Origin of the sequence: Methylobacterium sp. Leaf113 (assembly GCF_001423325.1) — a bacterium.
Classification (GTDB): Bacteria; Pseudomonadota; Alphaproteobacteria; order Rhizobiales; family Beijerinckiaceae; genus Methylobacterium.
In genome coordinates this window covers 111,850-169,520 of the sequence record NZ_LMNJ01000005.1, presented here as the reverse complement: position 1 = coordinate 169,520, position 57,671 = coordinate 111,850, and the positions used below count along the sequence as shown (strand labels likewise).

Sequence of the window (57,671 nt, the reverse complement as noted above, 5' to 3'; positions counted from 1 at the left end):
CCGAGCCCTCCGGCGTCAGGATGGTCCAGTTCAGGGAGCGGAAGCGCTCGACGAAGAACGGGGCCGCCGCTTCCAGGATGTGATGGTCGGGCTCGAACCACGCCACGAAGCGCTCCGGACCGTCGCCCTCGACCCGGCGGAAGCGCAGGAAGGCGTGCATCTTGTGCAGGTCGCGGGCGATGGCCTTGCCCATCCGCTCGAGCCGATGGACCAGGGGATCGCTCGACACCTCCAGGAGCCGGCGCTCCCCGTGCAGGATGCGCCAGATCAGCCCGTAGAGCAGGGCATAGCGCTCCGGGTCGCGGTGCGGCACCACCCTGCCGACCATCGCGCCGACCCCGCGCGGCAGGCTCAAGGGGGGCTCGTCGGCCAGGGCCGGACCCTGCGCCCCGAACAGCCCAGGCGTCTCGCCGATGGACCACAGCACCCGCTCCGGCGGAACGCCCCGACCCGCGAGACGGCGGGCTGCGGCGCGGAAGCCGTCGAGATCGGCGCCCGGTCGCAGATCAACGGCGTCGAGGGACGAGGTCCCGAACCCGCCGCCCTCCGCAGGCGAGTCGCCCGGGCCCTCTTCTTTCGGGAGAGGGGCACCGTGCTGCCCGCGTGCTGTCTGGGTATGGCCGTCCTCCACCGTCGGATCGGAGGGCGCTCGCGTCTTCATCCTCAGAACAGGCTCAGCTGCTTCGGAGGGTCGGCCAACCGTGCCCGAAGATCGAGCCGGTCGGTAAGCCCGCCCGCCGGGTGATAGTCGGCGGCGATGAGAAAGGGCCTTGCCCGCTTGAGGGCCGAGGTCAGGCGGGCGACGTCGTCGAGACGCAGGCGCGTATGGCGCCGGGCGCGGATGATCTTGTCGACGGCGCGCGCCCCGAGACCCGGCACCCGCAGCAGCATCTCGCGGTCGGCGGCGTTCACGTCGACGGGAAAGCGCGCCCGGTGCTTCAGAGCCCAGGCCAGCTTCGGGTCGATGTCGAGGGAGAGCATGCCGTTCTCGGTGGCGTCGGCCACGTCGTCGGGCGTGAAGGCGTAGTACCGCAGCAGCCAGTCGCCCTGGTACAGTCGGTGTTCGCGCTGAAGCGGGGGCGCGGCCAGCGGCAGGATGGTGGAGCCGTCGGGAATCGGACTGAAGGCCGAGTAATAGACCCGCTTGAGGTTGTACGAGCCATAGAGCAGCGCACTCTTGCGGATCAGCGCCTCGTCGGTGGTGGCGTCGGCCCCGACGATGACCTGCGTCGATTGTCCGGCCGGCGAGAACCGGCGCTTCTCGGATTTCGCCTCGGCGATGCGCTCGCCGATCTGCGCGATGGCGTTCTGGATGACGGCGCCGTCCTTCTCGGGGGCCAGGCGCTCCAGGCTCGCCTCGGTGGGCAGTTCGACGTTGATCGACAGCCGGTCGGCATAGAGGCCCGCCTCCTCGATCAGCCAGGGGCTCGCCTCCGGGATCGACTTCAGGTGGATGTAGCCGCGAAAACCGTGGTCGCGCCGCAGGGATTTGGCCACCCGCGTCAGCAGTTCCATGGTGTGGTCGGGCGACTTGATGATGCCTGACGAGAGGAACAGGCCCTCGATGTAGTTGCGCTTGTAGAACTCCACCGTGAGGGTCACGACCTCCTCGACGGTGAATTTCGCCCGCTGCACGTTGGAGGAGCGCCGGTTGACGCAGTAGGCGCAGTCGAACAGGCAGTAATTCGTCAGCAGGATCTTCAGAAGCGAGATGCAGCGCCCGTCCGGCGTATAGGCGTGGCAGATACCGGCGCCGGTGGTCGAGCCGAGCTCACCCTTGCCGGCCGTGCGCTTGGGCGCCCCGGACGACGAGCACGAGGCGTCGTACTTGGCGGCATCGGCGAGGATGCGCAGCTTCTTCGCGAGGAGTTCGTCCATCGACACGAAATGCGCCTCGTTCGCCTTTCGTTCAAGTTTTCGCGCGCGAATTCCCGCCTCGTCCGCTGGCGCGATGTCGCAGCCTCAGACGTCCGCCTCGCCGCCATCCTCGGCCTCGATCACCCGCCGTCCCAGGGCGTAGCCGAAGCCGGCCCGCGCCATCGCGGCGAGGTCCCGGTCGCGATGGGCCTCGCGGGTCCCGGGCCGCCGCCAGGGGCCGAGCCGGCGGCGTTTGGCATAGGCCTGCGCGGCCGCCTCCTCGAGGTCGACGCCCTCGTCCGCCGTCTCGCGCTCGTGCTCCATCGCGCTCGCCACCTGCTCGCGCGACACGCCCTTGGCGGCGAGCTTGGCCGACAGGGCGCGGGCGGAGGCGCCGCGCCGGCGCAGGGCCGCGAGGCGGCCGGCAGTGAAGCGGGCATCGTCGACCAGGCCGGCGCTGACGGCGCGGGCGACCGTGGCCTCGATCGCCTCGGCGAAGGCGCCCGCCTCCTCGCCGCGCAGGCGGCAGCGCTTGTCGACGCGCCGCTTCAGGGTCTGCCGCAGCATCGCCACGGAGGCGCTGTAGCGTTCGAGATAATGCAGGGCGGCCCGCTCGAGATAGGCGGGCGTCACGGGGGGCGGCGGCTTCGCCTCGGTCGATCCATCGGGGGCGGACCGGCGGGGCGCAACGTTTCGCGGTGTCATCGGTTCTTCACGATCCGGACGGGTTGCGGAAGTGGGTTCGGCAGATATGGTGATCACGCTGGATAAAGGCTCGATCCTGCCATGCCGGCAATCGTCGTGAGACGCGAGTGGCTCCTCGTTCTCCTGGCCCTGGGCTTCGCCCTGGTGGCGGGCATGCTGGTCTATCTCTCGCGTCCGACCACCCTCACGGTGGCGGTCGGCCCCCGTGACGGCGCCGAGGCGACGCTGCTCCAGACCTACGCCCAGGCGCTGGCCCGCGGCCGCGAGGATGTCCGCCTCAAACTCGATTTCTACGACGACGTCCGCGACAGCGCCGAGGCGCTTCAGCGCAACAAGGCCGATCTCGCCGTGGTGCGTCCGGACGTGCTCCTGCCCGAGAACGGGCTGACCCTGGCGATCCTGCACGACGAGGCCCTGCTGATCGCCGCGCCGGAAGCGGCCGGCCTCGAGAACTTCCCGGATCTCGCGCGCAAGCGCCTCGGCGTGGTCGAGCGCCACGCCGCCGACCTGCCGTTCCTGACCAATCTCCTCGCCTTCTACGATTTCGTCTCTCAGCCGGCGGCCGAGACGGTCCCCGAGGGGAGCGTCGGGCCGGCCCGCGTGGCGCTGGTCCCGCTCACGCCCCAGGAGGTGACGAGCGCCATCGCCGAGGGCCGCGTCGATGCGGTGGCGGTCATCGCCGCCCCGGCCTCGAAGGCGGCGATCACGACGGTGCGGGCGGTGGAGGCGGCCTCGGTCGACAAGAAGATCAACTTCGTCTCGGTCCCCGACGGCGAGGCGATCATCCAGCGGATGCCGGAATTGCAGTCGGTGACGATTCCCGCCGGGACCTTCGGGGGACGCCCCAAGCGCCCCGACGAGGACGTGAAGACCGTGGGCGCCTCCTACCGCCTGATGGCGCGGGGCGGCGTCAGCCGCTTCACCGTGGCGTCGGTGACCCAGCACCTGTTCGAGTGGCGCTCGAAGCTGGCGCCGCGGGCGCCGATCGCCAACCTGATGAAAGCGCCCGATTTCGACTCGACGGTGGCGGCCACCAGCGCCCGCCTGCCGAACCACCCCGGCGCGGTGGATTACTTCGAGCGCGAGCAGCAGACGGTCTTCGAGCGCTACGAGGATTACATCTACCTGCTCGCCTTCTTCGGCGGCACCGTCGGCTCGGGCGTGGCCTGGCTCGCCCAGCGCCTGGCCCGCAAGCGCCGGGAGCGCATCGACGTCGTCCTCGACCGGCTGCTCGACATCCTGCGCGAGGTCCGGGCCTCGACCTGCAAGGCCGATCTCGACGGACTGGTGCGCGAGACCGACGACCTCGTGGCCGACGTCGTACAGCATGCCCGCGAGCGCAACATCGACAACCGCACGGTGAGCGCCCTCATCCTCGCCATCGACGCGGTCCATGCGGCGATCAACGACGAGCGTCGCACCCTCGGGGATGCCGGCCCCGAGACCGGTCGCGCCGTGGACCATGCCCGCACGGCCCGGCTCCTGTCCCTGCACACGCCGGCGGCCGAATAGGCTTCAGTACCGGATCGTCCCCCGCAGCCCGAACACCGCCGCGTTGCGGATGCGGGCGCCGTTGGCGTCGCGCGGGTTCCGGAGGCCGCCGCCGGGGCGGAAGACGTACTGGAAATCCGGCTGCAGGGTGATGCCGGGGCCGAGCACGGCCTGGTAGGTCGCCTCCAGCACCGCCTCGCTGCTTCGGCGCGTCCTGGCGACCCCGGTCGCCAGGACGGTGTCGGTGTCGAGGCCCCGGGCCTGGGGCGAGATCCGCGACAGGCCGAAGGCGAGGCCGACCGTGTCGTCCGAGCGGCCGGGGAGCAGCCCCTTATAGGCGATGCCGATATCGGCGTAGACATCCACGAGGCTGCGATCGGCCTGGGAGCCCGAGACGCGCACGAACACGCTGGCGCCGTCGTTCGGATCGTCGGGCTCGCGATAGACGGTCTGGTCGATCAGGCCGTAGAGGCCGGCCTGGCCCCGGAAGCGCCGGGCGATCCCGGAGCTGGCCGGATCGGCGAGCGACACGCCGTCCCCGTCGAAGCGCAGGTGGTCGAAGCGGCCGAAATGGTACCAGCCGCCCAGCGTCACCGTCCCGGCCTCTCCGGCACTGCCGGGCGCGATGTTGTAGGCGTAGGAGGCCTCCGCGATCACCAGGGCGGGATCGGTGGTGCGGAAGTTGGTGCCGGTGCGGTTGCGCCTTTGCGGGTCGGGATCACGGGTTCCGCGCGCCGGCCCGGCCGGATCGCCGTCGAACACCCCGACCTGGAACGACAGATTGGCATTGGGCACGTATTTGGCCCGCACGCCCGGCACCGCGAGGGGGTAGATCGGCCCGCCGCTCGGGATCACCACCGCCATGTTGTTAGGCCAGCCGAAAGTAGAATTCACGAACACCGTGCCGGTCTGGGTCACGGCGAACTCGGTGTCGGCGGCGATCTGCCCGATCTTCAGGCCGAATTGGTCTCCGAAGACCTTCTGCTCGAACCACAATTCGTAGACCCGCGAGGACGGCAGCGCTTCGATGCCGCTCACCGTGATGAGGTTGCCGATCGCGCTGCGCGAGAGGCCGGCACCGTGGATCTGGAACAGGTTGGTGTGGAGCGCACCCCCCTGCCAGCCGATCAGGGGTCCGAGATCGACGTCGATCTCGAGATCGAGCAGGCCTTCGGTGATGCCGCGCCGGCGCAGGCCGCCCGAGACGTTGCCGAGGCTCTCGGCGATGTAGGTCAGACTGTAGGTGACGCCGCGATCCTTGAGGTAGGCCCGGAATCCGAACGGGTCGGCATAGGGACCGAGCTGGTCGGCGATCGAGGTATCGAGGTTGGCCGAGGGGCGCGACGAGGTGACCGACTGGGCGACCGAAGTCTGCGGATCGCCGCCGGCGCCCCGGGGCGAGCCGATGGCGCGGCCTTCGAGCGCCAGGCGCACGGCCGTCTCGGCCGGCGTCTCGGCCCGCGCGAGCCCCGCCAGGAGGCAGAGCAGGAGAATCCCTCCGGCGAAGGCCGTCATCGGCCGTTGCCGGAGGAAAGGGAGGTGATGGGGGGCCAAGCGTTTCGTGATCCCGGGGCGCTGGGGTGCCGCCGCGATCTGAGCCTATTCGTTTCAAATGACGGACTGGCAACCGTCTGGCGGCCGGATCAGCCCGCGTCGTCGAGTTCCGGCCCGCGTGTGACATCGAGACCGCCCGACGCGCCGGCCGGCGGGCCGACGGTGACCGGCCGTCCCGTGCGCGCCGCCTCGTAGATCGCCTCCATCAGAACATGGTCCTGAAGGCCCTCCTCACCGGGGGTCCGGGGGCGCCGGTCCTCCTGGATGCAGCGGGCCATGTGGTCGATTTCGAGGGCGAACTGGTTCTTCTGGGGCAGGATGCGGGTGTCCTGCGATTCCACCGCTCCGTCCGGCCGTGCCACCACGAGGCGCTGGCCCCGATACGCGAAGGCGTTCTGGAGATCGATGTCGGCCCGTTCGGTGTGGAGCTGGAGCCGACGCGACTCGTGCACGCCGTAGCTCGTCATGCACTGGGCGATGAGGCCGGACGGGAAGCGCAGGGTGAAGGTGACGGATTCCTCGACTTCGGCGAATTTCGCGTCGCCCGGAGGCGAGTGGATCTGCGCGTCGATCGAGACCGGCTCCTCGCCGGTCAGCGCCCGCACGCCGTTGAGGCAGTACAGCCCGATATCCGGCAGGGCGCCCCCGCCCGCCAGCGCCTTCTTGAGGCGCCATTGCTGCGGCAGACCGGTGGTCTGGCCGTTGAAGGCCTGGATCAGGCGCGGCTTGCCGAATTCGCCCGAGCGGGCGAGCCGCACCACCTCGCGGTTATAGGGCTCGTACTGGCAGCGATAGGCGATCATCAGCTTGACCTTGGCCGCCGCGCAGGCCGCGATCATGTCGCGCGCCTCGGCCGAGGAATTCGCCATCGGCTTCTCGCACAGCACGTGCTTGCCGGCCTTGGCGGCGGCCAGCACATCGCCCCGATGGATGGCGTTCGGCGTCACCACGTAGACGGCCTGGATCGCCGGATCCTTCGCCAGCCGGTCCCACTCGTCGTAGCCGTAGACCGCCTCCGGCGCGATCCCGTATTGCTCGGCGACGAGCTTGGCCTTGGCCGGCGTGCCCGACATCAGCGCCACCACGCGTGCGCGCTTGGTCTCGCCGAAGGCCGGCAGGATCTCCTCCAGGCTGAGCCGCCCGAGGCCCACGATGGCGAAGCCCACCCGCTTGCCCGGTGGCATCGGAGCCGGCGGCGGCGGAGGCGCCCGGTCTCCCGGGCCGCGCCAGTTCGGGAACAGCACCTTGCCGCCCTGAACCGCGCCGGTATCGGCCGGAACCGAGGGACCGGGCGGTCCGGATTGCGCGGCCGCGCTCGTCGCTCCGAGGGCGAGGCCGGTCAGCGTGGCGCTGCCGGCCCGAAGGACGTTGCGGCGGGAGAGCGGGAGGTCATCCGTCATGAAACTCGCTGCGGGTTCCGGGGAGGGAGCGGCGTCCGGGAGCCCCGAAGCGCGGGGGCCGCAGGTCGCCTGCCCCCCGGGAACGTCAGCCCGGCGGGGCGAGTTCCGACCCCTTGCCGACCTCCTTGCCGGGTGCCCCGCCCGGCCGGGCGGGCGTTCAAGCGTCCCGGGACGGGTCGCCGGAGCCGGTCGGAGCCTCCACCTCGCCGCGCTCCTGCAGGACCAGGGCGACGAACCAGCACAGGGCGGCCCAGGCGGCGCCGACGCACCAGCCCGCCACCACGTCGCTCGGCCAATGCACCCCGAGATAGATCCGGCTGATGCCGACCAGCAGGGTGGTGGAGACGCCGATGATCAGCACCAGCAGCTTGACGGCGCGCTGGCGGTCGACGCGGGCGATCAGGCTGGCCAGGGTCAGGTAGGCGATGGCCGACATCATGGCGTGCCCGCTCGGGAAGCTCGCGGTGAACACCTCCATGCCGTGGGGCACGAGGTCCGGCCGCGGCCGGTGGTAGAACAGCTTCAGCACCGTCGAGGCGAGTTCGCCCCCACCGATCGCCGCGACCACGAAGACGGCGATGCGCCGGCGCCCCGTCATCGCCAGGTAGGCGCAGGCCGCCGCCGTCACGAACACGATGGTGAAGACGCTGCCGAGCCCGGTGATGTCGCGCATGGTCTCTTCCAGCCAGCGCGGTCCGATCGGGTCCGAGAGATCGGCCGGGTTGCGCAGGGCCAGCAGGACCTTGCGGTCGAGGGCGGCGGTGGAGCCCTCGCCCACCTCGTTGGCCAGGGCGAAGAAGCCGTAGCCGAGCAGGCTGACCGCCAGCAGCGCGATGACGGGGCCGACCTCGTTGAGGCGAAGGGCCAACCGCAGGGCGTTCACCCGCGTGACGAGCGGGTTGTTCCGGTAGCCGGAGGGCAGGACGTTCATGCGGGCGACTTCTATGGATCGTGCGTCGGTCGGGACCGGGAGCGTGCCGGCGCGGGGGGCCTCCGATGGCGCGAAAGCTCCCCGAGACACCAACGCCCCGCTCACGGAGCCGTTCGGCATAGACGAACGGCGGACAAGGCTCCATCCCGACACGGTTTCTGAGCGCGCGACGTCTCTCATCGGTCGCTCGCCCCTCGAAGCCTGATGGGCCTACCCGAACGAAACGCTGGCCCGGCGCTCCCAGGGGCCGCCGAGATAACGCCACAGCAGCAGGCCGGGCGCCGTGAATCGGAACGGCGTGAATTCCGCCTCGAGTTCGGCGTGCAGGGCCCGCGCGGTGGCCGGGTCGACCTTGTTCTGCACCGTGACGTGCGGGCGCCAGCCCTGCCGGTCCTGCGCGGTCAAGCCGTCTTCCAGGGACTCGAACTGCTCGGCGAGGCGAGCCCGGAAGGCCGAGAGGGCGTCCGAGGCCAGCACGTAGGCCACCCCTCGCCCGGTGAAGCGCAGGCCGGTCACCGCCACCTCCGGCGGCGCCTGGCTGCGCATGAGTGCCGCCAGGGTCTCGACGATGCCCGGCTCGCTCAGGCCCGGCAGGTGATGGAACAGGGTCGCGTGGGCGGGGATGTGGTTCAGCGCCTTGGGGAAGTGCCGGCGCCGCAGGCCGTCGAAGCGCGCGAAGGCGTCGGGCTCCATTGCCAGGGTGAGGATCAGCGGGTCGGGCGTCGGGCTGCGGTCTGTCATGATCCGTTCGAGATGGCGCGGGCGCGGCCGCATTCCAGGGTTTGGACGGGCCAAGGCTCGGCCGGGTCAGGTTTCGCGTGGGGCGCCATCGTCCCGGCCCGAGCGCCCGACCTGTTCAGAGGCGCCCGGGCCGGGTAGACAGCCCCCATGCGGCGCAGACACCGGGAGATCGTACATGTGGGGCGGGATGGCTGGCTCTTCCTGATCGGAGGCACCAACGGGGTCCTCGAGCAGTATCGCGCCACCCTGTCCCGCTGGTGGCGCCTGCGCGGCTGGGTCAAGCTCATCGAGACGCGGGCCGCCCGCGCCCAGGCGCTCGGCATCCGCTACCTGCACGTGGTCGTGCCGGAGAAGCTGTCGGTCTACGACGACCGCACCGTGGATCTGCGCTACGATCCGCGCCAATCCCCCGCCCGGGTGCTGGGGCGGCGTCTCATCAACAACCCCGCCTATGTCGACCTGCTGTCGCCGATGCGGGCGGCCCGCGACGGGCCGGTGCCGCTGTACTACCGCACCGACACGCACTGGAACTACGAGGGCTGCCGCTTCGCCTACCGCGAATTGATGCGGGCCTGCGGGGCCGTGCCCCCGGCCGATCTCGACGCGCGCCAGCGCTACGAGACCACGCGGGTGCGCGACCTCGGCGAGAAGCTGCCGGACAAGCCGGTCGAGACCGCGAGCCACGCCGTCCTCGACCGCGACGCGCAGCGCGTCTACGCCAGCCCCCTGGTCGCCGCCTACGAGGCTGCCGGCCGCGCGCCCGACCTGCATGTCGGCGCCCATGTGTGCTTCCGCAACGACCGTCCCGACATCGATCCCCGCACCCTCGTGCTGTTCGGCGATTCCTACGCGCATTTCGCGCCGATCATGCTGACCGGCATCCTCGCCGAGAGTTTTCGCGAGGTTCACTTCGTGTGGTCGTCGAGCATCGACTGGGCCTATGTCGAGCGGGTGAAGCCCGATCTGCTGCTGTTCGAGATGGCGGAGCGCTTCGTCACCCGGCTGCCGGACGACACTTTCGACATCGCCACCTATCAGACGGGCGAGCACCTGGCCGCCGCCGATCCGGTGGCGCCGCCGGTCCAGGCACCAGAGGGCGAGACGCCTGAGGGACTTCCCGTCCAGGCCTGAACGCCCATGTTGGGCCTCAGGCGTGACGAAGGGACAGGATCATGGGGCTGCTCGTCGACGGGGTCTGGCAGGACACCTGGTATGACACCAAGGGTACCGGGGGGCGCTTCAAGCGCACCGACGCCAAGTTCCGCAACTGGGTGACGGCGGACGGCGCCCCCGGACCGACCGGGGCGGGCGGCTTTCCGGCCGAGGCCGGGCGCTACCATCTCTACGTCTCCCTCGCCTGCCCCTGGGCCCACCGCACCCTGATCGTGCGCGCCCTCAAGGGCCTGGAGGACGCGATCTCGGTCTCGGTGGTCGACCCGCATATGGGGGCGGAGGGCTGGGTCTTCGGCGACTCGCCCGGCGCCACCCCCGACACCGTCAACGGTGCGGCCCGTCTCTACGAGGTCTACCTCCGGAACGATCCCGGCTTCACCGGCCGCGTCACCGTGCCGGTGCTGTGGGACAAGCGGCGCGCCACCATCGTGTCGAACGAATCGGCCGAGATCATCCGCATGCTGAACGGTGCCTTCGGGGGCGCGGGACCGGACCTCTACCCGGCCGACCTCGCCGAGGCGATCGATGCCGTCAACGCCCGCGTCTACGATGCCGTCAACAACGGGGTCTACAAGGCGGGCTTCGCCACCGAGCCGGATGCCTATGCCGAGGCCTTCACCGCCCTGTTCGCCGAACTCGACGCCCTGGAGGCAAGGCTCGACGGCGCCCGCTACCTCTGCGGCAGTCGGCTGACGGAGGCCGACATCCGCCTCTTTACCACCCTGGTGCGGTTCGATGCGGTCTATGTCGGGCACTTCAAGTGCAACCGGCAGCGCATCGCCGACTATCCCAACCTGTCGAACTATCTGCGCGATCTCTACGCGCTGCCGGGCGTCGCCGGCACGGTGAACCTCACCCACATCAAGCGCCATTATTACGAGAGCCACCCGACCATCAACCCGACCGGCATCGTGCCCCTCGGGCCGGCCCTCGACTTCGACGCGCCGAACGACCGCGCCCGGCGCTTCCCGGCCTGAGCGCACCTGGCGCGCCGCCGCAGACCCTCGACGAATCGCAACCCAGCCTTACATCGGAGTCATGATGCTGCTCTCGACTGCCCGCCTCGTCCTCGCCGCCCTGCCGCTGATCGCGGCCGCGCCCGCCTTCGCCCAGACGGCCGTCAAGCTCGAGGGCCGCTGCGAGAAGCTCGTGATCGCCGGCAAGGACGTGTCGGCGACCTGCAAGAACACCCTGATGAACACGGTCTCGCGCAACCGCACGAGCTTCGACTTCGCGGCCGAGGGCCGGTCCCTCAGCTTCAGCGGCAACGGCGCCCAGCAGGAGCGCACCGAGGAGACCGATCCGCTTCAGCCGATCAACCTCGTGATCCCGAGCGAGACCACGAAGGACGGCGTGGTCCAGGGCCCCCTGGTGGCGGTCGGCTCCTGCGCCTTCAGCACGCCACAGCCGGGCAAGACCGCGATCACCTGCGAGGCGAACGCCGCCAAGGGCACCTACCAGGGCGTCTTCGTGACGGATACCAAGGCGCCGGACGAGACGGCGGGCGGAAGCGCGCCGGCGCGTTAAGGGCCCGGCCTCCGGGCGCGTCGTCGGGGCGGGGGCAGGGCCTGCAGGCTGCCGCTCTGGTCCAGACGCGCGGAGTTCCCATCTCTTGCTCTTGACGCGGGAGGCGATGGGTGGACAGACCCGGCCCGCCATCGATCCAAACCAAGGCCTCGAGGACGTGATGCTGAACGATGCGCCGATGCCGGGCGAACCCACCAAGGATGTGACCACGGCGAGCTTTCGCCAGGACGTCATCGCGGAATCGATGCACCAGCCGGTGCTGGTCGATTTCTGGGCCCCGTGGTGCGGCCCGTGCAAGCAGCTCGCGCCCGTGCTGGAGAAGGTGGTGGCGGCCTCCGCAGGCCAGGTGAAGCTCGTCAAGATGAACATCGACGAGCATCCCTCGATCGCGGGCCAGCTCGGCATCCAGTCGATCCCGGCCGTGATCGCCTTCGACAAGGGCCAGCCGGTCGACGGCTTCATGGGCGCCGTGCCGGAAGCCCAGATCAAGGAGTTCATCACGCGCCTCGCCGGCCCGGCCGGTCCGAGCCCGATCGAGCAGGCCATGTCCGAGGCCGAGGCGCTTCTCGGCACCGGCGACGTGGCCCAGGCCGCGCAGCTCTACGCCGCCGTTCTGTCCGAGGAGCCCGAGAACGTCGACGCGATCGCGGCGCTCGCCAAGATCCAGCTCGACGCCGGCGATATCGAGAACGCCAAGCAACTGGTCGAGATGGCGCCGGCCGACAAGGCCTCCCATGCGGGGCTCGCCAGCGTGCGCGCTGCGATCGAACTGGCCGAGCAGGCCGCCGCGCTCGGCGACCTCGGCAGCTTCCAGACCCGGATCGAGGCCGATCCGAACGATTTCCAGGCCCGCTTCGACCTCGCGCTCGGCCTCAACGGCCGCAACATGCGCGACGAGGCGGTGGACCAGCTGATCGAGATCGAGCGGCGGGACCGGACATGGAACGAGGGCGCGGCGCGCAAGCAGCTGCTCACGTTCTTCGAGGCCTGGGGCCTCATGGACAAGGCCTCGATTCGCGGGCGGCGGCGCTTGTCGACGCTGGTCTTCGCGTGAGGCAGCCAAGCAACGGCGGGGGGACGCGATGAGCACGCATGCGGGCTACAAGGGACCGGCCGACTGCCCCGGAGTGATCCCGGTCTTTCCCCTGCCCGGTGCGCTGCTGCTGCCGCGCGGACAGATGCCGCTCAATATCTTCGAGCCGCGCTACCTCGCGATGATCGACGATGCCCTGCGCACCGACCGGATCATCGGCATGATCCAGCCGGACGTGGAGGCCGGCGCGTCGCCCATGACCCCGAAGCTGTTCCGCGTCGGCTGTGCCGGGCGGATCACCCAATTCGCCGAGACCGGTGACGGGCGCTATCTCATCTCGCTCACGGGCATCGCCCGGTTCCGGATGGAGAGTGAGCTGGCCACCACCACGCGCTACCGCCGCTGCCAGGTCTCGTACGACGACTTCGCCTCCGATTTCGAGCCGCGCGCCGGCGAGGAGGCGGTGGACCGCGAGGGCGTGCTGAAGGCCCTGCGCGATTTCGTCGAGGTCAACGACCTCAAGGTCGACTGGGCCGGCATCGAGGAGGCGCCCAACGAGGCGCTGGTCAACGCGCTCTGCATGATGAGCCCGTTCGGCGCCCGTGAGAAGCAGGCCATGCTGGAGGCCGCCGACCTCAAGACCCGGGCCGAGGTCTTGATCGCGGTGACCGAAATGGAGTTGGTGCGCGGGTCGGGCTCCGAGCCCACGCTCCAGTAGTTTTCTCGCGCGAAGGATACGTCCCAGATGGCCGATGACACCCCGAGCCCCGTCGAGGCCACACGCGTCGACCCCAAGCTCCTCGAGCTTCTCGTCTGCCCGCTGACCAAGACCACCCTGGAATACGATGCCGCCCGGCAGGAGCTGGTCAGCCGCTCCGCCCGCCTCGCCTACCCGATCCGCGACGGCATCCCGATCATGCTGCCGGAAGAGGCGCGCGCGCTCACCGACTGACCGGCGCCGTATCGTGGCCGAGCACTCCGTCAGGGCAGGGCGACCCACCATCGCCATCGTCGCCACCGGCGGCACCATCGCGATGCGGAACGATCCCGTCACGGGGGCGCCGGTCCCGGCCCTGACCGGGGCCGATCTCGCCGCCGCGGTGCCGGGCCTCGCCGATTGGGCCGCGATCGAGGTGGTGGAGTTCGCCAACGTGCCGAGCGCCTATATGGGCCCGGCCCTGTGGCCGGACCTCAGCCGCGCGGTGGCGGGGCTGCTCGACCGGCCGGAGATCGCCGGCGCCATCGTCCTGCACGGCACCGACACCCTCGACCAGACCGCGTACTTCCTCGACCTGACGCTCAAGAGCGACAAGCCGGTGGTGATGGTCGGCGCCCAGCGCAACGCGTCGGATGCCGATGCCGACGGCGCGCGCAACCTCCTCAGCGCCGTGCGCCAGATCCTGGCCCCGGGCGCAGGTCGCATGGGCGTCACGGTCACGCTGAACCACAACATCAACGCCGCCCGCGACGTGCGGAAGACCCACACCCACAACGTCGAGACCTTCAACTCCGGCGAGGCCGGCTTCCTCGGCCATGTCGATCCGGACCGGGTGGTGTTCACCCGGCAGTCCCTGCGCCGCCAGACCCTGCCGCTGCCGGACCGGCTCGCGCGGGTCGAGCTGGTGGCCATGGCGGCGGGCAGCGACGGGCGCCAGCTCCGCCACGCGGTGGCGGATGGCGCCGAGGGCGTGGTGATCGCCGCCTACGGCTTCGGCAACGTCAACGAGGCCCTCCACGACGCGGTGGTGGAGGCGATCGCCGCCGGGGTCACGATCGTGGTGGCGAGCCAGGTGCCTCATGGCCGGGCGCTCCCGGTCTATGGCTTCAAGGGCGGCGGCAGCACGCTTCGGGCGGCCGGCGCCGTCTTCGCCGACGACCTCTCGCCGGACAAGGCCCGCGTGTTGGCGCTGCTCGCCCTCCCGATCACCCGCGATCGCGAAGCTTTGCAGCTGTATTACGATCGATAAAGGCTAGGCTTTCGGCCTGTTGTGCCCTGTTCAGGCAGTTTGAGACATACGTCTCGTCATGGGATTGCGGCGTCTGTCACAATCTTGCCGCTTCGGCGGGTATGCTCGACGCACTCTCAATCGATCGTCTGCTTGGAACGTCGGCGTGCCGCCTTGCGGCCGCGCCACGCACGGGCGCTGTTTGCCGAAGGATGATGCATGACCAAATTCGTGGTGGTTCTGGCGCTCGGAGCCGGCCTGTCCTCGCCCGCGATGATCCCGGCCGCCGCGCGTGACGGCGGAAACTTCAACGGGGCGTGGTCGGTCGAACTCGTGACCGAGACCGGCATGGTCTGCGACAGCCGCTATACCTACGCGGTGTCGGTGCAGGAGGGGGCCGTGCGCCTCGCGTCGGCCTCCGGTTCGGCCAGCGTGAGCGGCCGCGTCGGCCCCGACGGCACGGTCGGTCTCAACGTCTCCAACGGCACCGCCTCGGGCGCCATCTCGGGCCGCCTCCAGTCGCAGAGCGGCGGTGGCACCTGGAAGGTCTCCTCGCTCTGCTCGGGCCGCTGGACCGCCCGCCGTCAGACGACGCGGACCGCGCAGGCGGACTGAGCGCGGGCGATCCGCCGCGCCGCGCCCGTGACAGCAGATTCGCGCATCTCGAAACGCGACGTGGGCCTCTTCCCCAGTGACTCTCGGGTCTGCCCGAGCTCCGTCGGACGTGTGAGGAAGCGTTGGAGGTTGGAGGTGGCTCTGCCAGCCTCCGCCGGCTGAGGGTCACTCAACCACCACCATCCCGAGCCTCTCCCCACAAAGGGGGAGAGGGACGGGCGCTCTGGATTTGGTCTCAGAAATCGATTCAGCCCCTCAGGCGGCGGCGAGCCACTGGCGCGCTTCTTCGATATGCGCGCGGTCGAAGGTCTTGATCTGGGCCGGCGAAACCTTGCCGAAGGTGTCGGCGATCATTCGCAGCCAGGAGGCGTCGGTCACCAGGGCGACGTGGCTGACGCCCTTCATCATGGCGAGGCCGAAGCGCGGGTCCTTGAAGAACGCGGCCGGCTCCATGCCCTTGAACTCACGAACGTCTTCCAGGAGCTTGATCTTGCCGCCCTTGTCGAGGTCGGCCTGCATGGCGGTGATGACGGTGTTCATGTCCGCATCGGTGATCTGTCCGTCGACCACGATCTCGGCGACGCTCGAATCCGGCTTCTTGGTGTAGGTCAGCACGTGGGGCACTCCTCAGGGGATCGAACGCTACCCAAGCGAACGTCGCGCCAGCGTTATAGGAAACTCTGCGGGTCCACGTCGATGGCGACCTTCACGTTGCCGCGAATCTTCGGGCCGCGCGCCAGCCATTCGCGCAGGTAGGTCTGCAAATCGACGGCGCGCTCGGTCTTCACCAACAGCCGGAAGCGGTAGCGCCCGCGGATCAGCGCCAGGGGCGCCTCGGCCGGCCCCAGCACCATCACGCCCTCCGGCGGCTCGGCGGCGCGGGCCAGCGCCTGCCCGTGCGCCTCGGCCACGTCGCGCTCGTTGGCCGAGACGATCAGGGCGGCCAGCCGGCCGAAGGGCGGCAGCCCCGCGGCTTCGCGGGCGCCGATCTCCTCCTCGTAGAAGCGCTCCGAATCCCCCGACAGCAGCGCGGCGATCACCGGGTGGTCGGGCTGGTAGGTCTGCAACAGGGCGCGGCCCGGTTTCTCACCGCGCCCGGCCCGGCCGGTGACCTGCTGCAGCAGCTGGAAGGTGCGCTCGGCCGCACGCGGGTCGCCGGAGGTCAGCCCGATATCGGCGTCGAGGACGCCCACCAGGGTCAGGTGCGGGAAGTTGTGGCCCTTGGCCACGAGCTGCGTGCCGATGACGATGTCGCAGCCGCCCTCCGCCACGGTCTGGAGTTCGGCCCGCAGGCGCTCGGCCCCGCCGGGAAAGTCGCTCGACAGCACGATGACGCGCTTGTCGGGAAAGAGCTCGGCGACCTCCTCGGCGATGCGCTCCACGCCGGGGCCGCAGGGGGTGAGATTGTCGAAGGTGCCGCATTCCGAGCAGGAATCCGGGCGCCGCTCGGCATAGCCGCACTGGTGGCAGACCAGGGCCCGGCGGAAGCGGTGCTCCACCAGCCAGGTCGAGCAGTTGCGGCACTGGTAGCGGTGGCCACAGGCCCGGCACAGGGTGAGGGGCGCGTAGCCGCGCCGGTTGAGGAACAGCAGGGCCTGGTCGCCCGAATCCACGGTCTCGCGCACCGCCGCCACCAGGGCCGGGGCGATAAAGCGGCCGCGCTCGGGCTTGTCGGCGCGCATGTCGATGGCGGCGATGTCGGGCAGGCGCCGGCCGCCGAAGCGCTCGGGCAGGGCGACCCGGAGGTAGCGCCCGCGCTCGGCATTGACCCGAGTCTCGATCGACGGGGTGGCGGAGGCCAGCACCACCGGGCAGTTCTCGATGCGCCCGCGCACCACCGCCATGTCGCGGGCGTGGTAATGCACCCCGTCCTCCTGCTTGTAGGCGGCCTCGTGCTCCTCATCGACCACGATCAGGCCGAGATCGGCGAAGGGCAGGAACAAGGCCGAGCGGGCGCCCACCACCACGGCGATCTCGCCCGCCGTGACCCCGGCGCGGATGCGCTCGCGGCGCTTGCCCCCGACGCCCGAATGCCAGGTCGCCGGGCGTACGCCGAAGCGCTCGGCGAAACGGTCGAGGAACTGCGCCGTCAGGGCGATCTCGGGCATCAGGATCAGCGCCTGATGGCCGCGCCGGACGCAATCGGCCACCGCCTCGAAATACACCTCGGTCTTGCCCGAGCCGGTGACGCCCTCCAGCAGCACGGTCGGCGCCTTGTGCTCCACGCCGGGGGGCGCGACCTTGCCGTCCGCCGGCAGGGGATCGCCGATCGCGTCCATCGCCGCCGGCTCGGCCGGAGCGGGGTTCATCAGCGCCACGAGGTGGCGCACCGCCGCCTCCTGCGCCTCGGAGAGCGGCACCCGGGCATGGTCCGGGTCCGGCGGCAGGGCGACCGGCTCGGGGGCCAGGGCGAGCGCCTCCAGGGCGCCGTCATCGATCAGGCCGTCGACCACGCTCAAGGAGACGCCCGCCTCCTTGGCGAGCGCGCTCTTGCCGCGCAGCGTCCCGTCCGCCGCCACGGCGAGCACCTTGGTGCGGGCGGCGGTCGGCCGCGCCGGGGCCTTGCCGGAGGCCCGCACGCCGACCCGCACGGTCTCGGTGAGGGCCGATTCGTCGGGCAGGCGCAGGGCCATGGCCAGGGCGGAGCCCTTCGGCGCCAGGGTGTAGCGGGCGAGCCAGTCGACCAGTTCCCGCAGGGCGTCCGGCAAGGCCGGCACGTCGACCCGGCCGGTCACCGGGCGCAGGTTCGAGCCGCCGGGGCTCTGGCGCACGCCCCAGACGACGCCCACGGTCTCGCGGGGGCCGAGGGGAATCTGCACGACCTCGCCGACCGCCAGATCGAGCCCGGCCGGAACGGCGTAGCTGTAGGCGCTGTCGAGCGCCAGCGGGATCAGGATCTCGGCGATGCAAGGCATCGGGCGGGGCTTTGATGGAACATAACCGGAATATAGGCATCCTGGTGGTAATGCGCGACCGCTGCGCAGCCGATCGTCGCGAGGAGGTGCACTAGGATGGACGAATCCGGACGATCCGCGCCCGGCGATGCGGACCTCGAGGGGGTGCTGCTTCTACACGGCCTCGCCCGGCGGGCCGCCTCCATGACCCGGCTGGAGGGTACGTTTCGCGCGGCCGGGTTCGCGACGCTGAACCTCGACTACCCCTCCCGCAAAGCCGGTCTCGGCGATCTCGTGACGGTCATCGGACCACCCGCAGCCGCCTTCGCCGCCCGGGTGCGGACCCTGCACGTGGTCACCCACTCGATGGGTGGCCTCCTCGCCCGGGCGTGGCTCCACACGCAGCGGCCGGCCAATCTCGGACGAGTGGTGATGCTGGGGCCGCCGAACGGCGGGAGCGAGGTCGCCGACCGGCTCCACGGCTTTCGCGCCTACCGGCGCTTCTTCGGTCCGGCCGGAGCCCAGTTGACGACCCGGCCGGACGATCGCCTCCGCGACCTCCTCGGCGCCATCGACTATCCATTGGGAGTCATCGCGGGCGACCGCACGCTCTATCCCGTGGAATCGTGGCTGATGCTGCGGGCTGCCAATGACGGCCGGGTCACCGTCCAGCGCACGCGGGTCGCGGGCATGGCCGACCACATCACGTTGCATGCCAGCCACGGCCTGATGATGCGCAACCCCGCGGTCATCGCCGAGACCCTCCGCTTCCTGCGGACCGGAGGGTTTTCGCCGTCGGCCCGCGGTGACACAAGGCTCGCATGAGCTTCGATGCGCCCCAGCCCGCCCCCACGCCGCCGCGCCTCGATCTGCACGGCATCGGCCTGCGCTTCGGCGCGGTGCGGGCGCTCGCCGACGTCTCGCTCCAGGTGCAGCCCGGCGAGATCCTGGCGCTGCTGGGCGATTCCGGCTGCGGCAAGAGCACGCTCCTGCGGGCCATCGCGGGGCTGGAGCAGCCGGACACCGGCACCATCCGCCTCGACGGCACGGTGGTCAGCGAGGGCGGCCGCGGCGTTCCGCCGGAGGCGCGCGGCGTCGGGCTGATGTTCCAGGACTATGCGCTGTTCCCCCACCTGACGGTGGCCGAGAACGTCCGCTTCGGCCTGCATGCCCGGTCCGCCGCCGAGGCCCGCGTCTTCGCGGCGGCGCGCCTGGAGCAGGTCGGCCTCGCCGACCGGTCCAACAGCTATCCGGGCACCCTGTCGGGGGGCGAGAGCCAGCGCGTCGCGCTCGCCCGCGCGCTGGCGCCGGGACCGCGCATCCTCCTCCTCGACGAGCCGTTCTCGAATCTCGACCGGCGCACCCGCGACCGGGTCCGCGACGACACCCTCGCGGTGCTGCGCGCCAGCGGCACCACCACGCTCCTGGTCACCCACGATCCCGAGGAGGCCCTGGGATTTTCCGACCGCATCGCCCTGATGCGCCGGGGCCGCATCGTGCAGGTCGGCACCGGGCGCGACCTCTACGAGCGCCCCGGGAGCCACTTCGCCGCGCGCTTCTTCGGCGACCTGATCGCCTGGGCGGGCCCCTGCCGCGCGGGCGCCCTGGCGACGCCGTTCGGGCCGGTGCCGGCGCCGGGACGGGCCGAGGGGACGGCCCTGCGCTACTGCCTGCGCCCGGAAGCCCTGCGCCTCGGCGCAGCGGGGGCGGGCCTCGACGCGGTGGTGACCGGGCGCCGCTTCCTCGGAGCGCATGCGCTCCTGACTCTGGCTGTCGAGGGCTTCGCCGAGCCCCTGCGGCTGCCCGTGCCCGACGCGGATTCCCGGCAGCCCGGCGACCGGGTCGGCCTCACCGTCGCGCCGGAGAGCGGTTTTATTTTTGGCGACGAACGGGATTAAAAGACGATCCGCGCCTGCCCCGGCGCCTAGTCTGCACCTGTTGTTTGGAATTGGTTTAAGTCTAAGACATCATCCTTGCTTTTTTCGCCGTGATGCTTCTGAACACCCGTCGGGTTCAGCGGAGAGGGTATCGGCGATGGCGGGCGGGATGCGGGTGATCGGGTTCGCGGGGCTGATGCTGGCGACCGTGATGGGCACGGCCTCGGCCGCGGAGGTGAACCTCTACACCACCCGCGAGCCCGGCCTGATCCGGCCTCTGCTCGACGCCTTCACGGCCAAGAGCGGCATCACCGTCAACACCGTCTTCGTCGAGAAGGGCCTCGCCGAGCGCGTGGCCGCCGAGGGCGCCCGCGCCAAGGCCGACGTGCTGATGACCGTCGATGTCGGCAACCTCATCGACCTCGTCGACCGCGACCTCGCCCAGCCGGTGCGCTCCGGCGTGCTGGAGGCGGCGGTGCCCGCCACCCTGCGCGACGCCGAGGGGCGCTGGTTCGCCCTGTCGATGCGCGCCCGCGTGCTCTACGCCGACAAGGACCTCTCCGATCTCACGGCCATGACCTACGAGGGACTGGCCGATCCGAACTGGAAGGGCGGCCTGTGCCTGCGCTCGGGCCAGCACCCCTACAACACGGCGCTGATCGCCCATTACCTCGTCAAGCATGGGCCCGAGAAGACCGAGGCGTGGCTGCGCGCCCTCAAGGCCAACCTCGCCCGCAAGCCGGCCGGCGGCGACCGCGACGTCGCCCGCGACATCCTCGCCGACACCTGCCAGATCGGCCTCGGCAATTCCTACTATGTCGGCCTGATGCGCTCCGGCCGCGGCGGACCCGAGCAGCAGAAATGGGGCGACGGCATCAAGGTGGTGATGCCCACCTTCGCGGGCGGCGGCACCCATGTGAACATCTCGGGCGCGGTGGTGTCCAAGACCGCGCCCAACCGCGACGAGGCGGTCAAGCTCCTGGAATACCTTGTCTCCGACGAGGCCCAGGGCCTCTACGCCAAGGCCGATTACGAGTACCCGGTGAAGGCCGGCGCCCCGATCGACCCGCTGCTCACGGCGCTCGGCCCGCTGACCATCGATTCCGTGCCCCTGGTGGAGATCGCCCGCAACCGCAAGGCGGCGAGCCTCCTCCTCGACAAGGTCGGCTTCGACAATTGAGGGCGCTCCAACCCTCCCCCTTCCGCGGGGGAGGGGGCCTGCGCAGCAGGCGGGCCGAGACGAAGTCCCGCCAGAGGGGAAGCCCTCTCCGGGCATGTCGCGCCCCTCACCCGACCCGCTGATGCGGGCCACCCTCTCCCGCAGAGGGGAGAGGGACGGGCGCAACGCCTTCACGGCGTGCGAGCGGGCCGGTCCCTGCGGGAGAAGCGCCCACACGTTCGGCCGATCCATCGCAGACGCATTCGAGACCCGCATGACCGGGGCCGCCCCCGCCCTCTCGTTCACCCGCAACGCACGCGGCCTCGCCTGGGGCGCCGCCGGGCTGGCGTTGTGCGTGTTGGTGCTGAGTCCGGTCGTCGCCCTCATGGTGGCGGCCGGAGAGGGCGCCGGTGACGCGGCGGGCGGGGCCCTGTGGCCCCATCTCGTCGCCCACGTGCTGCCGCAGGCGCTGCGCGACACCGCCCTGCTGCTCGCCGGGGTCGGCGTGCTGGTGATCGCCCTCGGGGCCGGATCGGCCTGGCTGGTGGCGGCCTACGACTTCCCCGGGCGGCGCCTGCTCGAGGCCGGATTGCTGCTGCCGATGGCGGTGCCGACCTACATCGTCGCCTTCGCGTATCTCGACCTGCTGCACCCGATCGGACCGGTCCAGACCACCCTGCGCGATCTCCTGGGCTATGCCCGCCCGCGCGACCTCGTGCTGCCGGAGATCCGCTCGCTGCCCGGCTGCATCCTGCTCCTCGGCTTCGTGCTCTACCCCTACGTCTACCTGCCGACCCGGGCGCTGTTCCTGATGCAGGCCGCCAACCTCATCGAGGCGGCGCGGATGCTCGGGCGCTCGCCCTCCGGGACCTTCCTGCGCGTCGCCCTGCCGATGGCGCGCCCGGCCATCGCGCTCGGGGCGAGCCTCGCCCTGATGGAGGCCCTCAACGACATCGGGGCGGCGGAATTCCTCGGCGTCCGCACCCTCACGGTCCAGGTGTATGCCACGTGGGTCAACCGCTCGGATCTCGCCGGCGCGGCCCAGATCGCCCTGGTCATGCTGGTGGCGGTGGTGGCCCTGGTGGCGGTGGAGCGCTGGGCCCGGTCGGGCCGGGGCTTCGCCGGCACCGCTCAGCGCCCGCGCCGGCTCGCCCGGCAGCGGCTGTCGGGGCCACGCGCCTGGGCCGCCCTGGCCCTCGGGCTCGTGCCCGTGGCGATCGGCTTCGCGATTCCCGCGAGCTACCTCGTCCATGCCGCCCTCCGGCGGGTGCTGCGCAGCGGCCTGCCCGAGACGATCCTGCCCGAGATCGGCTACACCCTGCTGTATGCGGGAATCGCCACGCTCCTGGCGGCCGCCCTCGGCTTCGTGGTGGCGGCCGGCCCGCGCCTCGTGGCGCGCCGCTGGGGCGAGGCGCTGATCCGGGTGGCGAGCCTCGGCTATGCCCTGCCGGGCGCGATCCTGGCCATCGGCCTGCTCGGCCCCCTGGCGCTCGCCGACACGGCCCTCTCGGCCGGCACCACGCAGCTCTTCGGCATCGCCCCGGCGCTGATCGGCCTCGGCACCGGCGGCGCCCTGGTCACGGCCTACCTCGTACGCTTCCTCGCGGTCAGCATCGGAACCTGCGAGGCCGGGCTGGCCCGCGTGCCCCGCAGCCTGCCCGATGCCGGGCGGATGCTCGGGCGCGGCCCCGGCGCCACCCTGTGGCGGGTGCAGTTCCCCCTGGCCTGGCCGGCCGTACTCAGCGGGGCCCTCCTGGTCTTCGTCGATTGCGTCAAGGAATTGCCCGCCACCCTGCTGCTGCGCCCCCTCAACGTCGAGACCCTGGCGACCCACCTCTACGGCGAGGCGGCACGCGGCACCTACGAGGACGGCACCGTGGCGGCCCTGCTCATCGTCGCCGTCGGGCTCGTGCCGGTGGTGATCCTTCTCCGGCTCGGGACCCCGCGCCCCGAGGCCGGGCCGGAACGCGCCGGGGCCGGGGTCAAACCCGCCGAGCCCGCGACAGAACCTGCCGATCAGCGCTTGACGCCGCTGCGCCCATAGCCCTAGAAGGCCCTCGGTCCGGGTGCGTAGCTCAGCGGGAGAGCATTCGCTTCACACGCGAAGGGTCACAGGTTCGATCCCTGTCGCGCCCACCATTCCCTCCGAAGCCACCCCGACGCTTCGACGATCCCCTCAGAAGATCGAAACCAGCACCAGGCCGCCGACCATCAGCAGGCAGCCGAGGATGCGCCCCGTCCCCGCCGCGTGCTGGGCGAAGCCGAGCCACCCGTGATGGTCGAGCAAGGTCGACGTCAGGATCGCCGCCGTCACGGTGATGCCGGTGAAGACCGCCGCGCCGAGGCGCTCCGCCAGGAAGATCATCGCCAGCACGTAGACCCCGCCCATGGCGCCGCCGGCCCAGGCCCACCAGGGCACCCCCGCGACCCGTGCGGTGCCGGGCCAGGCGAGGCCGACGAACGGCACGGCCAGCAGATAGACTGCCGCATTGGCCCCCGTCACCACGAAGGCGGCGAGGATCGGCTGGCCGAGTGTCCGCGCCAGGGTGGTGTTCGCCCCCGCCTGGACCGTGTTCAGCACGCCCGCGGCGGCCGCGATGAAGGCGATGAGGAGGGGCATGGCGTGTCCGTCTCGGTCCCGGCATCCGACCGGACGCGGAGGCGTGCCGGTCTGGCGTTGCTGCCACTCGCGACAACCGCTGCGCCGGCCCGAGCTTTCAGACCTGCGACGTTCCTGCGCAGTCGGGAAGACGGTGTCCGGAACAGTGTTGCCGAGGCGGGGGCTCTTCTCGCCCCCTCGGCGGGCTGGTGTGGGGAGTGTCCGGAGCGGTCACACACCTCACCCCAGGCCTCTCCTTCCGGGAGAGGGAGCCTTGTGGGGCTTGAAGCCCATCCGCAGATGACCTCCAGCACACTCCTCTCCCGCCTGCTTACCCAGCAGGGTGACGTGCAGCACGCGGACGGCACCAGGATGGGCGCGCCCGAGAGCGCGCAGGCAGGCGGGCGCCCCCGCTCGTCCCGGCCAGCCCCCTCAGTGGCCGCGTTCGGGCGCCCCCACCTCGCGGCGGGGTGCGACCAGCAGCACCAGCGCGCCGGCCAGCATGCAGACGATCGATCCGGCCAGGACGCCGACCTTGGTCTCGGATTCGAGCTCCGGCGCGCCGGCGAAGGCCAGGAGTCCGATGAACAGGCTCATGGTGAAGCCGATGCCGCACAGGAGCGAGACCCCGTAGATCTGCAGCCACCCGGCCCCCGCCGGCCGCTGGGCGAGGCCGAGTTTCACCGCCAGGACGACGAGACCGAACACCCCGGCCTGCTTGCCGACGACGAGGCCGAGGGCCACGCCCAGGGTCACCGGATCGAGCAGCATCCCGGGCGTGAAGCCCGCGAGGGACACGCCCGCATTGGCGAAGCCGAAGATCGGCAGGATCAGGTAGGCCGACCAGGGCTGGATCGCGTGTTCGAGTCGGTGCAGCGGCGAGGTCGGGTCGTCCGGCCGGCCGGTGCTGAGGCGCAGCGGGATCGTCAGCGCCAGGAGCACGCCCGCGACCGTGGCGTGAATGCCGGATTTGAGAACGAAGACCCAGAGCACCAGCCCGAGCAGCAGGTAGGGCGACAGGCGGCTGATCCCGGCCCGGTTCAGGCCGTAGAGCAGGGCCAGCGTCACGGCCGCTCCGCCGAGCATCGGCACCGACAGGTCGGCGGTGTAGAACAGCGCGATGATGATGACGGCGCCGAGGTCGTCGATGATCGCCAGGGCGGTCAGGAAGATCTTGAGCGAGACCGGCACCCGGGACCCCAGCAGCGCCAGCACCCCGAGGGCGAAGGCGATGTCGGTGGCGGCCGGGATCGCCCAGCCTCGCATCGTCTCGGGCGAGTGCCGGTTCACCGCCAGGTAGACCAGGGCCGGCGCAGCCATGCCGCCGAGGGCGGCAAGCCCCGGCAGGATGCGGTCCGGCCAGGTCCGCAGCCGCCCGTCCAGCATCTCGCGCTTGATCTCGAGGCCGACCAGCAGGAAGAACAGCGCCATCAGGGCGTCGTTGACCCAATGCAGCACAGTCAGGCCGCCGAGCTTCGCCTGGAGCGCCGAGACGTAGGCCCCGGCCAGGGCGGAATTGGCCACCCCGAGGGCGAGGGCGGCGCTCGCCATCAGGACGAGGCCGCCACCGGCCTCGCTGGTGAGCGTCGAACGGAGGGCCGAGAACGGCCGCCGGAGCGGGGACGGGGCGTGCATGCCCTCCGGCTTACAGGGATCGGGCGGGGGTTCAACCGTCCCACCGGCAAAACCCCGTCAGCGCAGGTTGGCCGAGCGCGTCCCCGCCCGGTCGCGGGAACCCGCATCGAACACCGTGCGGCAGCCGGGGCTGAGGCTCGCCCGGTTCACACGCATGCAGGAGACGATCTGGTCGCGGTTCGGCACGGCGCTCAGGCACAGGCGCATGACGTCGCCGCGGCACAGGGCGGCCTGCTCCTCCTCGCCCGCGAAGGCGGCGCCCGAAGTCAGGGCCGGAAGCGCGAGCAGGGTCGCGAAAGCGAGTCGGCCGAACATCTGCGTTTCCCCCGGCAATCCACGATCCCGGCTTGCCTCCGGGATCGGCGCGGGCATGGCGCCCGGCCGCGGTGGGAATGCAAAGGGGCTGGGGAAGTTCCTCATCCCTCAGCAGCGGAATCCGGCGACCGACCCGGCGTCACACATCGGCGGAGGGGCCGTTACGCGTGCCGGCGAACCGCCTCGCGGACCCGCAGCGTTTCCCTCTCGCCGAGGGCCGACGCGCTTGCCCAGCCCGTGCGCTCCTGGCAATGGACCGGGGGGCCTCGCCCCGCACGCCTTGATCCCCGGGCCAAAGGATTCGACCTATGCCGCACGTGACCGTGAAGCTCTACCCCGGCAAGACGGACGAGCAGAAGACGCAGATCGCCGACGCGATCGTGGCCGCCGTAATGGCGAGCGCCGGGGTGCCCGAGGCGGCGCTCTCGGTGGCGATCGTCGACGTGCCCGAGGCGGATTGGGCGGCGACGGTCTATCACCCCGAGATCGTCGGCCAGCCGGACGTTCTGGTCCGGAAGCCGGGCTACACTCTGCCCTGAGCCCCGCTCAGCGCTTCGCGCCCTGGAAGGGGCGCAGGAGCCAGGCCAGCCGGCCGGCATCGTCGTCCTGGACCTCGGCCGGTGCGGCATCCGCCGGCCCCGCGTTTCCGGACTCCGCATCCTCCGGCTGCGCCTCGGGGGCCTTCGGCGTACTGGCATCCTGCATGATCTGGTCGAGGGGCGACGGCAGTTCCGCGCCGTACTCGTTCAGCAGAAGGGCCGCGTCGAGCAGGTAGCGGATCTGGTCGTCCGGGACCGGGCGGCCCGCGATCTGGGCGTCCAGCACCGTCGCGGCGAAGCGGGCTGCGAGCCGCGACAGCTCGGGCAGGCGGTCGGCCGGCGTCGTGGCCCCGATCGATATTGCTGGAGCGGCACTCACCCGCACTCTCCCTCGGTTTGGTTCAAAACTGGCGCGACCGCGACGAACGCTCGCGTGTATTCCACGAACTCTATCGCACGTTCCTCACCACTTCGTTGAACCGCGCCGACCTCTTCGCCGCAGTGTAAGGCCCGGCGCTCAGCGGGCCGGCGGCGCGGTGATCAGGCGCGCCCCCCGGCGATAGGTCAGGTAGCGCCACAGCCATTGCAGCGACACCCGGGTCCGCTGGGCGAAATCCACCAGCAGCACCACGTGCACGGCCGCCCAGAGCAGCCAGGCCGGGAAACCCTTGAGCCGGCGTCCGCGCCCGAAATCGAAGATGGCCGCATGCCGCCCCACGATGGCGGCGTTGCCGCGATTCCGAAAGGTGAACGGCGGCAATGGCTTACCCTGGGTCAAGGCCTCGCGCAGGGCGCGACCGAGATGGCTTCCCTGCTGCTGGGCGACCTGGGCCAGACCCGGCAGGGGCTCTCCCGCCGCATCGCGGATCAACGCCGTATCGCCCAGGGCGAACACGTCCGGACACCCGGTCACCGAAAGGTCGGGCTCGACGGGGATGCGCCCGTTCCGGTCCGGCGTCACCCCGAGCCACCCGGCCGCCGGCGAGGCGCGCACCCCGGCCCCCCAGATCACGGTGGCGGCCGGGACGACCCGCCCGGCGAGCGTCACGCCCTCCGCATCGATGTCCTGCACCGCCTGGCCCGTCATCACGCTCACCCCGAGGCGCTCCAGGGAGCCGAGCGCATAGGCCGCCAGCGCCTCCGGGAAGGCCGTCAGCAGGCGCGGGCCGGCTTCGACCAGGATCACCCGCGCGGTGGTCGGATCGATGTGGCGGAAATCGCGGGCGAGGGCGTGGTGGGCGAGTTCGGCGATGGAGCCGGCCATCTCGACGCCGGTCGGACCGCCGCCGACGACGACGATCGTCATCAGGCGCGCGCGCTCGGCCGGGTCCTGGGTTCGCTCCGCCCGTTCGAAGGCCTGCAGCACCCGCGTGCGGATGGTCCGCGCCTCCTCAAGGCTCTTCAGCGACGGGGCGTACGGCGCCCAGGCGTCATGTCCGAAATAGGTGCTCGTCGAGCCCGTGGCGATGACGAGGCGATCGTAGGCGATTCCGCTCCCATCCGCGAGCAGCAGCTGCCGGGCTCCCTGGTCGATGCCCGTGACCCGCCCCATCACCACGTTGACGTTAGCGGCTCCCGACAGGATGTGCCGGATCGGCTCGGCGATGTCGGCGGGGGAGAGCGCTGCCGTCGCCACCTGGTACAGCAACGGTACGAACAGGTGGTAGTTGTGCTGGTCGATCAGCGTGACCGCGACTTCCGACCCCGCAAGGGCCTTGGCGGTCGCGAGGCCGCCGAAGCCGGCGCCTACGATGACGACGCGAGCGGTGACTGCTCCGGATGACGATTGTTCCTGACTCATGCTGGCAGAACCGGAGCCGGGCCGGAATGTATCCCCAAGGATCGCTCAGGCTTGCGCGAGCATCGCTTCCAGCGTCGTGGCGAGGTTCGCTGGAACGTTCGGTTTCAGCAGGAAGGCCGCTCCCTCCGGCAAGAATCCGGAGGTGGGATCGGAATGGCCCGACATCAGAACCACCGCGAGATCCGGCCTCAGCGCGCGGGCACGCTGCGCCAACTCCCAGCCATCGATCGCGCCCGGCACATGCGCGTCGGTCACCAGCCCTCGGGCGTCCGGTGTCGCGTCCAGCAGGCGCAGGCCCTGGTCCGTCGTCTCCGCCCCCAGGACCGCAAGGCCCGCCCGATCGAGCATGTCGGCGATGGCCCGGCGCTGGTCAGGCTCCTCCTCGACCAGGATGACGAGGGCGCGGTGTTCATCGGGGTTCATGGCGGGTGCTCAAGGGAGGAGGTCTGGTGCGGTGACCAACCTCGTCGTGCGCGGGCTGGTTCAGCTGCACCACGACCGACCCGCGGGCCTTCAGCGGAATGAGGTTTCGCCGTCCGGGCTTTCGGGATCGGCGGGTGGATCGAACGCGCCGCCTGCCGCCGTCAACTGCAGGCGCGACTCGGCCAGACGTGATCGCAGCGCGGTGTCGAGGCGGTCGAGGGCACCCGCCCGGTCGACCCACCAATCCGTCGACCAGACGCGGACCAGCGACCAGCCGAGGCCTTCCAGGATCGTCGCCCTGACCCTATCGCGATCGCGCGCCGTGGCAGCAGCGTGGTAGGTTGCCCCGTCGCACTCGACACCCGCGAGATAGTCGCCCGGCCTGTCGGGATGCACCACGCCGAGGTCGATGCGGAAGCGCGATACCCCGATCTGCGGAACCACGACCCACCCCCGACCCGACAAGGCCGCAGCGACCGCCTCTTCGAAAGGAGATTCAGCGCCGCCGAGCGAGCCCTGGACGGCCTCGGCCAGGGCGCGAGGTCCGCGCTCGGCGAATTCGAGGAAGTGCTTCAGGTCCCTGACCGCCGGTGCGCTGGTCCGATTGAGGTCGATCATTCCTGGTTCGAAGGAGGTGAACACCACCATTTCGCGACGGGCGCGTGTGAGGGCGACGTTCAGGCGTCGCCATCCGCCATCCCGGTTGAGCGGACCGAAGTTCATGGACATCGTGCCGGCCTCGGCCTCTGTCGGCCCGTAGCCGATGCCGAGCAGGATCACGTCCCGTTCGTCGCCCTGCACGGTCTCCAAGTTCTTGACCACCACGGGTTCCGGAACGTCCTCGCCGAAGGCGTACTCGATCTCGGGACGCCGTTTCCGCTCGAGGTCGAGAAGGTTCTCGATCAGCGCCTGCTGCTCGGTGTTCAGCGTGATGACGGCCAGGGTATGGGCGTGATCCACACAATCGGGGTCGGTCAGGCGCCGGACGATCTCGGCAACGATCGCCTGGGCCTCGATCTGATTCGTCCGGCCCTTCCCCTTTGCGTAGACGCCCGAAACGCGCCGCCATTCGACCGCGCTGGCCCGGGTCTCCGCAGCCGGAAAGGTGATGAGGGCGCCGTCGTAGTAGCGGTGGTTGGAGAAGGCGATCAGGCTTTCGTGCCGGCTGCGATAGTGCCAGCTCAGCCCATGGCTCGGGACGCCGGCCGCGAGGCATTCGTCGAGAATGCTGGCCATGTCGGCCTCGACCTCGTCTGCCTCGCCGGCATTCGCGGATCGCGTGAAGAAGCTGGTCGGCGGCATCTGTCGCGGATCGCCGGCGACGACGACCTGCCGTCCGCGGGCGATCGAGCCGATCGCGTCCCAGGGGGCGATCTGCGATGCTTCATCGAAGATGACGAGGTCGAAAAGGGCCTGATCCGGCGGTAGGTACTGCGCGATCGACAAGGGACTCATGAGCATGCACGGCGCGAGGCGGGTAAAGGCCTCGCCCATTTCGGCGGCGAGTTGGCGGATGGGTTTGTGCGCGCGCTGCTTGCGCAGTTCATGCTTCAGGACGCCGTATCCACCCTTGCGCCCGACCGTGTCCTTGTCGGGGATCAACCCGCAGATGCGTGCCCGGATCATGCGGATCGCGAGCGCGTCGAGGCGTTCGTCCAGGCGGCGAAAGGCGTCGATCGCATCGCCGTGCTCGGCCGTGACCAGATCCCGCAGGTCGGGCTCGGCATCGATGCCGCGCGCCGCGAACCAGCGGGCATGGATCGTCTCGAACAGGGCGAGCGCGCCGCCCTCCGCCACGGTTCCGGCCTCCAGGGCCAGAACGACCGCCCGCAAACCCGCGTCGAGGGCAGTCTGCCGAACCCGCTGCCAGTCGCACCATGGCTTGAGCCCGGCGGGCGCCGTCGCAATGGCGGCCCCCAGGGCCGATATCCCGTCGAGGTCCCGGCTCGCCGAAGGGCCGAGGGCCAGCAGGACCGCGACATGGCCCGCTGTGTCCTCCCACGCAGCGAGGCGAAGTCCGAGGTCGGCGGCCGCCCCGGCGATCCGGCCATCCGGGCTCAGCAGATCGTTGGCTTCGATCACCAGGGTGGCGGTTACCCGCGCAAGCGCAGCGAGCGTGTCGGCATCGGCGGCGGTTGCGGAGAGTGCCGATCGCAGCGCCTCGGCGATCTCGGCCGTGCGCCGCATCGCAACGGTGTCGTGGCCGGCGTCGCACCCGGGCGGACCGGCGAGGTCCGGCGCGGCGGAGGCGACGAAGCTCTGGAAGCCTGCCATCCGGCGCAGCACCGGCAGGTCACGTGCAGGGTCGGGCCGCGCAATCGCGTGGCCTTCCCTCCGAAGTCGCGCGGTGACGCGGCGGCGCGTGAGAACGTTGAAGGGCCAAACGCTCCGCGCTGCTTCGGCCCACGCGGCATCCAGCCGGTCGAGGTCCAGGCGCCGCAGCCCGTCCGCTGAATAGGATGTCGATAGGCTCCTCTCCGCCGCTCGGAATCCGTCGATCGCATCGGCGACGGTTCGGACACGTGCGATGCGGGCGGTGGCGTCGGGCGCGAAGGCAAAGCGCAGATCCTGGCCCGATGCCGCGAGCAGTGCCGTGGCCAGCCGATGGAGCTTGGCGATCGTATCGAGGTCGGTCGCCGGATAGCGCAGGCGCGTGGCGGCCAGGATCCCATCCCGCGCCTCGTCGAGGGCGCTGCGCGCTGGCGCGATCGCCCGTGCGGCGGCCAGGGTCCGCGCCTGCCAGCCATTCGACCACGCCTGGTGCCGAATGGGCGCGAAGGCGTCGGGGATGACAGGAATGGCGCTGTGATGCAGGTCCAGCCGGTGGACGGTCCCCCGCAGGGCATCGAGGGACGCTTTGTCGTGCGCGACGTCTTCGGTCCAGCCGAGGTCCGGCAGGTCGGGCGACCAGTCCCGCACCACGCGCCCGATGGCGCCGTGCAGCGTCAAGCCGTTCCCATGCCTCTCGTGCAGCAGTCGGACAACTGCGTTGAGACGATCCCGCAGCCTTCGGACCTGAGCGGCTTCGCGGGCCCATTCCTCGGGGGACAAGGCATCCCGAGTCTCCCAGACGCGTTCAAGGCTCTTCAGGACCTCGAGCTTCGATGCCCTGTTCGAATGAAGTTCCAGGCAGAACGTGCCGAGACCTTTCTCCGTGAGCCGCCGATGGACCACGTCGAGGGCGGCGCGCTTCTCCGCCACGAACAGAATGCGCCGTCCGAGGGCGAGATTATGCGCGATCATGTTGGCGATGGTCTGTGACTTGCCCGTACCGGGCGGTCCGTCGAGGACGAAGTCGCAGCCCCGCGCGGAGGCGACGACCGCCGCGATCTGCGAGGAATCCGCCGGAAGTGGGACAAAGAGTTCCGACGGGTCGATCGCGTCGTCGAGGTGCTCTGGTCTCGGAAAGGGCGGCCCCTCGGGAAAGCGCTCACGCGCCCGCTCGATCAGATGCCGCACGACAGGGCTCGCAGCCAATTGACCACTTCGGTCCGCCAAGTCCTTCCACATCAGATATTTGGCGAAGGAGAAGGTGCTGATCACCACATCCTCGGTGACCTCGAAGCCCGGCACGTCCCGCACCGCCCGCCGCACGAGGTTCCAGATCCCAGCCACATCGACGCCGCTCGCATCCATCGGCAGGGAGCCGTCCAGTCCCGGGATCGGCAGCGCAAAATCCTGGCGCAGCATTTCCAGAAGCGTGAGATTGAAGCGCGCCTCGTCGTCATGGCGCAGCAGGGCGACTCCGGACAGAGCGCTCATCCGCTCCAGTTTCACCGGCAGGAGGATGAGGGGCGCCCGGTAGACCCGCGTGTCGGCGCCCGAGCGGCGCCACTTCAGGAAGCCGAGAGCGAGGTAGAGCGTGTTGGCTCCGCCTTCCTCCAGATCGGACCTCGCCTTCCGGTAGAGGCCGATCAGCATCGGATCGAGGTGTTTCACATCGCGATGCTTCGCGTCGCCGACGGCGACGACCTGATCGCGTTCGAGGGCGGCGCGGGCATAAGCCGCTCGCTGGTCCTCGCCGTCCGGGAGCGGACCGGAGGTCTTGCCGGGTCCGCCGTTCCCGAAGTCGGGTTCGGCGACGACGCGAATTCGTTTGCCCGCCGACAGGCGGTCCTCCAGCCTCGCCGGTTCCGGGCAGGCGAGCCGGACGGCCTTCGCACCTTCGGGCAGGTTGAGCAGCCGGTTGCGCGTTGTGAGGTCCAGCAGGCGGCGCTGCCAGAGCGCGATCCGGCCGGCCGGCGTGCTCGGCTCCGCCGTCACCTCGACGTCGAAGGCGGGAAGGGGCGGGGCTGCTTCGAAGGACGCGAGCGTTCCGACCCGCACGGCTGAATCGTCCGACGGGTTGTTCGGGGGGCTGTGTCGCGGGGTGTCGAGCGGGTGGATGCGGCGCAGGCGCGCGCGGCGGATGTCCAACGCCATGGTGAAGGTGGAGTCGGCATCCTCCGCGATCCGCCGGCGCGCTCCTGCCAGGGCGCTGCCGAAGCCGGGCGGATGAGCCTGCCCAGTCAGAGCCGTTTCGAGCAACACGAGATCCTGGAGATCGGCCCGCTTCCGAAGGGAGGCCGCCTCGTCCGTAACGAGGGCCGCAAATTCCTGTGGCTGCAGCCAGGCTCCCGCAAGGGCCTGTTCCCCGGTCAGCACCACGAGGGGGTTGAGGCCGGCTTGTTCGACCACGGCGGCGAACAGGAGCGCCAGATCCAGGTCCGTCGCCCTTCCATCCTTCAGGATGTCGGTCGGAGAACGCACTGCCTGACCCTCGGTCGCAAAGCCGGCAGGCGATCGCTCTCCGACGAGGCGCAACCCGCAGATGGCGGACCAGATCGCCGAGGTGACATCCCAGGCGCGGCTCCGCGAGCGGTCCGCATAGCCATCGAAGCCATCCGGTTTACCCGCACGCCGGAGGATTCCCGAGGTTTCCAGCAGAATGCCATCGACCGCCGAATCGGTCGGCCTCACGAAGGCGGCGAGCAACTCGCCCATCGACGCCGCCCCGCCCCATTCGGATGGCTTGAGAAGCGTAACCGGATGCTCGCTGACGGCCAGCGTTCGGTCCGCATGAGACACACGCAGCATGACCGTGCCGGTGACCGTTTCGTTCAGGTCCGCCAGGAAACCTGCGGCGAGCGAAATGTCGCGGTCAGCCAACCGGACGGACCCGCCTGGACGGATGCAATCGATCGCCCAGGAGCGCGGCTTCAGAAAGGACGGGTCGGCCGTCAGCGTCACGACGAGATCCGCGTGGACTTCGTCGTCGCCGACGATCTCCAGTTCGTTGAGAACCGGACGGGCGTTCTGGTGCGAGGCGAGACCAATCCTGCTCGACACATCTGCCCGCACCGCAACCGCCATTGCGCTTCCTCCCGGCAGCCCGAAGATTCCTGCCGATCAGGATTCCCGCAGATCATCCTGTCTGCAGGTCAACGCTCTCGGGCGTGCCATGGCTTGGTTGTACGCGAGGTCGCACGCAAGGAAAAACCACAGGTTGTGAACTGGGGCAGGGGTAAGAGCTTGGAGGCCCGATGCCTAAGCACGATCGAATTCGATCGGTTCGTTGGATGCGTCAGCGGTGGAAAGCCCGGTCGGGAGAAGCAGACCGAGGCGAGTCCGGGCCACCGTTATGCCGGGTCGGGGCGCCGTACTACGTCGCGCCGCTTCGCGGTCTGTGGCTGGGGCATCCCCCGGCCCGGTTCTTTAGCGGCCTTAATGAATTTCCCGAGAGAGATCCCCAGGGGAATCGAGAGCACGAGCCACTTCAAAAGAAACCTGACCATGTCCACTGCCCCTATGCCACATCACCTTACACGATCCGGCAAGGCGCAACGATGAAGCGATGTCACAGCCGATGAGCGGGCCCCGCCGGAGCCCGAGCCAATTGCCTCGTGAACCTTAACGGGGAAGTCCTTTGAGAACGGCGTTGTGTAGGGTCCGAAGCCAATGAAGCGCTTCCTTGGCCTTGGCCTCCGCGATTTCCGCACGCATCTCCGCCTGTACGATGGCGGATCGGCTGGCATTGCTGGCATCGACGATCGCTTCGACGTTGGCCAGTGTTACCGACCAATCAAAGTCATCATCCGCCGGTTTGCCGGTCTCTGCTCTCTGAGCGATGGTCTCGGTAAAATTGCTTGGGAGAAGGCGCTCCAGGCTTCCGTCCGTCTGTTGGAAGGATTCTTTGAAGATCTCCCGAATGCGATCGGCCTCTTCATTGACGGTGGCTTGGCTCGCAAGCTTCCTCTCGGCCTCCATCTCTGAACCTCCTCTCAAAACACAGGTGGGGATCGCGGCAAGAAAGCATCATGCGGTGAATTATTGTTTAACTCGCGCCAGGGTTTCGATCATTCGGCCAAACTCAACCGTCCGACGCATGCAGAACGGCGTCCCGCCCAATGCCGGCCGTGAGCGCCGTCCGGCACGCGCCGGGCATCCACGCCATCATGGCCGGGTGCCGGCCAAAACAGCTTTGACGGCGGGGGCGACCCGCGTGCCGAGCAGCGTGATCGAACGCTGCATTGCGTCGGTCTCCAGCATGGCCGAACTCATCTGGAAGGTGACGCGGGATAGGCCGCCCAAGGCCTCGTTCGCAGCCAGGATCTTGGCGCCGACCGTTTCGGCCGAACCGATCAGGAAGGCACCGTCCGGTCCGCACATCGCGTCGAATTGGACACGGTTGGCTCGGGCCCAGCCGCGCTCGCGCCCGATCTCGGTGAACATGTGTGCCCAACCGGGGAAGAACGCATCGCGCGCGGCCTGATCGGTGTCGCCGACGAAGCCCATGGCGTGGACTCCGACGCGGAGCGTGTCCGGCGCATGTCCAGCCCTGCGGCCCGCCTCCCGGTAGAGATCGACGAGGGGACGGAAGCGCTGGAAGCTGCCGCCGATGATCGCCACCATCAGGGGCAGGCCGAGCGTACCCGCGCGCGCGAAGGATTGCGGGGTACCTCCGACCCCGAGCCAGATCGGAATCTGGGCCTGATGGGGGCGCGGATAGACACCCTGACCGCTGAGCGGGGGACGGAAGCGTCCGCTCCAGGTCACATGGACCTCGTCGCGCAGCGTCAGGAGCAGGTCGAGCTTTTCCGCGAACAGGGCGTCGTAATCCTCCCTGGCGAACCCGAACAACGGATAGGCCTCCCCGAAGGAGCCGCGACCGACGACGATCTCCACGCGGCCTTTGGCGATGAGATCCACGGTTGCGAATTCCTGGAAGACCCGTACCGGATCGGCGGCGCTGAGCACCGTAACGGCGCTGGCGAGCCGGATACGCCGGGTTCGCGCCGCGGCCGCGGCCAGGATGACGGTGGGGGCCGAATCGAGGAACTCCGTGCGATGGTGCTCGCCGATGCCGAAGACGTCGAGGCCCACCCGGTCGGCGGTCTCCACCTCGGCCAGCAGCGCCTCCATCCGGTCCGCCGGCGAGACTGTTCGGCCCGTCTCCGGATCCGGCATGGTAGCGGCGAAGCTGTCGATCCCGATTTCCATCGTCATGCCCTCGTGGTGGTTGTCGGCGTCCTGGCCTGTTTCCCCTTCATGACAGGCGGCCATTTTCAGACCAGCCGGTCTCTTGCGATGCGATCCATCGTCAGCGACGATGGTTGCCACGCCGGTCCGTTGATGGCGACGGACGTCTTCGTCCTGAGATAACCCGTCATGTTCCCAGTGCTAGGCGACGACATCGGGCTTGTTTTGATTTTACCCATCGGGCTGCCCGATGGAGGTGTCTGACCATGCTCGACGGAGTCTCGCTGGACCAATTGCGGATCTTCCAGGCGGCGGCCGATGAGGGCAGCTTCTCCGCGGCAGCCCGTCGTGTCCGGCGGACGCAATCGGCCGTCAGCGAAACAATCGCCAACCTCGAAGCGCAACTCGGCGTCACGCTGTTCGATCGGAGGGGGCGCTATCCCCGCCTGACGACCGAGGGCGTCCTGCTTCTCGCCGATGCCCGCGCGATCGTCGCCGGGGTCGACGGCATGAAGGCGCGGGCCAAGGGGATGGCCGGCGGGCTCGAGGCGGAATTGACCGCCGTGATCGACGTGTTCTTCCCGATTCGGGTCCTGGCCGACACCGCCCGCGAGTTCCGCGTGCAGTTCCCGGCGACGCCGCTGCGTCTCTACGTGGAGGCGCTTGGGGCGGTGGTTCAACCCGTCCTCGATCAGCGGGCGAGCTTCGGCCTGGTGGGCTCGCTTCCGACCTTGCCCGCAGGCTTGACGGTCGAGCGGATCGGGACCGTCGAGTTCGTGATGGTCGCGGCGTCCGATCACCCGCTGGCGGCACATCGCGACATGATTCCCGGAGACGTCCTGGCGCAGCATATCCAACTCGTCCTCACGGATCGCTCCGAGCTCTCGGCCGGACGCGAGTTCGGTGTGATGTCACCGACGACGTGGCGCCTAGCCGATCTGTTCGCCAAGCACGCCTTTCTGGTCAGCGGGCTCGGCTGGGGCGGCATGCCGCTGCATTCGGTCCGCCAGGATATCGCCGAGGGCCGCCTCGTCGAACTGGCGATCGAAGACGTTCCGCCGGGAGGGCTGTCCCTGCCGATCTCGGCGGTTTACCGAACCGCCGCGCCGCCCGGACCGGCTGGGCGCTGGATGATTGAGCGCCTGAAACGGCGCTCGACCGATGGGGAGCCGGACGGGGACCCGTGAAGGCCCACCGGCCGGCAATCAGGCGAAGTGGCTGACCACCAAGGCACCCGCCTGCTTGCCGACTACGCTGCTGTCTTTGAGGGCGAAGCTCCAGTTTACGGCCCCGGAATTGGTATTGCGTGTATCGACCGTCAGAGCGAAGCCATTCCTGATGGTGGCCGATTGTGCTGCATCGAGAGTGTATTCTGCACCCCTCGCGCCCTTGTACACGGTGGTCTGACCCACCACCGTCGCGTCCGGACGATCGGTCAGGTCCGCGTCGCTGAAGGCGATCCGTCCGGAGGTCTGGTCGAGAGCGGCATTGCCGGTCGTGCTTGACCGCTCGCGCACCGTTTCGCTGGCCAGGCTCTGAGCCTGGGCGATCGTCGGCGCATCGTTGGCGCCCGTCACCATGATTTCGACGGCCTGCAGAGACGATGAGCCAAGGCCGCCCGCCACCTGAACGTCGTAGATGACGGTCAAGGTCTCGTCCCAGGCCAGGAAATCGAGGGTCTTGTCGACCGTGCCGTACGCGAACTGAACACGACCCGCGCCGGTGCCGGTGCTGTCGGTCACTTGCAGGCTGAATGTGCTCGCCGCCGTCAGCAACGTGACTTGATCCATGGTGGGTTGGCCGCCGGACCATGAGAAGCACGCGGGGCCGGCCGTGGTGACGTGCGTGTCAGACAGGCCGGCATCGTGGAAGCGCAAGTCGCCGCTGGCGGCCTGCGCCGCGAGACTTCCGGTGACTTTTGCGGTCTCGCTCAGGCGGTGAGGACCCGAGGCATCGGCGTCCAGCACCACCGCATCGTTGGTGCCGACGATGTCCAGGGTGACGGTCGCGGTGCTGACGCCGCCATGCCCGTCGCTGATCGAGTAGGTGAACCGATCCGTGCCGTGCTCGCCTTCGGCAAAGGCAACCTGGTTCGATGCGGCGTAGGACAGAAGATCCCTCGCTGCGTCGAAGGCAACGCTGCCCATGGTGCTCCCGGTCTCGACGCTGGTGATGTGGAGGGTGTCGCACTCGTCGATCGCCGGGTCATTGGCGAGAAGGAGCGTCGACAGCTCCGACGTCACGGCATCGGACGCGACCGAGATCCTGTCGTTGTGGGCACTCGACATGACGCGGATCGACGTTCCGTCGGCGAAGCTCAGCATCTTGATACCGGTAAGCGAACTTGTCTCGCTAAGGCCACTGATCGTGACCCGGCCCTTGCTGACGTCGATGGCGTAGTCTGCAGCCGCCCGCGACGGCGTTCGGCCCGGTGCCACCCCAAATGGCGTCATCGCCGCCGCCCGTGTCGATACGGTCGTCGCCGCCACCGCCGCTGACCATATCGGCGCCCGCGCCACCGAGAACGGCGTCGTCGCCGGCTCCGGCATCGATCCAGGTCTTCGGCAGGCCACCGTCATAGCCGCCGCCGACATCGTTGCGGCTGGAAAGCCTGACGGTGATCGTGTCCTTTCCGTTGGCGGTGACGATCTCAAACCCGATCGTCCAGTCGCGATCGTTGTTTTCGGCGCCGATAAGGACGGTGTTGTTGCCGTTGCCGAGAACCACTTCGCCGCGCTTGGACCCGTCCAGCGTGATGGCATGGTCGAGGTTGTCTGAGAGATGAACCTAGGCGTCGACCCAGTTCTGGAGCACCAGCCTCGTTCCGCTAAGCTCGGCGATCTCGATGCCGCGGCTCGAATTCCAAGCTTGATTGAGCGAGATAACCGCGGTCGCGTCGCCCTGTCAGTCCAGCGACATCATGTTTGCGCCGGATACGGTGCCGCCGGTGGTGCTGTCACTTGTGAAGCTCACATCCCCGAATTCAGAAGAAAGTATGCGGGAGCTCGCGCCCGTATCATGCGAGGCGCTCGCACTGTCCTGCAGGATGCCAGACTTCGGCTCGTAATTATAAGTATATCAGACGTAAATTCCGAGACAGAGAGCGGAATGGGGGATCATTTATAGCAGAACAGATCCAGCCCGGCTCCATGTTGCACGCGCAACCGTCAGCGGAACGACATTTATTCATTAAAACGTTCTGGATGCTGCATTTAATGAATCTTTTATGTGGGGCTTTCGGTGTGATCTATGGGCGAACTACCGATCTGACCGGCGAAATACAATCGTATCAATTGCCAGAGCAAACTCGGTTTAGCCCAGTTCCACACGTCATGGTGCTGTAACGATGTTGATGGAATCGTCGTTTTGTCGGTCGAAATTGGCGGAATGTCGTGCTGTCACTTTATCGATGCAAAACGCGCTGCTTAGATCCGGTGCAGGGACGAGTTTATATCAATGGTGTGATGGCTCGGGGGCGGCGCCTGATTCCTTATCGAGGTCCCGGGAACGCACGCTGGTCCAGGGTTCTGATCCGCTTGGGCCTGCATGGTCCGGCGCGTAGGTGCCTCTCGGTCCAATGCGGAAGTCCGCATCGAAATCGTCAAAGGCCCCCGGTCATCCCGCCCTCAATGACGCGGATCCGAGACCGCAGATGAATCGCCTTGAGGGCGCGCTGGGCGGTCCGGCGCAGGAGCTTCGCGTAGGTCTGCCGCTGGGCCGAGATTTGGCTCGGCGCCGGATCGGCACCCGGAGTCACCACTCGCACCACGTCCAGCAGGACGCGTTCGACCAGGGTCCAGGGCAGGTCTGCGGCTTTCATGATCAGAAGCGCATGATGCCGCGTGGGGCCGGTCCCTGTCACGGATCGCGCGAGGACATCGATCTCGGTCTCCGCGAGGTAGGCAATCACGGCCAGCGCTTCGGCGAGGTTCTCCCGCGTCAGGGCGTCGGCGATGTCGACGGGTGCGAGCGGACGTTGCGCTTCCAGGCTTCGGACGCGCGCTACCGCCGCGCGCAATCGGCGGTCGGAGAGCGCATCGCCCGCCGAGACCTGCGGAGCCAGGATGGCGGGCATGCGGCTGCTTTCGAGGCTGAGGCCGGAATTCTCACCGCAGAAGGGAGGCTGCCGCGTCTCGACCATCTGCCTGAACTGCGTGAGGAGCACCTTCCTGGTTTCCGGTGGGACATCCTGGCGTTTCGTCAGGGCCACGGTGATGTGGCCGTCACCTTGCGAGATCGCGACAAGGCGGAGCAATCCCCCGTGCGACAACCGAGCCGTCCGGTTGGCCGACAGCGTTCGGAGAATCGGCCAGGTTCCGCGCCAGACCACGACATCCGTGACGGGTATGCTGACGTGAGGCCGCTTGGCGATGGCGTCCAGGTGTTCCTGGCTCCGGACATGAGCAATCGCGATCAGATCCTCGTCGAGCGCCAGCACCGAACCGGATAGGAGCGGGCTGGCGACTTCGCTGTGCAGATCATAGGATAGCTCTTTCACTGTTTGTGACGGGCCACGACTGAGATGAGATAGGCTGCGGGCGAGCTTTGCACGAACACTGAGTGTCTCAATTCTAGACATTCGTAGAAGAATTTCATCGAAGACACGAACTTCATTGTCAGATAGCGGATTGTCGAACTGGTCCGCGATCTTCAGTGCAGACGAACTTGGCGCATTCGCAACAAAGCTTTCAAGAAGACGCATTAATCTTGCGTCCTCCATGAATTGATAGGGCAAAGCTTAAGCTCCCGCGTCGCCGGCCGAATGAGTCGCCTGGATTTGATCTTGATTGTCCTTTCCACTGCTTTAGAAAGCCGTAGCCTAATTAATCATGGCCGCAACCTTCGGCCTTTGAAGCAAATTTGAGCCGCCCAGCGTCAATGCGTTGGCGCTCAAGCAGAAACTGGCTGTGACGTTCTTTTCCCCACCGCGCGTTGAGGAAGGGCTTTCGGGAGCGCTCGGGAGGCCACTCGTCATACGGCCGAACGGTTCGACGCAGCTGCGCCGTCCGGTGCATTCGCGCGGCGTTCGAGCTGATCCAAGGCGCTGCCCGCCTCGCGGCCGAGCGTTTGATAGAATTGGAGGCGGACGGTCGGACGGATGCGCCTGACAGGGAGGACCCGCAAACCCCGGCTGGTGCAGTCGAGTTGCGCAGTCTCCGCTTGCGCAGGATTTGCTGCTTCCACGGCTTCCTGGAGCCTCGGCCCCAGGATGCTTTTGGCGAAATGCCGGTGCCGGGCTGCGCGTCGGTCGCAACGAAGTCGAAGAGCGCGGGTGCGACGACAAGGCTACCGAATCTTATCCGGCCCACCTTCGATTCGCTCGGCATGATATTGCTGCGGACTAGTAAATACTTAAGCAGAGGCGAAAAATTGGCGTAAGATGACTGGTCTTGATCGTAAACTAAGTTTACTCGGCATCTGGTGAATCCCGAAATGGCCGACCGATCGTCACCCTGCCGGAAGCCGCACGCACGAGGCATCGCAACTCCGAAAGCCACCGGGATTGATCCAGCGCGCCACGAGGCCTCCGCTCTGGCTCGCTTCGTCCAGCATCAGAAATCGAGCGCTCGACCGTCCTGGATCTGTATCGCCCAGGGCACCTCAAACGTGAACTCTTCCAAGTTCACGCCCGGCCCGGCCCGGTCGATCACGATGAAGTCTTGAGGGGCACCGAACGGGGTCAGCACACCATGCCACGTGCCCATGGCGTAGCAGACGCCCTGGCCGGGCGCGGTGACGAAAGCACGTGGCCTGCCGGGGCGCCCGCCCGCGTCGGGGCAGACCACGACGAGAAACGGCGCGGCGTTCAGGGGCAGGAAGGCCTGCGCTCCGAGGGGATGGCGCTCGACGAGGCTGACCGCGAGGGGCAAATCGTAGGGTTCGGCTTCGACGTAGCCAATCACCACGTGCCCGTCCTCGCCCACCACCCCCACCTGGGCGAGATCGTGGAAGCGGCGGGCCCTGCCGGCGTTCATGGGGCGCGGTGCGACGGCGCTCTTGTCGATCACGGTGCCGAACGGGGCGAAGGCCTTCTGCGTCAACGGCTCGGCGACGATTCGGTGATCACTCATCGGGCCGTCCGGAATGGCGCCAGGGCGGCGTGGCGGTTGACGTCCTTGTAGAGCAGGTAGCGGAACGGGCCAGGGCCGCCAGCGTAGCAGGCCTGCGGGCAGTAGGCGCGCAGCCACATAAAATCGCCGGCCTCCACCTCGATCCAGTCGCGGTTAAGCCGGTAGACCGCTTTCCCCTCCAGCACGAACAGCCCGTGTTCCATCACGTGCGTCTCCTCGAACGGAATCGATGCGCCCGGGCGCATGGCGACGATGTTGACGTGCATGTCGTGGCGCACGTCGTCGGAGGCGACGAAGCGGGTCGTGGCCCAAGCCCCGTCGGTGCCAGGCATCGGTGCCGTCGGAACGGCGGATTCGTGGGTGACGAAGGCTGGCGGAACCTCGATGCCGGGCACCCGCACGTAAGCTTTTCGGATCCAATGGAAGCGGGTGGTCGCGGCCCCGGCGTTGCGCAGGCTCCAGGAAGTGCCGGGTGGCAGGTAGGCGTAGCTGCCGGGCACGAGGTCATGCGCCTGAGCGCCGACGATCAGGTGGGCCTGTCCCTCCACCACGAACAGCACGCCCTCGGCGTCCGGATCAGGCTCAGGCTGCGAACTGCCACCGCCGGGGGCGACCGCCATGAGGTATTGTGCGAAAGTCTCGGAGAAGCCCGAGAGCGGCCGCGATAGCATCCAGGCCCGGGTACCCTCCCAGAACGGCAGCACGGACGTGACGATGTCGCTCATCACCCCCCGAGGGATGACCGCGTAGGCTTCCGTGAACACCGCCCGGCCGGTCATCAGCGCAGTCTGAGGCGGGAGGCCGCCGCACGGCGGGTTGTAGGGCGATGCAGTCATCAGGGGTCTCCGGTGATCCGGTTGGAACGTCGGGAGTCGGCCTAGCAGCCGCGCTGCCGCTTTTGGCAGGTGTCGCGGCGTCGCCGTCAGGCCGAGTGCAGTTCCGCGACCGGCGCGTCGAGGATCACGGCCGTATCAGTCGGAGCTTGGCCATTGAGAACGCGCCGAGCCTGCGCATGGTCGATGTCGCCCTCCCACACGGCGATCACAACCGTCGCCACGCAGTTGCCGATCAGGTTGCCAAGGGCGCGTGCGATGCCGACGAACCAGTCGATCGACAGCACGAGCACCAATCCGATCACGGGAATTTCCGGCACCGCCGATAGGGTGGCGGCCAGCACGACGATGGCCGAGCCCGGAACGCCGTGTGCTCCCTTCGAGGTCAGAAGTGCAATGCCGAGGATCAGCATCAGATGACCGAAGGAGAGATCCGTGTTGGTGGCCTGGGCGATGAAGACCGTGGCCAGGGTCAGGTACAGCGAGAAGGCATCGAGATTGAACGAGTATCCGGTCGGGATCACGAGGCCGACGGTCGAATCCTTGATGCCGAGGCGCTCCAGTTTGCGCATGACCTGCGGCAAGACACAGTCCGAGGAGGCCGTGCCGGCGACGACCGTCAGTTCTTCGCGCAGGTAGGCGAGGAGCTTGAGGATGCTGAATCCGGCTACGCGCAGTATGCTGCCGAGCACCACGAAGACGAAGAATGCCACGCCCGCGTAGAACAGCACCACCAGCATTCCAAGCTGCTTGAGCGAGCCGACGCCGTACTTGCCCACGGTAAAGGCGACGGCACCGAGCACGCCGAGCGGCGCGAGCCTGACGATGAAGCCGATAATCTTGAACAGGACCTCGGTGATGCGCTCCAGACTGTCGGCCAAGGGCTTGCCCCGCTCGCCCAGGAGGGAGAGACCGGCCCCGAACAGAATCGCGATGATGAGAACCTGAAGGATATCGCCCTTGGCGAAGGCATCGACCAACGTGGTCGGGATCAGCTTCATCAGGAAGTCGACCGTCCCGGTGACCTGACCGACGCGATCGGTGTAGCCGGCGATCGCCTTCGCGTCCAAGGCCGTCACGTCGACGTTCATGCCCTGGCCCGGTGCGAACGCGTAGGCCAGAACGAGACCGAGCACGAGGGCGAGCGTCGTCACCGCCTCGAAGTAGATCAGGGATTTGAGCCCGACGCGTCCGACCTTCTTCAGATCGCCGGCCCCGACGATGCCCTGGACGACCACGCCGAAGACGAGCGGCGCGATGGCCATCTTGATCAGCTTGATGAACCCGTCGCCGAGGGGCTTAAGGGTCACTGCAAAGTTCGGCCAAGCTATGCCCAAGACGATACCGAGGACGAGGGCGGCGACCACCTGCCCGAACAACGAACGGAAGAACCGCATCATCATACCCCAGTCCGTGGTCGAGTCGTTCCATGCCGGGCTCAGCCCGTTTTGTTCAAGCACGATCCACGCCGCAGGCGCTTTGGTCGGTCGACCTGAGCCTGCAGGGCTTCGAACGCTCGTCTTGCACGGTGGCACCATGTTGCCAGCATATCTAGACGTCAAATATTCCGTATGTCTCGATTAAGATTTATGAGATATCAATGGGACGATGGAACTTCGCCACCTCCGCTATTTCGTCGCCGTTGCTCGGCACTTGAGCTTCACCGCTGCCGCCGAGAGCCTCGGCGTCGCCCAACCGCCGTTAAGCCAGCAGATCCGGGATCTCGAGGCCGAGGTCGGCACCGCGTTGTTCGAACGGACGACGCGGCGGGTGTCATTGACGAGGGCGGGCGTCGATTTCCACGCACAGGCGCTCGACATTCTGGAAAGGTCCGGTGAGGCCATGGAACGAGCGCGGGCCATCGGTGCCGGTGTCGCTGGCATCGTCAATGTCGGTCTGACGGGATCGATGCTGGCCGGCCCGCTCGGACGCGCCATCCGCGACTTCGCGATGATCTATCCCGACGTGGATCTGCGCATTCACGAGATGTCGCCGGACCGACAGATCTCGATGCTGAAGGCCGGGCAGACCGATGTCAGTTTCCTGCGCAGTCCACCCCCAGACGTCGACCTCGTCAGCGAACGAGCCTGGTGCGAAACCGTCACCCTTGTCCTGCCGCGAGGCCACCGACTGGCGCGGAGAGGGGCCATCGACCTTGCCGGCCTGGATCGGGAGGCGTTCGTGTTCTTGCGGCTCTCGGACTCGCTGTTCGCCAAGCACCTCTGGCAATGCTGCGTCAACGCCGGGTTCGTCCCGAACATCACGCACCAAGTCGTCGAGGCTGCGTCGTTGACGAGTCTCGTTGCGGCAGGGCTCGGCATCGCCATCATCCCGGAATTCGTCGCCCGACTGGCGCACGCGGACGTCGTATACAGACCTTTCACGGGACAACCGATCCGCGCCGACGTCTACGCCCTATGGTCAAGAGAGAAATCGGGGCCATTGATCAGGAGCTTTCTGGATATTGTTCGATCAACAACGATCGCGAACATCAGAAATGATGTTTGAAAGCCTGCTGAAGGCCTGCCCCTGAGTTCGCATTGTGGATGGTGTTGGCTTTCCCGCCGCAGGCGACGTGAAACGGTGTGCGATCGGGACCGCATTCGACCGCTTGCGGGAAGGTTTCAAGTCGAGACGCATTTCGACGCCTCGCCAGTTCTCGAAGGGCGGTGATGGGTCGATGGCGCCACGGCCCGTCAGAACAATCATCTCGCCTGCACTCCGAAGTAAAATCTGCTGCTTAGCTGCGTAGATCTATGTATATTTGACCAATATTGTGTAATTATTTGAGATTAATGTTCGACATTTCATGGGCTGTCAATTTATAAAAATGGAAGCTTGACCATAGGAGGGTTTGATCGTATGGCCGGTTGCTTAATTGACGCATGTTAATGAATCGAAATGATTGACTCTGTCTGATTTGCGAGATATTGGTAACTTCATAGTTTGATAAAAATACAGTGTATCCGCTGAGGCTTTAGAAAAGTAGCGAGGTCTCGCCAATCTCGTTGCGCCGAGGAAAACATGTCCTACGTCGTGATACTCAACGAAACGTTCTCGTCATCCTCGGTCCTCACCAAAGGTGCCGCCTATGGAACGGTGGACCAGGGCGACATGATCTGGTTCCATCCCAACAACTCTGGAACGGCTTTCGCCAACGGTGACATGACGTCGGGTCATTGGCTGAACCGTCAGTTTGATCCGGTGAGCATTGCGGATGGCAACCTCGTCGTCACAACTCGGCCGGTGCCGAATGCGACGGGGGAGCGCGATGGGTTCACGACCATCGGAGGTATCGTCACCATTGATCCTGGCGCCCTCGATCCGAGCAAGGGCATGTCCTTTGGCTATGTACAGATGGACAGCTTTGCTATTCCCAATGAACTCGGGCGCACGGGTTGGTATGGTGGAGCGCTGTTCGGCAAAAATCGCGCAGATTGGCATGAAGAGATTCAGCTGAGCGAGACTTCCAACAACCGATTGGCGGTCGGAACGCACTGGGACATGCTTGGTCCAAATCCTTATAACGATGCCTTATTCACAAGTAACGCTGATATTGGCATGGCCACGCTCAACAACGTATGGGTGACCACACGTGCCACGTTCGGCGTTGAGGGGGGCGTTCTCTGGGAGGTCGGTCTGCAGGGCGAGCCGCTGCACGCGACCTACCGAAGCGAGATGCCCGAGCAGGGCCGTCCCAGCGACCTTGAGCTGGTCATTCAGACGCAGGTTCCGCGGGGTAATCAGTTCGAGACGCAGACCCAAACACAGAAGTACGACAATGTGATCTTCGCCGAAGCAGGTCTTGAGAATGGGCGTGTTGTCGATGTGGTCAGCACCCGACTGGATCTCAGCGACCATAATTTCGCCGCGCTCCACTACCTCGGCAATCACACCTGGGAGATCGATGACAATCTGTGGGTTGGCAAAGCGATTGCTAAGACGATCATCGATGTGAGGACAGATACGGGCTCGCACATCAGTGCCAGCGGCGTTGATGCAGATTTCTACCAGGCCGCGTACGGCGATCAGCTCGCCCAAACGGGCATGACAGCGGATCAGCACTACAATACGATCGGCTGGAAGGCTTTGCTCGATCCCAATGCGGTGTTCAACACCGCCTACTACCTCAGCACCAACCTTGATGTGGCGGCTCTCAATATCAACCCGCTTCAGCACTACCTTGAGGTTGGCGAAGCGGAGGGCCGCAAGCCAACCAGTCAATTGTTCGATCCGGACAACTATTATTCTGCTCATCCCAATGTGAAAGCAGCTGGTCAGAGTGCCATGATGCACTTCATGACGTCGGACAACATCCACGATCTGTCTTCGGATCTCAACTACGAGGGCGCCTATCCCGGAGGCAATCACCCGCCTTCCGCGATGGCCGACATCCTGTTCATGCAGGCAGGTACGCCCCTGATACTCTCGGCATCCGCGCTGCTGGCCAACGACACCGATGTGAACGGTGATACCCTGAGCCTGACCGGTGTCACCGCCGGTCTGAACGGCACGGTCCTGCTCAGCGGCGATCACGTCACCTTCATCCCGACGGCGGGCTTCTCTGGCGTGGCTACCTTCAGCTACACCCTTTCCGATGGAGCCCAGCACAGCGCGATCGGCAACGTGACCGTCAACGTCGCGCCCGCCCCTCCGCCACCCCCGCCGCCTCCGCCGACCCAAACCACGGCGCAGTATACGACGGGTGACGACGGCGCGAACGTCATCAACCTCTCAGCCCGATCGGCACCTCAGCTGATCGCCGCCAAGGGCGGCAACGATATCGTCACTGGGGGGGGCGGTAACGATACGATCAACGGTGGCGAGGGCAATGATGTCCTCACCGGCGGGCTCGGTGCCGACCGCCTGACGGGTGGCGCGGGCGACGATCGCTTCGTATTCACCAAGGGAGATCTGGCCGGCACCACTGTCGCGACCGCCGTGCTCGACCGTGTGGACGATTTTGGCGGCGCCGGTGTGCCCGGCGGCGATGTTCTCGTCTTCCAGGGCTTCGATCCTGGCGCCGCCCTCATCCACATCAGTGCCAGCAACACGCTTCACAGCTACGAGGTCAGGGAAGGCGGAACGGCGGTCGGCCGCATCACCGTGGTACACTCCGGCCCCGCGCTCCTTTCGGACGACGTCTTCTTCGAGGGCGCCGCGCCGCCCACCCCGCCTCAGACTGCTCAGTACACCGCCGGGACGGCCGGTGACGATCTCCTGGACCTGTCGTCCCGCGGGACGCGGCCGCAGCTGGTCAACGGGCAGGACGGCAACGACACCCTGATCGGCGCGTCAGGCAACGACACCCTGAACGGCGCTGCGGGCGACGACCGGATCGTCGGAGGCAGTGGTAAGGATACCCTGACCGGTGGGACCGGCGGCGACACGTTCGTGTTCAGGAGCGTCGAGGAAGCGGGGAACGGCACGAATACGACCACCGGGCGGGATGTGATTACGGATTTTCTCAGCACTCAGAGCGATCGGATCGATCTTTCAGCCATCGATGCGGTGGCGGGTGGGAGCGACGATGCATTCAGCCTCATCGGGACCGCAGCTTTCACCGCTGCGGGGCAAATCCGGTACGTCGTGTCGGGCAGTACAACCATCATCGAAGGCAACGTCTCGGGAACCGACGGCGCTGAGTTCCAGATCCAGATTTCGAAGGCGCTGCTGCTGACGGAAATCGATTTTCATCTTTGATGCGGGTGACCAGCCGAGACCCGCTTGGATCGGTCCCATAAAATTCAGCCAAGAACGGCTCTGCATCAGCCACTTACCCACGATGGATGGGAGCCTCCGCTCCTGAACTCAGCAGACTGTCGCAAATCATCTGGCGACGCACACCCTCCGCGCGGGCGACGGCGACGACCCGATCATCCTGGCGGCAGATGGCGATGCCGGTTGTGTTGACGGGGAGAGGGTTCGGATACCTTGGACATACCCCTGTCCGTTGAGCCGGGTGAGGATGACGGAACACCTTCAGCCTATCCATCACCCCCCGCTACATCGCCCGGCGCGTTCCACGATCCTTCAAAGCCGCCATACTCAAGCTGGGAATCAACCATCCCGCCCCGAGGAGATATTTCGAGGGGTTTGAAAAAGTTGCCGTCGCTCAGCGCTCACGGAGGGCCTCCCCGGCGATCTGCCGGATCGGCGAAAGGACGTAGTCGATGAGGCGGCGTTGGCCCGTCTTGATCTCCGCCGTCACCGCCATGCCGGCTCTCAAAGGGATGGCCGTTCCATCGACGTTGAGCGTGGTCCCGACGAGGCGGAGGGTGATCGGGAAGACAAGGTTCTGTATCCGGTCTGCCCCGACGCGCGCGCGCTCACGCCTCGGGCGCGCCGAATCCTGTTCGAGGAGACTGGCATCGGGCTCGGGGATGGCATCCGACGCCACCCGCGTCACGGTCGCATCGATCGTACCGTAGCGGGTAAAAGGAAAGCTCTCGATCTTGAGCACAGCCGGCTGGCCGACCTTCACGAAGCCGATGTCCTTGTTGGGAAGGTAGCACTCGACCTCGAGGCCGGCATCCTCCGGAACGATCCGCATCAATTCGTCGCCCGGGTTGACCACTTGGCCGATCGTGGTCAGCGACGAGGATTGCACGATTCCGTCGATGGGGCTGCGGATTGTCGTCTGATCCAATTCGAGGGAAGTGCGCTCCAGACGCTGTTCATAGACGGAAACCTGCCGTTCGGCTTGGTCCAGCTTCTCCGAGTTTTCAGCGACGAAGGCTTTGATCGCGGCTTCGATGACGCTGTCGATGACCTGGAGGTTGGACTCGATCTCCGCGATCTGGCCGGTCTCCTGGGCCAGCGTGGCCGTTTGCATCGCCAGCGTTTCGCTCGCATCGATGACGCTCGCCCGCGTACCGGAATTCGTCGCCACAAGCGACTGGCGCATGTCGACGCGCTCGCGGAGGATATTGACCAGGGCTTTCTGCGCCTCGATCGTCGCCATCAGGCGGTTCCGCTCGGCCTTTTTCTGATCCGCCTGGGATCGCTGCTTCTGAATGTTGGCGGCGAGCGCGGCGAGGTCCGCGGCCAAGTTCCGGGCCTTGGCCTCGCGGATCGCCGACGGAATGGTATCCGGAAAGGGAATTGCGGGCGGTTCTGGCCCGAGGCCCGCCTGGACATAGGCAAGGGCCGCTCTCCGGCGCAGAACCTCGGCCCGGAAATTCGCAAGTTCGGACAGGACTGCCTCGCGCTCGGTCATCGCCTCGCGGGGATCGAGCCGCATCAGCGGATCGCCGCGATGAACGAGGGCACCGTTGTCGACACGCAGCTCGACGACCCGTCCACTTCGGATGGATTGCACCGTCTTGATGCGACCGATCGGCTGCAGCTTCCCCTGTGCCACTGCGATGACATCGATCATACCGAGCCAGGACCAGACGAGGGCGACAACGAAGAAGACGCTGATGACCATCATCATCAAGCCGGCCAGCGGGGCGGGTGGCGTTTCGAGGATTTGCAAGGCGCTCGGAAGGAAGGCTTGGTCGGCGCGGCGAACCCGCCGCATCCGCAGTGTCTTCACTCCGGGAACACTCGGCAGCATGGAGTTCATTGGGCAGTCTCGTTCTGCAGGACCCAGAGCCGGTGAAACAATCCATCCTCGCGCTGGCGTAACTCCGCCGGCGCTCCATCCTCGACGATCCGCCCCTGGTCCATCGCGATGATGCGGGTACAGCCGCGCACGGCCGCCAGCCGGTGCGCGATGATGATCACCGTGCGGTTGCTGACAATCTGGCGCATGTTGTCCTGAATGATCCGCTCGCTCTCGTAGTCGAGGGCACTCGTCGCCTCGTCGAAAATGAGAATCCGCGGATTCGTCGCCAGAGCCCGGGCTATGGCGATCCGCTGCCTCTGTCCGCCGGACAGGTTGGCGCCGCGCTCCTCGATGAGGGTACCGTAGCCCTCGGGCATACGACTGATGAACTCATCGGCACCGGCGAGCTTGCTGATGGCGATGATCTGGTCGTCGGGCAGGCCGGGGGCCGCCAAGGCGATGTTGTCGCGGATCGAGCGGTTGAAGAGCAGATTTTCCTGCAGGACAACGCCGATATGGGAGCGCAGCCATTGTGGATTGATGTGGTTCAAGTCCGCTTCGTCCAGCAGAACCTGTCCCTCCTGCGGCTGGTAGAGGCGCTGAACCAGCTTGGTGAGGGTCGACTTGCCGGACCCGGACGGCCCGACGATGCCGATCACCTCGCCCGGCATGATCTTGAGGTGAATGCCCTTCAGGACGTCCGGCGCTCCCAGTCGATAGCGGAACGTCACGCCCTTGAACTCGATCTGGCCGCGGGGCGGAGTGGTGTGGGTGTGGCGCGTCTCGTGCGCCTCGGGAACCGCGTTGAGAATGTCCCCAAGCCGCTCCACCGAAACCTTCACCTGCTGAAAGTCTTGGGCAAACTGCGAGAGGCGGATGATCGGCTGGGTGAGTTGCGCCGCGATCATGTTGAACGCGATCAGTTCGCCGACCGTCAGCGCCCCGTCCATCACCGCCCCGGCGCCGACCAAGAGCAACGCCGCCGTAACGGCGCGCGAGACGTACTGGATCGCATTCTGTCCCGCTGTCGCCACAATAGTGGCGTCGAAGGCGGTCCGCACGTAGGCGGCGAGCTTCTCCTCCCATTCCGCGCGAACCAGCGGCTCAACCGCCGAGGCCTTGAGGGTTTGCACGCCGACGATCGATTCCACCAGGAATTGCTGACTCAGAGCACCCCGGTAGAACTTCTCTTCAACTTTGCGCTGGAGGATCGGACGCATCACCACGGCAATGATCGCGTAGATCGGGATCGTCGCGACCACGATCCAGGTCAGCAAGGGCGAATAGAGGAACAGCACCGCCACGAAAATGGCCGCGAAGGCGACGTCGAGCGCGGAGAACAGCGCCTGCCCGGTGAGGAAAGCGCGAATGCTTTCGAGCTCGCGCAGTCGGGCCACAGTCTGCCCGGCCGGACGGGTTTCGAAGTAGCTCAACGGTAGCCGAAACAGGTGCGAAATCAGACGCTGGCCGAGTTCGACATCGATCCGATTCGTCGTATGTGAGAGCATGTAACTTCGCAGATATTGCAACACCACATCGAACATCCCGATCAGGGCGATGCCGCCGACTAGAACGTAGAGCGTCGAATACGCTTTGTGCGCTAGAACCTTGTCGATCACGACCTGAAAGAACAGTGGCGTGACCAGGGCAAAGCTCTGGATGAACAGCGATGCGAGCATCACCATTGCCAGCGGCCTGCGATAGCGCCAGATCGAGGCCCAGAACCACGCGAAACCGATCGTCCGCGGATCCTGGCCCGCACCGGCGATGGCACGTGAGACGAGGATGACCCCCGGCTGGACGACCGCCTCGACCTCGCCCGATGCCAGGAACTGTTCCGCACCCGTGACCGGATCGATCAATCGAAACAGGCGGTCGGGAGTCTGGCCGCTGTAGATGACGAACCGGTCATCCATAGTCCGCAAGATCGCCGGAACCGGTACGGCGGCCAGGCTCTTCGCGCCGCGCCGCGCCACGTGGCGTGCCTTCAGACCGATCAACCGGGCCGCGCGCAATACATCGGGAACCGTCGCGAGCGTCTGCGTCAGCGCGAGTTCACGACGAAGGGCGGCCGGGTCGGCGGCGATCCGATAGAACGCCGCGATGCCGCAGAGAGCCCGCAGCCCCATATCGGGTGCCGGAGAGCGATCGAAGAGCGTTCTGGTCACGCTTGAGCCCGTTTTATATCGATGACGAAAAATGATGGGGCGCCCTGCGACGCGGCGTAGAATGGCGCATCGAGAGAATGACGGACGAGTCAGGGCAACCAGTGGTGTGACGGCACCGCGTCATCGAGACCGTCACGATGAGCGGAGGCCTTTCGGTCCGGCCCTTCGGAGGCGCCGACCGCGTTCGCCGGGGTCCGCGATCTCCGAACACGGGCACGAAGATCGCGGCCGACTCCCGGGTGCCTCCCGCCCAAACGATCGACGTCCAGGCGGGAAGGTGCTCAGGCATGCACGATGAGGGTGCCGCCATCCTTTCCGGCCGCGACGTTGAAGTCGCTGAGTTGCTGCGAACCGGCGAAGAGCAGGTTCGCCGTGCGGCTTCCATCGGTCACCGACAGGCGTCCTCCGTCCTCTCCCTGGACGTAGCTCATGCGTGTGTACCCGGAGATGACGTCCGCAAGATCAATCATCGATGCTAATCCGAAGCCCTCGATTGTGCCGCTGAAGGTCGAAGCTTGGTCGAGGCGGAGGGTTGCTGGCGCGTTCGGATCGCTGAAGCTGATGGTGTTGTCCGAGGCGCGGCTCAGTTCGACGTAGCTGTCGGCTCCGCGCAGCTCGATCGTGCCGCCGCCAATGAGTTTGCCCAGAGCGAAGATGCCCGAGGAATCACCGGCGATGAGACGGCCCGTGTTGGTGGTATCCGTCTCGAGATCGAGTTCGCTCGACAGGAGGGTGATCGTCCCGCTGTTCGACGTCAGGTTGGTGTCGATCAAGGACCCGTCGCGGGCCGTAACGGTGCCAGTGTTCCTGAAGTCGGTTCCAGTGCTTCCCGCGATACTGGCGCCGTTCTTGACCTCCATCGTGCCGGTATTGCTAAAGGTCGTGCTGGAGAGATCCAGCGTGCCCTCGTTCACCGTGACTGTTCCCGAATTCTGGAACGACACGCCGAAGACGTTGGTCGATCCGCTACCGGTCTTGGTGAAGGTTCCCTCGTTCAACACCGCCGCTTTCGACCCGCCGGATGCCGACGTGCTGATCTGCGACTGGTCGTCGATCGTCAGGCTGCCGCCTGCCTTGATGTCCAAGGTACCCTTATAAAGCGTCGTCTGGTCAAAATAGTTGATGTACAGATTGGCACCGGCGAGATTCGCGTTTCCGTAGATATCGAGTTCACTGCCAAGATACTGATTGCCCTGACCGGCGGATAGCGTCCCGCCGGAAGCAATGGCAACGGCACCGCCTCCCCGGAAGATGCCCTGATTCCATTGAAGGTTGGAGACGGTTGTCGTGCCGCCGTAGGTGATCAACTGTGAGGTGGTGGAGCTTTGAGCGTTGCGATCCAGCGACAAGGTCCCGATCGCGATGCTGGTATCCGAGACCAACTGGCCGGAGCGCAGCGCGACCGAGCCCTGAATATTGGAGGCTCCGGCCAGATGGAGGCCGCCCTCGGTCAAGACGATTGAGGAGCCAACGACCGTGTCGAGGCGGCTGATCGGCCTGTACCAGTCGTCCCAACTGCTCACGGTCACGGCGGCAGGCAGTCCCACGAACACGTAGGCTTCGGAGCCGGGGACCTTGCCCGTCGACCAGATGCTCGCCGTGTTCCAGTCACCGCCTGCGGCATTCGCCAGGATTTGCGTGTAGCGGGTGTACTGGACCGCGGGGGCGGTGGCCACGTTGCCAGCGGCGTCCGTGCCCTTCACGACGATGGTATGGTCGCCAAGGGACAGCGGAATATCCGCCGACCAGGTCCCATTCTGGGTTCCTGTCGCCGTTCCGAGACGGGTCGTGCCCTCGTAAAGGGCGATGGCCGCACCGGCTTCGGTCGTGCCGGTCACGGTCTCCGTCGCTTGGTCGACACTGCCGCCCCGGCTGGAGACGGTGATAACGGGCGCAGTCGTGTCGAGGGTGAAGGCGACGGTGGCCGATCCGACGTTGCCGGCCAGATCCGTGACGCTCGCGACGATCGTGTGAGGCCCATCGCTCAGGCCCTTGGGCGTATAGAACCAATTCCCGGAGGCGTCGGCTTTTACGGTCTCGGCAGCCGTCGCCCCGTCGATCCGCACGCTGACGGTGGACCCCGCATCGGTGCTGCCGCTCAGGGTCGCGTCGGAGGTGACACCATCCTTCGCCGACAGACCGGTATCTGCTTTCAGGGCCGCGCTGATGACGGGCGCNCCCGCATCGGTGCTGCCGCTCAGGGTCGCGTCGGAGGTGACACCATCCTTCGCCGACAGACCGGTATCTGCTTTCAGGGCCGCGCTGATGACGGGCGCCACCGTGTCGAGGGTGAAAGTGAGCGTGGACGAGCCGGTGTTTCCGGCCGCATCCGTTTCGGTCGCCACGATGGTGTGCTCGCCGTCGCTCAGCCCCCGGGGCGTATAGACCCAGTTGCCGGAGGCATCGGCGACGGCGGTCCGGACACTCGCCTGGCCGTCGACGGTGAACTGCACCGTTGCGTTGGCATCGCCCTTTCCGCGCAGGGCCGCATCGGAGGTCAGCCGATCGCTTGCCGAAGCACCGGTATCCGCCTGCAGACCGATGGCGACGGCTGGCGCAGTCGTGTCGAGGGTGAAGGCGACGGTGGCCGATCCGACGTTGCCGGCCGGATCCGTGACGCTCGCGACGATCGTGTGAGAGCCGTCGCTCAGGCCCTTGGGCGTATAGACCCAGTTCCCGGAGGCGTCGGCTTTTACGGTCTCGGCAGTCGTCGCCCCGTCGATCCGCACGCTGACGGTGGACCCCGCATCGGTGCTGCCGCTCAGGGTCGCGTCGGAGGTGACACCATCCTTCGCCGACAGACCGGTATCTGCTTTCAGGGCCGCGCTGATGACGGGCGCCNAGAGCCGTCGCTCAGGCCCTTGGCGTATAGACCCAGTTCCCGGAGGCGTCGGCTTTTACGGTCTCGGCAGTCGTCGCCCCGTCGATCCGCACGCTGACGGTGGACCCCGCATCGGTGCTGCCGCTCAGGGTCGCGTCGGAGGTGACACCATCCTTCGCCGACAGACCGGTATCTGCTTTCAGGGCCGCGCTGATGACGGGCGCTACCGTGTCGAAGGTGAAGGTGAGCGTGGACGAGCCGGTGTTTCCGGCGGCATCCGTTTCCGTCGCCACGATGGTGTGCTCGCCGTCGCTCAGCCCCCGGGGTGTATAGACCCAGTTGCCGGAGGCATCGGCGACGGCGGTACGGACACTCGCCTGGCCGTCGACGGTGAACTGCACCGTTGCGTTGGCGTCGCCCTTTCCGCGCAGGGCCGCATTGGAGGTCAGCCGGTCGCTTGCCGAGGCACCGGTATCCGCCTGCAGACCAACGGTGACGGCGGGCGCAGTCGTGTCGAGGGTGAAGGCGACGGTGGCCGATCCGACGTTGCCGGCCGGATCCGTGACGCTCGCGACGATCGTGTGAGGGCCGTCCGCCAGAGCGGCGGGCTCGAAAACCCATCGGCCCGAGGCGTCAGCCGTCGCGGTCGCGTCGATGGCCTGCCCGTCGATCACGAAGCGAACCGTTGTATTCGGGTCCGTCGTGCCGCTGAGGCTCTTGCTGGCCGTCAGTCCGTCCTGCGCCGACATGCCGGTATCCGACTGCAGGGCCGCGGTGATGGTGGGAGGGGTGGTGTCGAGGGTGAACGTGTAGGAGGCCAGGGCGGAATTGCCGGCTGCATCCGTCTCGATCGCGACGAGCGTATGCCGGCCATCACTCAGACCTTTGGGAGTGTAGGTCCAGTTGCCGGCAGCATCGGCAACGGCTGTTTCGGTGATCGCCTTGCCATCGACCTTGAAGCGCACGACAGCGTTGGGCTCTCCCTGGCCCTTGAAAGACGGGTTGGAGGTCAGGTTGTCGGTTGCCGATGCTCCGGTATCCGCCAGCAGACCGGCGGTGACGGCAGGGGGCGTGGTGTCAAGGGTGAAGTCGACGGACGCTGTACCGACTACACCTGCGACGCTCGCCACGATCGTATGATTGCCATCGCGCAGACCCACCGGGCGATAGACCCAGTTACCGTTGCCATCCGCGGTCGCGGTGTTGGCACTTGCCTGCCCATCGATGGCGAAGCGAACCACGGCATTCGGCGCCGCCTTGCCGATCAGCGTCGAAACCGAGGTCGAGCCGTCCGAGTCGGAGTTGCCCGTATCCATCTTCAATGTAGCCGTGAGGACTGACCCATCGGTCGCCAGCAACGTGGGCAGCAACGGCCTCGACGTGTCCGGATCGACCGAACCGCTGAACGCGACCTCCGTCTCGGCGCCGCCGGACGCGATGCCGGTTCCGGAGGTGCCGGACGTGGCGCCCGTTTGGGAGCCGCCGGACTCCTGCGCGGCGACATCGGCGGTGGACGTACCCTTCACGCCGCCGCTCGCGTTCCGGCCGCGCGTCGGCAGCGTGGACGTCCGGCTCGATCCAGTGGTGGACAAGGCCGCATCGCTCGTGCCGACCCGGGCGGCTGTCGTCTGGCCGCCCGGTTGACTGAAGGTGTCGATCCCTTCGCTCGTGGTGAGGTCAAAGGCTGTTTGGGACAGGTTTGCCCCGTCGGCGGTGGAATCCGGAGTTCCCGCCAGACCGGGCAGGGGGACGCCGACGGTGGGATCCGACAGGCGTGTGAGAATGGATTGACCCGTAAGAGACGTCGTCATGACAAACCTCAATGCGAAGAACCGGGTGGCAAAACCTGTGGTGGGTTGCCGGCGTGGTCGATGGGTATGAGCAGCGTGCCGAATCTCCCGGCGAATGGCTCGCGGGCGGTGATGGGTCGTTCATCGCTGAGGCTTGGGTTCGGGATTTGAATCGAAGCCCGGCCCGGCGACAAAGCAGGACGGCACGGAATGGCGTCGACCGTCCAACCGGCGCGACACCATGGTCGCGTCGAGCCGATGAAGGAATGTCTTTGCTTCGCGGACGTGAAGACGTCGGATGAGATCAGGTGCGGCGTGCCGTGAGCCAGGATTCGGAACCCAGAGGTTTCGAAACGATCCGGATTTCACCAATGTGACCGAACCAGCCGTTCGAGACGAATTCGTACCAGGTACTGCAGCCAATCAGCCAGGGTTTGTCTGCCCCCAGAGTCGCGATGCCGATCGAGCCCCCGGTGTTTCTCAGAACCGGAGCCCCTTCGATATACATGGTGGTCGTCCAGTAGTAAGGATCATTGACAATCGCGACGTGGTACCAAGTGTCCGACATGACTTCGCCGGACCAATTGGATCCTGGCGACCATGTCGCCGACGACGGAATGATATCCCACTGAATTTCCCGCAGATTGGAAATCGCGAACTGCACCGTGGGTGAGTCCAAGTCACCGCCGCCGAGGCCCGGCAGCGCGCCGCGTCGGCCAACGCGCGTTAAAAGATTGCTCCACTTGTTTTTGTCGCTCGTCCA

46 protein-coding genes, 1 tRNA gene and 1 pseudogene (2 of these 48 only partly in view) are annotated in these 57,671 nt (G+C 67.5%); 18 read left to right on the top strand and 30 right to left on the bottom strand.

The features are described from left to right. The 3 genes from ASF60_RS05760 to ASF60_RS05750 form a co-directional block, all read right to left on the bottom strand. Positions 1–661, bottom strand: the 5' end (the start) of a protein-coding gene (locus ASF60_RS05760; protein WP_082507774.1) for a UdgX family uracil-DNA binding protein. Its footprint begins 896 nt before the window's first position; the window shows 661 of its 1,557 coding nt (coding positions 1–661); it begins with the start codon at positions 659–661; its stop codon lies beyond the left edge, outside the window. A gap of 2 nt (positions 662–663) precedes the next feature. After that, positions 664–1,878: a putative DNA modification/repair radical SAM protein gene (locus tag ASF60_RS05755; protein WP_056181727.1), complete on the bottom strand. Its 1,215-nt coding sequence runs from the start codon at positions 1,876–1,878 to the stop codon at positions 664–666. A gap of 84 nt (positions 1,879–1,962) precedes the next feature. Continuing rightward, positions 1,963–2,562 carry a regulatory protein RecX gene (locus tag ASF60_RS05750; RefSeq protein ID WP_056181724.1) on the bottom strand — a complete coding sequence of 200 codons (600 nt, stop codon included), beginning with the start codon at positions 2,560–2,562 and terminating at the stop codon, positions 1,963–1,965. Between the two features lie 81 nt (positions 2,563–2,643). Here ASF60_RS05750 and ASF60_RS05745 point away from each other — a divergent pair, with 81 nt between their 5' ends. After that, positions 2,644–4,074, top strand: a complete 1,431-nt coding sequence (locus ASF60_RS05745) for a TAXI family TRAP transporter solute-binding subunit (RefSeq protein ID WP_056181722.1) — start codon at positions 2,644–2,646, stop codon at positions 4,072–4,074. Between the two features lie 3 nt (positions 4,075–4,077). Here the strand turns inward: ASF60_RS05745 and ASF60_RS05740 are convergent, their stop codons facing one another. The 4 genes from ASF60_RS05740 to ASF60_RS05725 form a co-directional block, all read right to left on the bottom strand. Further along, positions 4,078–5,568 carry a carbohydrate porin gene (locus ASF60_RS05740; protein WP_056181998.1) on the bottom strand — a complete coding sequence of 497 codons (1,491 nt, stop codon included), beginning with the start codon at positions 5,566–5,568 and terminating at the stop codon, positions 4,078–4,080. 128 nt (positions 5,569–5,696) lie between these two features. Beyond that, complete coding sequence (locus ASF60_RS05735) at positions 5,697–7,007, bottom strand: Gfo/Idh/MocA family protein (protein ID WP_056181719.1); 1,311 nt, start codon at positions 7,005–7,007, stop codon at positions 5,697–5,699. A 157-nt stretch (positions 7,008–7,164) separates the two neighbouring features. Continuing rightward, the gene (locus ASF60_RS05730) at positions 7,165–7,938 is read right to left on the bottom strand and encodes a phosphatase PAP2 family protein (RefSeq protein ID WP_056181716.1); all 774 of its coding nucleotides are present in this window, start codon (positions 7,936–7,938) and stop codon (positions 7,165–7,167) included. A gap of 210 nt (positions 7,939–8,148) precedes the next feature. After that, complete coding sequence (locus ASF60_RS05725; RefSeq protein WP_056181994.1) at positions 8,149–8,679, bottom strand: 2'-5' RNA ligase family protein; 531 nt, start codon at positions 8,677–8,679, stop codon at positions 8,149–8,151. Between the two features lie 147 nt (positions 8,680–8,826). On the opposite strand from ASF60_RS05725, the gene ASF60_RS05720 reads away from it, so the two are divergent. From ASF60_RS05720 to ASF60_RS05685, 8 genes are all read left to right on the top strand, one after another. Then, on the top strand, positions 8,827–9,810 hold the full coding sequence (locus ASF60_RS05720) for an alginate O-acetyltransferase AlgX-related protein (protein WP_082507773.1): 984 nt from the start codon (positions 8,827–8,829) through the stop codon (positions 9,808–9,810). 41 nt (positions 9,811–9,851) lie between these two features. Beyond that, positions 9,852–10,829: a glutathione S-transferase family protein gene (locus ASF60_RS05715; RefSeq protein WP_056181713.1), complete on the top strand. Its 978-nt coding sequence runs from the start codon at positions 9,852–9,854 to the stop codon at positions 10,827–10,829. Positions 10,830–10,893: 64 nt separating this feature from the next. Then, entirely contained in the window at positions 10,894–11,379 is a 486-nt protein-coding gene (locus tag ASF60_RS05710) for a hypothetical protein (protein ID WP_056181992.1), read from the top strand. 160 nt (positions 11,380–11,539) lie between these two features. After that, entirely contained in the window at positions 11,540–12,433 is an 894-nt protein-coding gene (trxA, locus tag ASF60_RS05705) for a thioredoxin (RefSeq protein ID WP_056181989.1), read from the top strand. 28 nt (positions 12,434–12,461) lie between these two features. Next, a complete protein-coding gene (locus ASF60_RS05700; RefSeq protein WP_056181708.1) occupies positions 12,462–13,130 on the top strand; it encodes an LON peptidase substrate-binding domain-containing protein in 669 nt (222 codons plus the stop codon). Between the two features lie 27 nt (positions 13,131–13,157). Continuing rightward, the gene (locus ASF60_RS05695; protein ID WP_056181705.1) at positions 13,158–13,364 is read left to right on the top strand and encodes a Trm112 family protein; all 207 of its coding nucleotides are present in this window, start codon (positions 13,158–13,160) and stop codon (positions 13,362–13,364) included. A gap of 13 nt (positions 13,365–13,377) precedes the next feature. Continuing rightward, positions 13,378–14,379, top strand: a complete 1,002-nt coding sequence (locus ASF60_RS05690) for an asparaginase (RefSeq protein WP_200940910.1) — start codon at positions 13,378–13,380, stop codon at positions 14,377–14,379. 198 nt (positions 14,380–14,577) lie between these two features. After that, on the top strand, positions 14,578–14,973 hold the full coding sequence (locus tag ASF60_RS05685; protein WP_056181702.1) for a hypothetical protein: 396 nt from the start codon (positions 14,578–14,580) through the stop codon (positions 14,971–14,973). A 255-nt stretch (positions 14,974–15,228) separates the two neighbouring features. Here ASF60_RS05685 and ASF60_RS05680 read toward each other — a convergent pair whose 3' ends face one another. Next, positions 15,229–15,588 carry an STAS/SEC14 domain-containing protein gene (locus ASF60_RS05680; protein ID WP_056181699.1) on the bottom strand — a complete coding sequence of 120 codons (360 nt, stop codon included), beginning with the start codon at positions 15,586–15,588 and terminating at the stop codon, positions 15,229–15,231. 53 nt (positions 15,589–15,641) lie between these two features. After that, the gene (locus tag ASF60_RS05675; protein ID WP_056181695.1) at positions 15,642–17,888 is read right to left on the bottom strand and encodes a primosomal protein N'; all 2,247 of its coding nucleotides are present in this window, start codon (positions 17,886–17,888) and stop codon (positions 15,642–15,644) included. A 96-nt stretch (positions 17,889–17,984) separates the two neighbouring features. Here ASF60_RS05675 and ASF60_RS05670 point away from each other — a divergent pair, with 96 nt between their 5' ends. From ASF60_RS05670 to ASF60_RS05650, 5 genes are all read left to right on the top strand, one after another. Then, complete coding sequence (locus tag ASF60_RS05670; RefSeq protein ID WP_056181690.1) at positions 17,985–18,692, top strand: alpha/beta hydrolase; 708 nt, start codon at positions 17,985–17,987, stop codon at positions 18,690–18,692. Continuing rightward, entirely contained in the window at positions 18,689–19,765 is a 1,077-nt protein-coding gene (locus tag ASF60_RS05665) for an ABC transporter ATP-binding protein (RefSeq protein ID WP_056181687.1), read from the top strand. The genes ASF60_RS05670 and ASF60_RS05665 overlap by 4 nt, the downstream gene beginning before the upstream one ends. 148 nt (positions 19,766–19,913) lie before the next feature. Further along, positions 19,914–20,924: an extracellular solute-binding protein gene (locus ASF60_RS05660; RefSeq protein ID WP_056181981.1), complete on the top strand. Its 1,011-nt coding sequence runs from the start codon at positions 19,914–19,916 to the stop codon at positions 20,922–20,924. Between the two features lie 253 nt (positions 20,925–21,177). Next, a complete protein-coding gene (locus ASF60_RS05655; RefSeq protein WP_082507771.1) occupies positions 21,178–22,947 on the top strand; it encodes an ABC transporter permease in 1,770 nt (589 codons plus the stop codon). A 20-nt stretch (positions 22,948–22,967) separates the two neighbouring features. After that, positions 22,968–23,042, top strand: a tRNA-Val gene (locus tag ASF60_RS05650). A gap of 37 nt (positions 23,043–23,079) precedes the next feature. On the opposite strand, the gene ASF60_RS05645 is transcribed toward ASF60_RS05650, so the two are convergent. From ASF60_RS05645 to ASF60_RS05635, 3 genes are all read right to left on the bottom strand, one after another. After that, complete coding sequence (locus tag ASF60_RS05645) at positions 23,080–23,523, bottom strand: DMT family transporter (protein ID WP_056181684.1); 444 nt, start codon at positions 23,521–23,523, stop codon at positions 23,080–23,082. A 411-nt stretch (positions 23,524–23,934) separates the two neighbouring features. Beyond that, positions 23,935–25,137, bottom strand: coding sequence for a Na+/H+ antiporter NhaA (gene nhaA, locus ASF60_RS05640; protein ID WP_056181681.1), 1,203 nt, complete (start codon positions 25,135–25,137; stop codon positions 23,935–23,937). Positions 25,138–25,194: 57 nt separating this feature from the next. After that, positions 25,195–25,452, bottom strand: a complete 258-nt coding sequence (locus ASF60_RS05635; RefSeq protein ID WP_056181679.1) for a hypothetical protein — start codon at positions 25,450–25,452, stop codon at positions 25,195–25,197. A gap of 308 nt (positions 25,453–25,760) precedes the next feature. Here ASF60_RS05635 and ASF60_RS05630 point away from each other — a divergent pair, with 308 nt between their 5' ends. Next, positions 25,761–25,991 (top strand): tautomerase family protein, encoded by a 231-nt coding sequence (locus ASF60_RS05630; RefSeq protein WP_056181677.1) that lies wholly within the window; start codon positions 25,761–25,763, stop codon positions 25,989–25,991. 7 nt (positions 25,992–25,998) lie between these two features. Here the strand turns inward: ASF60_RS05630 and ASF60_RS05625 are convergent, their stop codons facing one another. From ASF60_RS05625 to ASF60_RS05600, 6 genes are all read right to left on the bottom strand, one after another. Next, complete coding sequence (locus ASF60_RS05625; protein ID WP_244476968.1) at positions 25,999–26,370, bottom strand: hypothetical protein; 372 nt, start codon at positions 26,368–26,370, stop codon at positions 25,999–26,001. A gap of 138 nt (positions 26,371–26,508) precedes the next feature. Beyond that, positions 26,509–27,792 (bottom strand): NAD(P)/FAD-dependent oxidoreductase, encoded by a 1,284-nt coding sequence (locus ASF60_RS05620; RefSeq protein ID WP_056181675.1) that lies wholly within the window; start codon positions 27,790–27,792, stop codon positions 26,509–26,511. A 45-nt stretch (positions 27,793–27,837) separates the two neighbouring features. Beyond that, entirely contained in the window at positions 27,838–28,215 is a 378-nt protein-coding gene (locus ASF60_RS05615; RefSeq protein WP_056181672.1) for a response regulator, read from the bottom strand. A gap of 90 nt (positions 28,216–28,305) precedes the next feature. After that, positions 28,306–33,543, bottom strand: a complete 5,238-nt coding sequence (locus ASF60_RS05610; RefSeq protein WP_200940906.1) for a DUF4011 domain-containing protein — start codon at positions 33,541–33,543, stop codon at positions 28,306–28,308. A gap of 561 nt (positions 33,544–34,104) precedes the next feature. Next, a complete protein-coding gene (locus tag ASF60_RS05605) occupies positions 34,105–34,461 on the bottom strand; it encodes a hypothetical protein (protein WP_056181669.1) in 357 nt (118 codons plus the stop codon). 186 nt (positions 34,462–34,647) lie between these two features. Next, entirely contained in the window at positions 34,648–35,694 is a 1,047-nt protein-coding gene (locus ASF60_RS05600) for an LLM class flavin-dependent oxidoreductase (protein ID WP_056181973.1), read from the bottom strand. 245 nt (positions 35,695–35,939) lie between these two features. On the opposite strand from ASF60_RS05600, the gene ASF60_RS05595 reads away from it, so the two are divergent. Next, positions 35,940–36,860 carry a LysR family transcriptional regulator gene (locus ASF60_RS05595; protein ID WP_056181666.1) on the top strand — a complete coding sequence of 307 codons (921 nt, stop codon included), beginning with the start codon at positions 35,940–35,942 and terminating at the stop codon, positions 36,858–36,860. Between the two features lie 18 nt (positions 36,861–36,878). Here ASF60_RS05595 and ASF60_RS05590 read toward each other — a convergent pair whose 3' ends face one another. The 6 genes from ASF60_RS05590 to ASF60_RS05565 all read right to left on the bottom strand — a co-directional run bounded on the left by ASF60_RS05590 (position 36,879) and on the right by ASF60_RS05565 (position 43,977). Then, positions 36,879–37,997 carry an Ig-like domain-containing protein gene (locus ASF60_RS05590; protein WP_056181664.1) on the bottom strand — a complete coding sequence of 373 codons (1,119 nt, stop codon included), beginning with the start codon at positions 37,995–37,997 and terminating at the stop codon, positions 36,879–36,881. A gap of 28 nt (positions 37,998–38,025) precedes the next feature. Continuing rightward, on the bottom strand, positions 38,026–38,400 hold the full coding sequence (locus ASF60_RS24910; RefSeq protein ID WP_056181659.1) for a calcium-binding protein: 375 nt from the start codon (positions 38,398–38,400) through the stop codon (positions 38,026–38,028). 874 nt (positions 38,401–39,274) lie between these two features. After that, positions 39,275–40,375, bottom strand: a complete 1,101-nt coding sequence (locus ASF60_RS05580; RefSeq protein WP_162241295.1) for a DUF2336 domain-containing protein — start codon at positions 40,373–40,375, stop codon at positions 39,275–39,277. 850 nt (positions 40,376–41,225) lie between these two features. After that, positions 41,226–41,744 (bottom strand): ureidoglycolate lyase, encoded by a 519-nt coding sequence (locus tag ASF60_RS05575; RefSeq protein ID WP_056181652.1) that lies wholly within the window; start codon positions 41,742–41,744, stop codon positions 41,226–41,228. Further along, positions 41,741–42,580: a bifunctional allantoicase/(S)-ureidoglycine aminohydrolase gene (locus tag ASF60_RS05570; RefSeq protein ID WP_056181650.1), complete on the bottom strand. Its 840-nt coding sequence runs from the start codon at positions 42,578–42,580 to the stop codon at positions 41,741–41,743. The genes ASF60_RS05575 and ASF60_RS05570 overlap by 4 nt, the downstream gene beginning before the upstream one ends. A gap of 86 nt (positions 42,581–42,666) precedes the next feature. Then, positions 42,667–43,977 carry a dicarboxylate/amino acid:cation symporter gene (locus ASF60_RS05565; RefSeq protein WP_056181968.1) on the bottom strand — a complete coding sequence of 437 codons (1,311 nt, stop codon included), beginning with the start codon at positions 43,975–43,977 and terminating at the stop codon, positions 42,667–42,669. Positions 43,978–44,185: 208 nt separating this feature from the next. On the opposite strand from ASF60_RS05565, the gene ASF60_RS05560 reads away from it, so the two are divergent. After that, on the top strand, positions 44,186–45,085 hold the full coding sequence (locus tag ASF60_RS05560) for a LysR family transcriptional regulator (RefSeq protein WP_056181646.1): 900 nt from the start codon (positions 44,186–44,188) through the stop codon (positions 45,083–45,085). 516 nt (positions 45,086–45,601) lie between these two features. After that, positions 45,602–48,280, top strand: coding sequence for an Ig-like domain-containing protein (locus ASF60_RS25980; RefSeq protein WP_056181644.1), 2,679 nt, complete (start codon positions 45,602–45,604; stop codon positions 48,278–48,280). Positions 48,281–48,692: 412 nt separating this feature from the next. On the opposite strand, the gene ASF60_RS05550 is transcribed toward ASF60_RS25980, so the two are convergent. From ASF60_RS05550 to ASF60_RS05525, 6 genes and pseudogenes are all read right to left on the bottom strand, one after another. Beyond that, positions 48,693–50,102, bottom strand: a complete 1,410-nt coding sequence (locus tag ASF60_RS05550) for an HlyD family type I secretion periplasmic adaptor subunit (protein ID WP_162241294.1) — start codon at positions 50,100–50,102, stop codon at positions 48,693–48,695. Between the two features lie 41 nt (positions 50,103–50,143). Further along, on the bottom strand, positions 50,144–52,258 hold the full coding sequence (locus ASF60_RS05545) for a peptidase domain-containing ABC transporter (protein ID WP_056181638.1): 2,115 nt from the start codon (positions 52,256–52,258) through the stop codon (positions 50,144–50,146). A gap of 320 nt (positions 52,259–52,578) precedes the next feature. Further along, positions 52,579–54,474, bottom strand: a pseudogene (locus ASF60_RS26135) (Ig-like domain-containing protein); the annotation flags it as partial. 1 nt (position 54,475) lies between these two features. Then, the coding region (locus ASF60_RS26130; RefSeq protein ID WP_443136733.1) for an Ig-like domain-containing protein at positions 54,476–55,128 on the bottom strand (653 nt) is incomplete at its 3' end. A 22-nt stretch (positions 55,129–55,150) separates the two neighbouring features. Further along, complete coding sequence (locus ASF60_RS05535) at positions 55,151–56,929, bottom strand: Ig-like domain-containing protein (RefSeq protein WP_156633885.1); 1,779 nt, start codon at positions 56,927–56,929, stop codon at positions 55,151–55,153. A 283-nt stretch (positions 56,930–57,212) separates the two neighbouring features. Further along, a protein-coding gene (locus tag ASF60_RS05525) for a LamG-like jellyroll fold domain-containing protein (RefSeq protein WP_082507767.1) crosses the window boundary here: on the bottom strand, positions 57,213–57,671 show its end. The gene runs 1,644 nt beyond the window's last position; the window shows 459 of its 2,103 coding nt (coding positions 1,645–2,103); its start codon lies beyond the right edge, outside the window; its stop codon occupies positions 57,213–57,215.

Coding starts and splice junctions, on each gene's coding strand:
- ASF60_RS05750 (WP_056181724.1), bottom strand. CDS start 2,562: ATGACACCGCGAAACGTTGCGCCCCGCCGGTCCGCCCCCGATGGATCG.
- ASF60_RS05595 (WP_056181666.1), top strand. CDS start 35,940: ATGCTCGACGGAGTCTCGCTGGACCAATTGCGGATCTTCCAGGCGGCG.
- ASF60_RS05730 (WP_056181716.1), bottom strand. CDS start 7,938: ATGAACGTCCTGCCCTCCGGCTACCGGAACAACCCGCTCGTCACGCGG.
- ASF60_RS05620 (WP_056181675.1), bottom strand. CDS start 27,792: ATGAGTCAGGAACAATCGTCATCCGGAGCAGTCACCGCTCGCGTCGTC.
- ASF60_RS05660 (WP_056181981.1), top strand. CDS start 19,914: ATGCGGGTGATCGGGTTCGCGGGGCTGATGCTGGCGACCGTGATGGGC.
- ASF60_RS05645 (WP_056181684.1), bottom strand. CDS start 23,523: ATGCCCCTCCTCATCGCCTTCATCGCGGCCGCCGCGGGCGTGCTGAAC.
- ASF60_RS05685 (WP_056181702.1), top strand. CDS start 14,578: ATGACCAAATTCGTGGTGGTTCTGGCGCTCGGAGCCGGCCTGTCCTCG.
- ASF60_RS05570 (WP_056181650.1), bottom strand. CDS start 42,580: ATGACTGCATCGCCCTACAACCCGCCGTGCGGCGGCCTCCCGCCTCAG.
- ASF60_RS25980 (WP_056181644.1), top strand. CDS start 45,602: ATGTCCTACGTCGTGATACTCAACGAAACGTTCTCGTCATCCTCGGTC.
- ASF60_RS05675 (WP_056181695.1), bottom strand. CDS start 17,888: ATGCCTTGCATCGCCGAGATCCTGATCCCGCTGGCGCTCGACAGCGCC.
- ASF60_RS05590 (WP_056181664.1), bottom strand. CDS start 37,997: ATGCTGAGCTTCGCCGACGGAACGTCGATCCGCGTCATGTCGAGTGCC.
- ASF60_RS05735 (WP_056181719.1), bottom strand. CDS start 7,007: ATGACGGATGACCTCCCGCTCTCCCGCCGCAACGTCCTTCGGGCCGGC.
- ASF60_RS05715 (WP_056181713.1), top strand. CDS start 9,852: ATGGGGCTGCTCGTCGACGGGGTCTGGCAGGACACCTGGTATGACACC.
- trxA (WP_056181989.1), top strand. CDS start 11,540: ATGCTGAACGATGCGCCGATGCCGGGCGAACCCACCAAGGATGTGACC.
- ASF60_RS05695 (WP_056181705.1), top strand. CDS start 13,158: ATGGCCGATGACACCCCGAGCCCCGTCGAGGCCACACGCGTCGACCCC.
- ASF60_RS05630 (WP_056181677.1), top strand. CDS start 25,761: ATGCCGCACGTGACCGTGAAGCTCTACCCCGGCAAGACGGACGAGCAG.
- ASF60_RS05550 (WP_162241294.1), bottom strand. CDS start 50,102: ATGCGGCGGGTTCGCCGCGCCGACCAAGCCTTCCTTCCGAGCGCCTTG.
- ASF60_RS05580 (WP_162241295.1), bottom strand. CDS start 40,375: ATGCGTCTTCTTGAAAGCTTTGTTGCGAATGCGCCAAGTTCGTCTGCA.
- ASF60_RS05740 (WP_056181998.1), bottom strand. CDS start 5,568: ATGACGGCCTTCGCCGGAGGGATTCTCCTGCTCTGCCTCCTGGCGGGG.
- ASF60_RS05535 (WP_156633885.1), bottom strand. CDS start 56,929: ATGACGACGTCTCTTACGGGTCAATCCATTCTCACACGCCTGTCGGAT.
- ASF60_RS05545 (WP_056181638.1), bottom strand. CDS start 52,258: ATGGGGCTGCGGGCTCTCTGCGGCATCGCGGCGTTCTATCGGATCGCC.
- ASF60_RS05700 (WP_056181708.1), top strand. CDS start 12,462: ATGAGCACGCATGCGGGCTACAAGGGACCGGCCGACTGCCCCGGAGTG.
- ASF60_RS05655 (WP_082507771.1), top strand. CDS start 21,178: ATGACCGGGGCCGCCCCCGCCCTCTCGTTCACCCGCAACGCACGCGGC.
- ASF60_RS05615 (WP_056181672.1), bottom strand. CDS start 28,215: ATGAACCCCGATGAACACCGCGCCCTCGTCATCCTGGTCGAGGAGGAG.
- ASF60_RS05635 (WP_056181679.1), bottom strand. CDS start 25,452: ATGTTCGGCCGACTCGCTTTCGCGACCCTGCTCGCGCTTCCGGCCCTG.
- ASF60_RS05575 (WP_056181652.1), bottom strand. CDS start 41,744: ATGAGTGATCACCGAATCGTCGCCGAGCCGTTGACGCAGAAGGCCTTC.
- ASF60_RS05745 (WP_056181722.1), top strand. CDS start 2,644: ATGCCGGCAATCGTCGTGAGACGCGAGTGGCTCCTCGTTCTCCTGGCC.
- ASF60_RS05725 (WP_056181994.1), bottom strand. CDS start 8,679: ATGACAGACCGCAGCCCGACGCCCGACCCGCTGATCCTCACCCTGGCA.
- ASF60_RS05605 (WP_056181669.1), bottom strand. CDS start 34,461: ATGGAGGCCGAGAGGAAGCTTGCGAGCCAAGCCACCGTCAATGAAGAG.
- ASF60_RS05600 (WP_056181973.1), bottom strand. CDS start 35,694: ATGGAAATCGGGATCGACAGCTTCGCCGCTACCATGCCGGATCCGGAG.
- ASF60_RS05710 (WP_056181992.1), top strand. CDS start 10,894: ATGCTGCTCTCGACTGCCCGCCTCGTCCTCGCCGCCCTGCCGCTGATC.
- ASF60_RS05720 (WP_082507773.1), top strand. CDS start 8,827: ATGCGGCGCAGACACCGGGAGATCGTACATGTGGGGCGGGATGGCTGG.
- ASF60_RS05755 (WP_056181727.1), bottom strand. CDS start 1,878: ATGGACGAACTCCTCGCGAAGAAGCTGCGCATCCTCGCCGATGCCGCC.
- ASF60_RS05565 (WP_056181968.1), bottom strand. CDS start 43,977: ATGATGCGGTTCTTCCGTTCGTTGTTCGGGCAGGTGGTCGCCGCCCTC.
- nhaA (WP_056181681.1), bottom strand. CDS start 25,137: ATGCACGCCCCGTCCCCGCTCCGGCGGCCGTTCTCGGCCCTCCGTTCG.
- ASF60_RS05670 (WP_056181690.1), top strand. CDS start 17,985: ATGGACGAATCCGGACGATCCGCGCCCGGCGATGCGGACCTCGAGGGG.
- ASF60_RS05560 (WP_056181646.1), top strand. CDS start 44,186: ATGGAACTTCGCCACCTCCGCTATTTCGTCGCCGTTGCTCGGCACTTG.
- ASF60_RS05665 (WP_056181687.1), top strand. CDS start 18,689: ATGAGCTTCGATGCGCCCCAGCCCGCCCCCACGCCGCCGCGCCTCGAT.